Genomic DNA, 57,671 nt, shown 5'->3' on the forward strand with positions numbered 1-57,671 from the left:
CAGAAGCTTTGGGAACTTTCTTAGCAACCTGATTTCAGGGCTTATCGCATATAGCTTCTTGCCTAAAAAACCGTCTATTAAATTTCAAACTATAAATTCCAATCAAGTTTGCCTGTTTTAATAATCGAACTCAGGTTATTATGTTTTTTTCTTACTCCATATTAATTGTTATGGGGCCTTTTTAAACTAAATCACTTGAATTAATTTAAAACTTAAATTTGCGGATGATATATAACTGGGACAAAACTAACGCTAACAGAATTGCCCGCGTTAGGGATTGCAATGGATAGCCCACAGCTTTGGCGCCTTAGCGCTGAAGCGAGGACTTGGAATGAAAAGCCCGACCCCTTTTGGGGAACGCCCTAATAATAAAAACTAGTTTTCTATAAGAAGAAATTCCATACTACTCCGAAACGGATTGCTAAATCTCGATATGGGTATGTTGGTGCAGCATAGTAATTGTAGCCTGTAAAGGATGAATTGAAATGTTCGACTTTGAAATATATACGGGTTTGACGGATTTTTGCGTTTAAAAAATAGTCTAAGCGCGGAAAATCTCCAAATTCTCTATCGTTTTGAACATAGAATTCTGCCAATAATGGACTATAGGCATCCATGTAGTATTTGCTAAAGTAATTTAGGGTTACTCCGGTTTGCAAGAAAAGTGCTTTTTTAAACAAATGGCTTGAAAAGTAAAGGGTGTTTCTGGTGTTGATTTTTGGAACGTTTAAGACATTGTTGTGGTCTTGAACGTTTTGATACATTATTGTGTTGTTGATTGCAAATTTACCAAATTTTATCTCGTTCTCGAACTTCGCTCTTAGATAGGTTATTGTTTTATCATTTTGGAACGGGCTTACTTGCAATGTGGCTTCGTCTTGCTTGAAATAGACATAATCGTTTATTGTGGAATAATCTACTGTGATATTTGCTAGTTCTTTATACTTTAGTTTGAAACTAATTTGTTGGGTTTCAATATTATTAAAATTGTTTTGCCAATTATAACTTATATAATCACTTTGATATAGCAATGTATTATAGTTTGGTGCCTTTGAACTATGATTTATGGATGCTGATGCTGAAATATCTTCGTTTATATTAAAAACTGTATTTACTTTAAAGTAATTACCTTCAAAATCTCCTGATATATTGACTCCTAATTCGCCATTTAGACTGAAGCCTTTATATTGCTTACTATACTTACCGCCTACTGCGAAAACACTTCCTTTTAATCTGTTAACAATAGTGTTTCCATTAAGAACTACTAACTTATTGTACCCGTAATTATAATTGGTGTTGTTTAAATTTATCTGAATGTTCCCTAATACGTTATTATAAAAATCTAGTTGCAATTCGTTATAAAAATTCTCAACGGTTGTTTTATCAAATAAATTTTGATTATTAAAAGCTTCTCCAAAGAAACTAGTGTTTACTGATGTTTGGTTATACTGGTAATATTTATCTTCAAAAGACATTACGTGCTTTAGATCAAGTCGGCTTTTTGAAATAGAATCATTTAATGTTTGAGGAAGATACTTCTCTACTACTTTATTAAAAATATTGTAACTCTGGTCTAGATAGAAACGTTTTCCTATTAATATGTTATCTGCATTCTCAAAATTGACATCCAAAATAGGGCGTTCTAAAAACTCATCTTCTCCTGTTTCAAAATTCTCAACACTATCTTCTTGGAGTCCTCCGTTTTCTTCACCAAACAAATCTTGTGTTACAAAATGGGCACGGGCTTGATAACGCTTGTTTTTTGATGTATAATTTGATGTAAACCTGAAATTACCCGTACTTGTTATCATGTGTTGATAATTACCTATAGATCGCATCCCTTTATAAGCTATAGAGAAGTTAAATTGTGGTGATGTATTTACCGTAAAAAAAGAATCGGCTAGTTGACCTTGTTCAAAAGCTGTTCTGTAAAACAATTCGGTAAGTGGTGTTGGAACGCGATAATAATTAATATCCTCGATTTCCATATAATTAAAATGTCTTGCTCTTGCACCAAATTGCGGCATTGAGTTAGTGTTTTGGAAATTATGAGTTAAACTATTATAGGTTTGCCCCAAATTTGAAAAAGGTATTAAACCAAAATTATCTTTTCGGAGATAATTGAATTTATAGTCTTTTCTTATTGTTAACGAGGTGTCAACAAATGTTGTATCTCTATCCTTTGAAATAATTAGGTAGTCTTGGATTTTAGCTTTTTTAACTTTGGAACTTTCTGCGTCTAGTTGATTTGACACACTTTTTTTCTGTTTTTGCCCAATATCACGAACGGCAATACTATCTTGAGTAAGACTGTCAAAAGTATCTGTTTCATTAATCCGTTGAACTTTTTCAGGAATAGTTTGCCCAAAAACAACTGATGAAATACTAATAAAGAATAAGACGTAAACTAACTTTCGCATAAAATTTTAAAACGTTGCAAATGTAAATACAATATATGATAACGAAGTAAAATGGAAAAATTATTTATCGTTGAATAACTTTTTAATTTATTCTATAAAAAAACCCAGAGGATAAAATAAACCTCTGGGCTAAATTATTTTTATTTAATTACCGTTTTTTTAGCCGAAGAACAAGCCATAAACTCTAATTGATGGTTCATTTAGGCTTCTAAAAGTTCCTGACAGATTAGGGAATGAATTTGAATCACTAGAAAAAGTTCCTTGTCTGGTAAACTCTAAACCACTAGAATTTCCTAGAAAATTTATTAGAGGCAATACAGCAGGCTCCAAGAATGTAAAATTTGATGGTCCTAAATAAGTTAAGAATAATGTGCTGTCTGTTATAACTCCTCTCTCAAAACAATAAAACACATTGGCATTTCCAGCGGCTGATGCAAGTTGTAACACTAAAAATGTACCGCAATTATCACTTTCAAAATCTATTATTAATTGGTAGCCTGATACTGTCCATTGAGGACCTATGATTCCCTGAACGGCAAGCTGAACCTGGTCCATTAGCAAATCATGGTTACCACTAGTAAGCGGGTTAGCTCCTAAACTTCTTCTATACAAAAACCCATTTGGTCCCAACTCCTCTAATTCAATAATATCATTAGGGTTTAAAAAGGCTGGTGCAGAGTCAAATAAAATAGTTACTGTACTACCATTAACAGTAGATATGAAGCTATTTGACGGTTCATCATATATAAAATCCACAAAAGCTTCTTCTTCAAATTCGAGAGCTGGACTGATAGTTATCCCTTCTTCTGTGTAGGCAATACCAAAACTTAGCTCATTAATTTCAGTCTCAGAAAATCCGATTGATGTTGAAAAACGTGTAGCCTGATCATAGTTAAACTCATACCTTTCAGTATTTGTAGAATTGCTAATCTGCAAAACATGATTTATTGGTGTTGCAAGGCCTAAAGGCACAGAAATATTTGCAATTTGGCTTCTAATTTTAGTAACGGCAGCAATACTTTCCGTATCAAAATCTGTAAAATTGGTTGGATATAGCACCATCAAACCTGTCTCGCTATTTCTAATATCCCTAAAGGCAATAACGCCATTGTCATTACTAAAATATTGAAAAACGGAAGTTCCAAAAAAGCCAAGACCAGTTGGAAAGCCATTGATAACCTCAGTAACAGCTGTAGGATCTGTTCCCTTTGTAATATGGTTTCTTGTAGTAAACACAAGCTCTGTAGTTGTACCAAGTCTTACCTCATAACTTGAATTCTGAAGGGCAATATCATCATTAAAATCTGAGGTTTGCCTTACGGTGCCATCTGCATTAAATTGCATAAAAGTAGTGAACCCACCTCTTTCGTCATTCTTTGTAAAATACACGGCTTTGTAACCGTTGGTTTGAGATACTAGTAATTGTCTCAATTCATTGATTCCATCATCTACTCTTTCAGAAGGTGTTTGATCAAAAACACTCTGGTTATCATCATCACTGCATGAAGATAACACGAAAAAGGATAAAAATAAAAGTTTAAAAAAACTATTTTTTATTATAAATTTCATATTTATTTTTTAGTCATTAACTATATTTCTAATAAAGCTTGGTAAGTTAGTTCTCGTAATTCATAAAAATTTATATTAAATTTTTCTTGATAATACTCAACTATTAATTGTTCTTTTTGTCTTATGCTAGCTCTGGCTAGTGGGCTTGCAATACCATCAACCAATGCATCCCATTTAGTAGCGGATCGTATTAGCATGTAAGCTATCATTTCAACAAAATCTTCCCTAGGTTGACTTGATGCATATGCTGATATATAACCAAGCTCCCTAGCCTCTTCATTACTTCTGTCTGCCCATGATGACGTGTAATCCGCAGGATTAATAATATCAAAAGCCGGATCATAAGGCTCAATTTGATTTAGAATATGAGCATACTCATGATGAATAGTTTGTAATGGTCCAGTTACAGCAAATTGAACATCAAAATCGTTCGGTATATCTTCTTCATAAACTACAGTCCCAAAATCTAAAAGATCTATGTTAAATAAGGTTATTCTTGCTCCCTGCTCAGCTATACCTAATGTTATTGTGTTTCCTCCTGGATTAAAATTAAAGCCTCCTGAAAATATAAACTCTCTAGGCGCTATAGTTCTAATAAAGTTATCGCCTCCTAGTTGGTTATATGGTTCTATCCATACAGTTTGCAATATTTCAGCAAGCGGTCTAACGTTTCTTTCAAAAGGTGGATGAAGAAATCTATCCACTTCTGTATCATTTATGTCCCATTTATACTGTACGTCAATGTTGTAAGGGCTTACAAAACTTTGTCTTAACCATATATCTAGTTCGTTTAATATTGGCGTAGAAGTATCAATCTGAGATTCTTTTAAGCTAGGTTCACTTTCACAAGCTGTAAACAAATAACTGGTTGCAACTAACAAAAATATAATACCTGATAATTTGTAATATGTATTTTTCATAGATTAAATTTTATAAATATAATTATCTTGGGTTTTCTTCAATATTAAAGGCTTGAGCGTCTGACGGAATTTGTACTGCTCTTCTGTTATCATCTTTTGGCAATGTTAATACATCTATGGTATTCCCATTAACATTAGTAATTCTATGCAAAACTTCTATATTATGTCTTTTTACATCAAACCATCGTAATCCTTCATTGTAAAATATAGATTTCCTCATTGTTAAAATTAAATTGATATAAGGAAGACTATTAGATGGAATTGTATAAAATGGTGTATACTCATTATCATCGGTGAACACAAAATTACCGCTTGGATCCTCAATATCAGCTGCCGTTAAAATATTAGCTCCTGAATACCCTGAAGTTTTTGTTGAAAACATAAGATTTATATCTGAAACAGCGTTATCGTACTGTTGAAGCATGACATAAGCCTCTGCTCTATTTAGTAAAACTTCATCAGTCGTTAAAATCATATAAGTCACAAATGGTAAACCAATACCTGCTGCTTGATTGGTAAATCTAAAATATTCATTATATTTTATTAAAGTTAAACCTACATCACCACCATAGGTAAAAATAGAATAGGCCCATGGCAATCCCAAAGGACTGGTTCCTAATATATCTTGCTGTAAACTTCTAGTTAACTGATATCTTGCTAATCCGGAGAAAGACCCTCTTGCATAAACTGAACTGCCTGCAACTAATAATAAGTTAGACGGATCTACAGGTGCTGAATATTGAAATTGAATTGAACCCCCAGGCAATTGGTCATACAAACCATTAATATCTCTTAATACTGAAGCTTCTGCACCACCAAGAGCCACATTGCTATGATCTATTACTTTTTGCCATTTACCAAAATGTAAATAAAACCGAGATGCAAATGCATTAGCCGCTGCCTCTGTAAAATGAAATGCAGGAACATCATACTCATTTTCAATTAGAGGTAAGCCTTCCTCTAGATCTTGCTCTATTTGATTGTAAACTTCTGCAACAGTCCCTCTATCGTATTCTTTTATCAGAACCGTTTCTGGCTCCGTAACATATGGAATACCCAGATCTATATTTGCCGTATCAGGATTGTATCGTTTAGAAAAAATGCTTACTAACATAAAGTGTGCATATGCTCGACATAAAAGTGCTTCTCCTTTTTGAGCATTGAATTCTTCTCCACCTCCAAATTCTTCAATAGATGCCAATGCTTGGTTCGCATGTGCAATGGCAGCATAGGTATTGTTCCAATAGTTTGTAGGAGTATCTTCATCATCATCGTTCAAATCTCTCCAAAAGTACATTTCTTCGTTTATTCTATTATCTGATCGAGCTGCTGGACCTTTATCGTCAGCATTATCAGACATAGGCTCTAAAAAAGAAACATAACCGGCTTCCGGATAAGCTGCAACTAGTAATTCAGAAATTTTTTCAGGTGAATCTATTTGAGTTCTATTATCTGGTATTTCAGAAAGTACCTCATCACAACTAAAAATTAAAACAAGAAGTAATGATGGTATAAATTTTATATATTTTTTCATTTTTTTTTTTTTAAAAACCAACATTAAGTGTAAAAGTATAAGACCGTGTAATAGGAGAGGCTACACCACCGCTATTAAAAAACTCAGGGTCTTGACCTCCTAATTTATCATCAGAGTATAATAAAAATAAATTTGTCCCCTGTAAATTTAGACGTAACGAGGATAAACCTAAATTTTTAACCGTATTTCCGTCAAAAGTATATCCTAAAGTTATATTTTTCATTCTTACAAAATCACCATCAGCTACTCTTGCTGTTGAGTAGTTGTAGGCATTATAAGCTCTAGTAATACTGGTATTACCAACAGATTGTATCAAAGATTGAGAAGCAATGGCAGGTATATTTGTAATGTTCTCATCACCCGGCCGTTGCCAACGGTCTACAAACTCTCTAGGAAATACGCTTAAATCATTATATGTAGATGAGTAAGAAGGATCTAGGCGAATCTTATTTCCACCGGAGAATGACATAAAAAAGCTAAAATTCCAGTTTTTATATTTAAAATTATTTGCGAGCCCCCCAGTTAATGTTGGTAAAGAAGGCCCTTCATAAACTAAATAATCCAATATATCTTCGGTAGCTTGAAAATCTATTCCAGAAATTGGATCAATAGCCTCCCCAAATTCATCCTGACCTAAATCAAAAGTTGGAACACCAAATTCATTTAAACCATCAAATTTAAAAGAATATAAAGCATTACGTTCAGTACCTATGGCATTTCCGGTACCGTTAACTAAGGCAAAAGCATTAGGTCTTTGTTCTAAATCTGTTATTTCTTGATTGATGAATGAGATATTAAACCCAGAACGCCATTGAAAATTATCAGTACTCACATTTACTGAATTTATTTGAAACTCAATACCTTCAGTTGTCATTTCTGCATTATTTCCCAATTTAGTAAATTGTCCACCAATACCAGAAGTTCTCACTACATCTAATAAATCTTTACCTCTTCGAGAGTACACATCAATAACAGTTTGTAAACGCTCGTTAAAGAAACCAACTTCTAAACCTAAATTTAGCTCACGTGTTTGTTCATATGTAAGTTCAGAGTTTTGTAAATCTTCAATATCAATAAAGTTTTCTCTATCTTCTAAACTAAACCTGTCTGTTATTGAGTTTAAAAACACTGCCCTATTATTACTAGCAGCATCGTTTAATAAACCTGTTACACCGTAACTTGGTCTGAATACTAAACTTGATATGACATTAGAATTCTCAAGAAACTTTTCTTGATGCGCGTTCCAACGGGCACCAACAGAATAGGTTGGCAACCATCTTGAGCTTGAAGATTCTCCAGCTCTATTAGAGCCCTCGTAATTACCCGTAAGACTTAATACATATTTTTGATTAAAATCATAATTAACTTGCATAGCTAATGACACTTCTCGAGAACGTGTATCCTGAGAAAAAAAGTAGTCATCACCTTCCAAAATTGCCTTTCTTAGTATATCTGGGTCTGTGAATATGGCTCCACCTCTATCAAATTGATAACCATATCCGGTGTTTGAGGACGACGTTCTATCTGCATGTCTGTATTCTTGATTAAAATAGACATTAAGATTATGAACATCATTAAAAGTTTTGTCATACTGGAATGAATTCCTAAAAGTAAATGCTGTAAGTGTATTTTTATTTTCTGTTAGTATCCCCCCTACTGGAAGTACCACCCGAGCTAAGGCTATGGGATCATCCGGGTCATTAAATAAAAACGTGTTTGCATCTCTTACTATTTGGTTTTCAGCAGCTCTATAAGCAGACACCCTATTGGAATTAGCTCTTGCAGCATTTTCACCTAAATTTTGTACATATCTTGCAGAACCTAAAAAATTATATTTAAGGTTATCATTTATTTTATATTCTAACTGACCTTGAAATTTAATATCTGTTCTATTAATTTCCAAAGTATTAGTCGCTATTTCGTTAAGTATATTGATAGGTGCCCAATTAGCTCTATAATACTCTAAATCCCCATTCTGGTCTCTCGGTCTAAGTGCTCTACTAGTAGTTAACGAATAATTAAAAGGATTTATATCAAACTCTCTATTAAATGCTCCAAAAAAAGTATCATTTTGTCTTGCTAAAGTTCCTGGCGCATTTTGATTTACAATATTTGCACTTCCTAGTAATGTAAAGATTAATTTATCTTCATTAAAATGGAAAGAATTTCTGAAATTTGCTGTGATACGCCTTACCCTATCAGCAATAGACCAACCACCATCGGTAAAAAAACCTATGGAAGCATATGTTCTAGAAGATTCAGAGCCACTAGAAAAACTAATATTATGGTTTTGAGTTGGTGTCATATTATACAACTCTTTGAACCAATCTGTATTTGCTAGTTCATATTGTTGCAAAAATGACGCTCGTGCTTCTGGGGTATTAGGAATTCCAAAAGCCCCATTAGTTTCGTCAAAAACATTAATGGCATTTGCTCTGATGTTGTAAACACCTCCATTTCGTCCAGACAAAACGTCTGGATATTGCAAAAACCCTTTAGATTCTAACTCTCTATAAACAGAGATAGTTTCTTGAGAATTTAACAAATTATACTGCGCGTATCTAGGTCTATCGCGCATTAAAAAATCACCATTGTAACTAAAGGTTGGAGCTTGATTTTTTCTACCGCCCTTTGTAGTTATAACAATAACTCCATTTTGAGCTCTAGCGCCATATAAAGAGGTGGCAGAAGCATCTTTTAAAATCTCAAAACTTTCAATATCATTGGCGTTTAAACCAGCAATGGCAGAACTTAACAACGTATTCGGGTCACCAGACACCAAATCAGCAAATGATACATTTACAATTTGTTCTTGAATAACACCATCTACAATCCAAATGGGATCAGCATTACCAAGTATGGATGCAGACCCTCTTATTGTAATTCTAGGTGCTGCACCAAATGTTCCTGTTACATTTTGAACACTAACTCCAGCTGCACGACCTTCTAGTGATTGTGTAATATCAGGCAATCCAGCGAGCTCAATATCTTTGGCTTTTACCGATTGTGCTGCTCCAGTAAAGAGCTCCCTTTTCACGTTTTGATACCCTGTTATTACTACAGCATCTAAATTTTCGAGATCTTCATTTAAGGTTAAATTTAAAACGTTACTACTACCTAAAGTAACAAATTTAGTTTCCATACCAATAAAACTAAATTTTAGAATCTCACCTGATTTGGCATTGATAGAAAAATTACCATCAAAATCTGTGACAACACCTCTGCTAGTACCGTCTACAATAATAGTTACACCATTAAGAGGAATTCCTGCGGCGTCTAAAACTGTACCCGTAATTTTGTTTTCTTGAGCATTAGAAAATTGAATTGAAAACACCATTAAAAGTGTAATCAACCCGATCAATTTTAATTTCATACAATAATTATTTGAATTAGTCAGTTACGAATTTCTAAATATTATCTTAAATAACCAAAGAAAAAGCAATAAAAAATATTTAACAGAAATAAGCTTTCAATAAAAAAAATTCGACATGAATGTTAAAAATTTAAATAAAAACCATAAATCAGATAAAAAACATAACATTTTTTGCATTATCATTAATAAACTTATAGAAAAAGCTATGTATGCATAATAAATTAGATTTGAGTAATTATTGATATTTTAGCACCATGCTATTATCAAATCATTCAGGTTTTTTGTTAGAATGCGGAACAGATGAAGCTGGCCGTGGTTGTTTAGCGGGTCCAGTAACTGCTGCTGCTGTTATACTTCCTCAAGATTTTGAGAATTTAATTCTAAATGACTCCAAACAATTAAGTGAAAAGAAAAGAGCCTTTTTAAAACCTATTATTGAGAAACAATCGCTATGTTTTGGCATTGCTCATGTGTTTCAAGAGGAAATTGATAATATTAATATTTTGAATGCATCTATTTTAGCTATGCATCTTTCTATTAATAATTTACATGAAAAACCAAAATTCATCATTGTTGATGGAAACAAATTCAAGCCTTACAAGGATATTCCATTTGAGACTATAATTAAAGGTGATGGTAAATATTTAAGTATTGCTGCTGCTTCTATTTTAGCAAAAACAAACCGAGACTTATATATGGAAAAGATACATGAAGAATTCCCAATGTATAATTGGAAACAAAACAAAGGTTATCCAACAAAAGAACACAGAGCAGCCATAAAAAAATATGGTATCACAAAATACCACAGAAAATCGTTTAGATTATTACCCAACCAATTAAAGTTACACATATAAGTTTTTATCTTTGTAAAAATTAATACAATCCATGAGATTATTTTGTTTTTCCCTCCTACTTATATTTATTTTTGGTTGTTCAAAATCTAATCCAGAACATTCCAATCTTTTAAATTTTGTTCCTAAAAATACCTTTATAATTATTAAAGCCTCTCATAAAGAAAGCTTAAAGAGCAGTATTAACAATAGTGATTTTTTACAACAGATCTCAAAAACAACGATATATGAGAATTTAGAGCAGCAACTAAAACCCCTATCAAACTTAAATCCATCCCATGATATATTAATATGTTTTTCTAAAGATGACAACGATAGTCTTCATTATTCATTTATAACCAAGCTTACAAAAAACTTATTTGTTACAGATTCGTTACCAAACTATACTGAAGAAGTACTTGCTTTTGAAAATAAATCTATCATAAAATCTAAAATAGATAACGACATACTTTATAATGCAATAATTGATAGTACCTTTTTTGCATCTTCTTCTAAAACAATAGTTGATAATGCTTTCGATAACATTAATGAAGACCTAAGACTTAAAAAAATATACAATACTGCAAGTAACGACAAAACATTTTCGATGGTTTTAAAACCTAGTGTTGATTTTAATCCGTCCTTTTTTATTGAAGATTCTCTTACGTTTAATAGGTTCACTGAATATATCGCTATTGATGTTGAGTTGAATCAAAACGACACTTATTTTAATGGCATTACGAAAGCCACTGATTCTACTCAAAGTCTTATTAATATTTTTAAGAACACTATCCCTCAAGTTAATCAAATTCAAGATATTACCCCATCAAATAGCGATGGCTTTATGAGTTTTTCATTTGATGATTTTAAAACTTTTAAAGCTAACTTATCAAAATTCAATAAGACAGATTCCATACCAAATAACACGACACTTTTTGAAGCTATTATTGAAGCTGGGGTTATTTATGAAGATGAAAACCGTGCTATAGTATTAAACTCAACTGATGTTATAGCCACAAGTGATGCGCTTTTGGGAGAACAAACTGTTGCTGATACTTACAGAGAAATTGATATCTATAAATTTAGCGATTCTGCTTTATTTGCTGAAACATTCATGCCCTTAATTAGCGCCAATAACTCCAATTTGTACTTTGTTTTAGACAATTTTTTTGTGTTTGCCAATAATCTTGAAATGCTTCAAAACATTATTGCTAACTACCAAAACAAAACAACGGTAAGCCATACAACTAACTTTAAAGATGTAAAGAAAAAGCTTAGCGATGCGTCATCGTTATTGCAGGTTACAAACGCTTCAACATTAAAGGGTATTTTAAATAAAAATATTGCAAGAAACTCTAATTACTCATTAAACAGCTTCAAAACCTCAGCTATTCAATTTATTTACGACAACAATTTTGCTCACGTTAATGGCATTATTAAAAAGAATAAAACTAGAGCTTCTTTAAATTCGGTTTCAGAAGAATTAAATATTAAGCTTGATAAAGATATTTTAATTACTCCTCAACTTGTTAAAAATCATATTACCAAACAAAAAGAAATTGTTGTTCAAGATATAAATAACAACCTATATTTAATTTCTAATAAAGGAAAAATTCTTTGGAAAAAACAATTACAAGGACCAGTACTAGGGAAAATTGAACAAATTGATATATACAAAAACGGACGATTACAATTAGCATTCGCAACACCTAACCGCATTTATGTTTTAGATAGAAATGGTAAAGAGGTTAGACCATTTTCATTGAAGTTTAATGATGAAATCACGCAACCTCTTGCTGTTTTTGACTATGATAAACGAAAAAATTATCGATTACTAATAACCCAAGGAAAAAATGTTTTAATGTACGATGTTAAAGGAAAAAAGGTAAGGGGTTTTACTTTTAAATCTGCTAATAACACTATTATTTGCCAGCCAAAACATTTTAGAATTGGGAGTAAAGATTACATCACATTAAAAACAAAAAGTAAACTTTATATCCTAGACAGATTAGGAAAAACTAGAGTTAAACCGAAACAATCTTTTTCTTACTCAAACCAACACGTTTTTTTGTACAACAATACCTTTACAACAACTACTGCTGCTGGCGATTTAATTTCAGTAGATTCAAGAGGAAACGTTTCTTCCAGAAACTTAAATCTTTCTAAAAATCATCATATTGAAACGACTAGCAAAACTTTAGTTGCACAAGCCGAAAACAAACTCACTATAAAAAATAAAACTACCGAGTTAGACTTTGGAGATTATTCAAACCCAAAAATTTTCTATATTAATAATAAAATCTATGTTTCTTCAACAGATTTGCAATCCCACAAAATTTATTTATTTGATAGCCAGTCCAAATTACTTCCAAACTTTCCTGTTTATGGAAATTCAACAATAGAACTTGATAATATTGATAAAGACAATAATTTAGAGTTTATAACAAAAGGAGAACCCAATACCATAATTTTATACCAGATTAATTAACCGCAAGATATTATTACTGGCAAAAAAGTTAATAAATAAAATATAAATTTAACTCGTCATTTTTGTTGATAAAAAACTAATCTTTATCTTTAAGGCAGCTATTAATCAAATAATTACAAATGAAATTACTCAAAAATGCAACAAACATTCTCTTCTTTTTGATGGCATTTGTATTTATTGTTCCCAATATTGATGCGCAATCTAAACAAATAAAACGCCCAAAAAGCAAAGTAGGTATTTCTAGTGTAGATACCTTCGTAAAAGAATCATTTGATATTTATGGGAAAGTTTACAAATATGATGGAAAAGCGAAAAACAGACGGGTAGAATTTGTAAAAATATAAGCAATGAAAACAAAAATTATAATCTTAATCTGCGTGTTTTTTATAAGCTTCACATCAGTAAGTCAAAGTGCCTGTAAGGCCTACTACCCTTTTGAAAAAGGGGTTACATTTGAAATTACTAATTATAATAAAAAAGGTAAAAAAGAAGGTGTTGTTAACTATAAAGTTACTAATATTGATAATAATGTAGCCACCATAAAAACAACTATTTTTGATGCTAAAGGAAAAGAAATAACTACTTCTGATTACAAAATTACATGTGAAGGCAACACCATTTCGATTGATTTTAAGTCGCTAATAAATCCAGACATGTTTCAACAATATAAAGACATGGACATGGATATTACTGGTACCAATGTTGAACTTCCTAACGATTTACAAGTAGGGCAATCTTTAAAAGATGCCTATATGAATATGGCCATAAATATGGGAGGCATGACTATGAACATGAGTATTGATATGCTAAACAGAAAAGTTGATAAAAAAGAATCTATTACCACACCAGCAGGAACTTTTGATTGTTTTGCTTTAAGTTATGATAGCGAAATGAAAGTGGGGATGAAAATATCATTCAAAATTAAAGAATGGCTTTCTGAAGGCGTTGGTGTTGTAAAAAGCGAATCTTATAATAAAAATGGTAAACTCATGGGCTATTCAGAGCTTACTAGTTTCAAAAAATAAAGGTTTTTAACCTCTAAAAGCAAGTCCTCGAATCTTGAGCGCCAAAGTGTAATGCTTTGGTGCTCTTTTTTTGTATTATATTCAAGTTATTTTAATAGTATTGCAGTGTTAATAACACACTTATGATTTCAAGAAAAAACGCCTCAATTTCAAAATTCATCATCCATAAAGTTGGTAATAAATTTAATGACACTAAAAATGCTTTTTCAGAAAAGTTAGTCGATTTTGATGAAGCCAGTTACGATTTGATGTTACCTTTTTTATTAAAGCCTTTTGGAAATGTCGTGCAGAGTTACCGTTTTAATCATCATGCTAACATTTCATTAAACGAAATTAATAGCTATTGCACACAATTGTTTAATGATGAAGACGAATTTGTAGAAATCTCGAAACACATAGTAACCCATCTCTATGAACAATCTAGTTCTGCACAAATAAAAACAGGAGATGTTTTAGTGGTTTTGTTTGATGGGATTGAATTTAGAGACATGACTACCAATGCTATTGGTATTTTCAAAATAGAAAGTAAAGTGAATTTCTTTCAAACCTATCTAGAAAATAAAAGTTACGACGTATTAGTGCAAAAAGGAATCAACTCAAAAAAAGTAGATAAAGGCTGTTTAATTTTGAATCAAAATGATACGGAAGGTAACATCATTTTAAGTGTAGACAACAATAGTTATGATGCGCAATATTGGATTAATCATTTTTTAAATATCAAGTATGCCGATGATGCGAACAGCCATACTCAGCAGTATATTGAACTATGCAAAGACTTTTCAACCGAAATTATAAAAACCAGTTATGGCGCTCAAGAGCAAAACACGTTTTTAGCCAAAACTATTGACTTTTTTAAAGAAAATGAAGTGGTAAATGTAGCCCGATTTAAAGAGGAACTATTTGAAGACGAAAAGCATATTAGAGAATTTGAAAACTATAAAAAAGAATTTGAGGGTGAACAAAATCTGGTTATTAGAAATCAGTTTGATGTTGCAGAAGCTGTGGTAACAAAAGAAAAACGAAAAATAAAAACCGATATAAAACTAGACACCCATATTCAAATAAAGTTGGATATTGATGCTCCTGATGCCTCAAGCGAATATTTAGAGCGTGGTTATGACGATGAAAAGAAAATGCATTATTACAAGGTGTTTTTTAATGCAGAAAATTAATAAGAATCTTTATAAATTAACTTTATAACGCACAAAAAAAAGGCGTATCACTTTGTCTTTTTTTCTTTTTCAGTAACTTGTGTCTGCAAAAAAACACGAGTATGTCAAAAGATAATAAATTCAACTACGATGCAGAACTATCAAAACTACACACCGAGTTAGTGCATCTTCAAGAATGGGTAAAAAATAAAGGTTTAAAAGTGGTGATTGTTTTTGAAGGCAGAGATGCTTCAGGAAAAGGTGGCACTATAAAGCGTTTTACCGAACCTTTAAATCCGCGTGTTTGTAAAGTCGTGGCATTAGGTGTTCCTACGGAAAGAGAAAAAACACAGTGGTATTTTCAAAGATATACGCAATACTTGCCAGCTGCAGGTGAAATTGTTCTTTTTGACAGAAGTTGGTATAATAGAGCAGGCGTTGAAAAAGTGATGGGGTTTTGTACAGATGCTGAGTATAATGAATTTTTAAGATCTTGCCCTGAGTTTGAGCGCATGCTAGTACGGTCAGGAATTATTGTTTTAAAATACTGGTTTTCAGTAAGCGATGAAGAACAAGAAAAGCGTTTTAAGAACAGAATAAGTAATCCATTAAAACGTTGGAAATTTAGCCCAATGGATTTAGAATCGCGTTCTAGATGGTTAGAATACTCAAAAGCCAAAGACAACATGTTTGCTCATACTGACACCAAACAAGTGCCTTGGTATGTAGTAAATGCAGATAACAAGAAGAAAGCACGTTTAAATTGTATCAGCCATGTTTTAAGCAAAATTCCTCATGAAAAAATGGATTTAAAACCTATTGAGTTACCTGAATTACCAGATTATAAAGCGTATGTGCGTCCGCCAATAGATTATCAAACTTTTGTGCCTGAGAAGTACTAAACCATCTGGATTTGTGAAATTTACTACTTGCTTTCGATGATTTTTAAAATTTTCACTACCCTTCGGTTGGGTCAAATTCTGGTAATCCTCAAACACAGTATTCAGATTTTGAAATTAGATGGCCTATTCCAACTTCTGAATTACAGATTAATAGTAAATTAATTCCTACCACAGGCTATTAAATAATTTGTAATTAGTTAAGAAAATCAGGTTTAGTGCAATTTATTAAACCTGATTTTTTATAATTAATTTTTTTAAATTGAAGATTTTAAAATAGGTTGTGTAATAAATTCTTTTTCCAATAAATTTCAGATTTCCCTTTGAATTTAAGTCAATATGCAATAAAAAAAACAATAGGAAAAGGAAATATAAGACAAATAAAGCTACAATATCGAAGCAAGAGATTAAAGCAACAGCTAAAAAAATACAAGCTATAAAGAGTAGGAATAAACGTTGCAATTAGACCAAGACCAGTGTCACGGAGCAGTCAACAAGGGCAGTAAAAACACCTCGATAAATATGCACTAATTTTGCGAGGTGCAATTAACAGTGTAAAATGTGTCATTATTAGAAAAAAAGTGTTTATAAGAGGTAATTCTGCGTGCAGCAGGCAATTGCATACCATCACTTAGTATATAATTTCGTAAAGGATTGTGGGTTTCAAACCTAGCAAAAAAGCACAAAAATTGAGACGGGTTTAATGCTAGAAAATCTCCTTAAAAAGGCGCTTTTGAGTTAATATTTATTTTTTTGAGAGCTTTGTGCAACTATTACCATTGTTGTAACACGTTTTATTCTTTAAAAACACTTAAATCCCATTTATCCTTCCATTTCAATTCAATTTTGTCATTTACTAGATGGATTGGTAACCAAATATACCTGCCGTCTATTGGATTTTCAGGAGTCCATCGATCAGCCATGAATATGAATGCATCTTTTTTACCTTGGACAGTAAGAATATAGGTGCTTTGCGAATTAAACGTAGTTGATGAATCTGGACCTATACAAGGATTTCCAATTTCTACCCATGGACCAAATATATCATCAGCACTGGCTGATCTGGCAGTATTTGGAGACCACCCCGTACAGTCAGAAGCCATGAAATAATATTTTCCTTTACTGGTCTTTAGAATAGTTGGTGCTTCCATGTATCTGTTACTATAAAACCTGGCATATCTGCCAGAATGAGAAAGATAGTCATCACTTAGTTCAGCTATATGCAAAGTACTGTTCTCTTCAGAAGAATATAGGTGGTATGCTTTTCCATCATCATCTACAAATAAATTCATATCTCGTGCCATTTGTCCATTCTTAAAATCTCGTCCCAAAATATTTAATGAATCTACGTGAGCAGGAAGACAACCTTTTTCTCCACAATAGTTGCCTTTAATAGTATCTGATACAGGAAGTTTATGATATTCCTGCACATTAATTGGCCAACTGCTCTTGTTGGGTCTTACTGACTCAATGAAAATAAAGGGTCCTGTTGGATTATCAGCAACAGCCACACCAGATCTTGCAGCCTTATATCCCTGCTCTTTTAGTTCCAAGTGAAACCACATGACAAACTTTTTTGTTTTTTCATTATAAATCACCTTAGGCCTTTCGAGAATGCAACCCTTTGAAATATCAGAGTTGGAATCTATACTATCTACTGGCAAAGCAATTCCTTCATCCTTCCAGTTATATAAATCTTTTGATGAATAGACATGAACTCCTACTTGCGCCGTATTTCCTATTTTCCCTTCAACCTTATGTTCTCCATACCAATAGTACTTTTGATTATAAAACATGATGCCTCCTCCATGAGCATTAATATGGACATCATTATTGTCTTTCCATTCTTTTCCCGGATTGAAAGTGTTATATCTTGTTTTAGGGTTATTACAAGAAAACAAAAGAGTTAATCCCAAAGCAAAAATTGTTAGTTGTTTCATATATAATATAATTTTTAAAATGTGCTGTAATACGATTGTGTTTGTTTAGTTGCGTGTTTAAGCAATGAGTTATATATAATTTAAAGTTTCGTTTATTCAGGTTGATAATTTATATTTATTGTTGGATCTTGAGCATTAACCGTTTCTTTCTATGCCTCTAAAAGCTGATTTAATTCCTTTACTTTTTAACGAAGCCTCCATTTGGTCACTAGACGCTTCTTTTTGACGACAACTCATTATTGAAATCAAAAGAAAATAAAATACTAGATTATTATTTATTATTGAAGGTTCCGGGTTGTTGCACTTAGCTCAGTTGTATTTTTATAAAATTAAAGAATGTATTATACATATCTATCTCAAATACTATCTACTACAAATCAAAAATTATCATTAATCATAATATTTTCGTCAGATGTGAGTATAGATTTAGAGTGTTATGATATTCATATTTTTTAATTCCGTTTTCCGTGATAAATTCTAGTTTAAATTATCTTGAGCCTTGAACGCCAGAAAATCTGAGAAACTCATTTGGCGAAGGTAGACAGCAAACCCAAAAGTCATATGAAAGCGAAACGGCTAATTTGAGTAGAACCAATATTTGGCAACCTAATCCAGTTTATTGAACTCAGAAAAATCAATACTTTTGGTATTGAGAAATCTAATAAAGTGATGCACCTGTCTGCTAAGGCTTATAACCTGAAAAAGCACTTAAAATTCTTTACGAAAACTGTGAAGAGTGATGCCATAGGTTATTATGTTTCACAGTTAAAAAGCTATTTACACGTTAAAAAGGGCATTTACCATGCTTCAAATTTTAATAATAAATGGGATTCTCAATAAACAAAACCACCTTAAAAAGCCATTATTGAGTTAATATTTTTTTGAGAGACTTGCGCAACGATTCCCATTGTTGGGTGTCGTTATTTTTTATTCAAATGATCAATAGCTTCGGCAAATTTTTCTCCCAAATCAATGTATCCACTACTATCGTAATGATATGGGTCAGAGTATTTGTAATACCTAGTACTCCTTACCACAGCAGCATTTTTATCAGTTGAGGCAAACTTTTCTTGTGCATATTGAACTAAATCACCATACTTCCATACTTTTCCATCTTTGTTATTCCAAGAATCTGATATTTTACCTATGGCTACAGGTAAATCATCTGTTCGAAAGGTGGCTCTAATTAGGCCCATAAGACGCTTTAAGTTATCATAATAACGTAGTGCGATTTGTTCATTAAGAGCATCGCTTTCTCCTTGCATCCATAGAATTCCACTAGGTATTAATTTATCAATTCTTCCATTTTTATCAATATCATATACATTTAAGGCATTTCTTATCGTTTTTAGAAAGTGGTCATATTGATTAATTCCTGTCTTTCCTCTATAATCTGGTTCCCATGAGCCAAAATAACGAGCAGCTAAGCTATCAATGGATGTACCTGCTCTTGAGTATTTAATAATCGCAATTTTTTCATTAGGGTATAATTTTTTCATTTTATAAGCAAATGAAAGCTCTAGTCCGAATCTATCAGAAAGATTATTTTTTTTTCCATCAGACGAAAAATCTTTACCATGTCCAGGTTTCAGTATTTCCCATATTCCTTGTCCACCATTTTGTTTCTCGTCTGCTGCAGGGTTACCATGAAAAATCCATACATTTTTCAAATCAGATTCTAAAGATTTTGGTAAATCCGAATTATAACCATATCCATCCATATTAGATTGACCGCCAAGAAAAAAAAGTCTAAATGTATCTTTCTCTAATTGTTGACAGATTACTATAGATGGAAAAAGGCTTAAAATTAAAAAAACTAATAGGTTCTGTTTCATTTTTGGTTTTTAATTGGTTAAAACGTATTTCTTAAGTATGTATCTAAATATCTTTAAATAGAAAAAGACGAGAACTATAACGCCTTTTATAATAACACTTCCTTACTCGCTCGAGCTCTCTCTTTCTATGAACAGCGCACAACTAAATTCACAAGTCCTGAAGGCAACGCACAGAATGACCAAAGTTCCAATCGCCGTTACCACGGGCCATCATGCTGCGCTTCTGGTAGAAGCCGAATCCCCGAGCATCAGTGCTGTCGCGAAGTGAGCTAGACCAGAAAATACCGTTTTCTCCGAGATAATCATAATTGCCACTTAAATCTCGCCATCCAGCAAGGAGAGCAGCAAAACCGCTATTTCCTTCCTTCATTAAAGCGTGATAGGCTTCCTTTGGATTGCCAATATCTTTTCCTGTTTTCCAGTCGTGATACCCTCCATATTGAATAGCAAGTTTTTTCCAATCTTCATCAGAGGGCAATCGCCAATTATCCCCAAGTGTTAAGCAAGCTTCTTTTGCAGCCTTCCATTTGTAAAAACGCCCGTATATTTCACAATAATTAGAATCATTTTCATAACACCAAGAATTATCCACCTCTACATTCAAATTTCTAGTTAACCACTTCTTCCCATCATCCATCACTTTCCATGTGTAAATTGTACCTTGATGATCAAAACTACCCATATCACCAATATCTAATTCTACTTCCTTCATGATAGCCTCATCAGTTGAGGAACTTTCTTTTTCAATAGAATTGTTTGTTGGCTCAGTACCTTTATTATTTGAACCAATTATCTGTTCTATTGTATCTTGACCCTCAAGAACGGAGACTCCAATAAAATATCCTCTTATCTCATTTCCAAAAAGGACCAATAGTATTGCGATTAATATAACGAAACCACCTATGTAGGATACTTTTACAGTGCCTTTATCTTTTGATTTTGAAACCTGAATCTTTTTCATAATGTTATTTTTCTTCGCATAGTAGGCTTTGTTGTATAATAATCTTGACTAATTACTAAAATTGAATACATTTATTTTTAAGATATTATTGTATTTGCTGTATTTTCATAGTGTTATCTTTTTGAATAATACATTTAGAATTATGGATTTGTAGACCATAGCGCTGCGCTTTTAAGCATAGCTCTTCTTGGAAGTTTTAAACCTGCAACAATTAATTCCGCAAAATCTTCAGGCTGTAGTGTATTTTCAGAGCCTTTATCTAACATTCCCAATTCAATAGTCATATCTGACTCTATAGTACTAGGCGTTAACGTATTTACTCTAATATTGTTTTTACGAACTTCTTTCATTAATGATTCAGACATACCAATAACCGCGAATTTTGATGCACAATATGCTGAAATATTTGGATTTCCATTTAATCCTGCCGTAGAAGACACATTAATAATATCACCTTCATTTTTATCTATTAAGTACGGTAAAACTTCTTTGGTTACATAATACATACCCATAACATTAGTTTGAATAATTTCACTCCAAACACTAACCTCCATCTCATTAAAAGAACCAATAGCCGCAATTCCCGCATTATTAACTAAAATATCAACACCACCTAACATATCCACAATACTTTTAATATGGCTTTTTACTTCGTCATAATTCCCAACATCGAAAACTGAATATATTGCCTGAACACCAAGCGCCTCCAATTCAGAAACCGTTTCTTTTAAAACGCTTTCCGTTCTTCCTGTAATGGCAACATCAATGCCTTCTTTGGCAAATGCTATGGCTGTTGCTTTTCCTAATCCCCTTCCACCTCCGGTTATGATTGCTTTTTTATGTTTTAAAATACTCATTTTTACCTTTTTTTAATTTTCTTCTGTCCAGTAATCTAATACCAAAACGTCTGCTATAATTGGACCTATTTTTTTTACCATATCTAAATGCGCTTTATGAAATAAGTAAATTTCTCTAGCATGTTCATCATTAAAAGTTAAGGTGAAACAATGTGTTAAACCTTTACTGTGGCCCTCAGTACTGTCATTTAACCCCCATTCTAGGTTAGCAATTTCTGGGATTTCATTTTTAAGGTTTACAAAGGCATTAACTGCTTCGTTAATTCCCGCTTCGGTAGCATCTTCTTTATATTTAAGGTTTACCATATGCCTTAACACTTTTCCTTCTCTATTAATTTTTGGAGCAATTTTGTAGGTTGCTATCTTTTTTAAATCAAACCTATTAGAACCTGCAATTAAGAAGGTATTATCTTCAATTTTATGAGATCTTAATCCGAGATAAATTGAAAAACCTGTGTCTAAATAATTGATAGGACTAAGCACACCTTCTTTGTTTAGCTTTAGTAGTTGAACACCAGCATCGTCTTTTGTACCCACTGCTATTAAAGCTTCGTTATTATCTATTGAAACAATTTCAATTCGTGTATGCCCACGTAATTTTGTGGTTTCATCATCTTTTAGAACAAAATGCGGAACCAAAGCTCCTTTTTTGTTCACTTTAAAAACACTTACACCATCACCATGATACACAAAGTCTGGGTTTTTTATAAAACCATTTCTCGAGTAATATTTATGATGTCTGTGACCTACAATAATATATTTGTCATCTCCTAAAGTCACACCTGTTAATGGGTATGCACCTGTTAAATACCTGTTAGTGGTATTATCGCCTATGTTATTTACATTTTTGAACGTACCATTTTCATAAACTCTAAAACTACTCACACCATTATCCTGAAAACCAGTTGTATACAAAAAAGACTTTCCTTTAATTTTATGAGTGTACATACCAATGATACCATCCGTATAAATGGTTTCATCGTCTTTCATAGACTGTACATGCGTTAATTTTCCATCATCATGTATTTTAAAACAACTTAACCCAGGAGTATCTTCCAAACCACCAACAAAAAGGTATGATGCTTTTTTCATATGCACTACATGTAGGGTTATATTAATTTTTAAATACGTTTCATCTGTATCTTCAAATATAGCAACACGTTTTAACGATCCGTTTGTTAAAATTTCAAAGGTCTCAATGAGATCACCGTGTTTGTTACCTAAAAACAAAAAGTCTGTACCATTAATATTATCGGCAACCATACCTCTTACAGGTCCTTTTTTCTTGTAAAGCTCATGGTTACTAATTGAGGTAAGAATACCTTCTTTATCTAAACTAAAAACATCTACATTTCCATCGCCTCCGGCATAGACATAATGAGATCCATTTTTTTCATAGCTTATAATAGAAACCGTATTGTCTCCAGATATATTTTTGAAATCTTTTCTGTAAAGCATCAAATTATCAGAAACTTGCGAGAAGCCTATTTGAGATAAAAGTAAGATACTAAAAAGAATAACACTTTTTATATGACTCATAATTTTAGTTTTTTATGTTTTTTTAATTATTCTATAATGGCTTTTGCTCCTGCAGTAGCAATGTCATGATCTTGTTCTATAGTGCCTCCGCTAACACCAATAGCTCCAATAATGGTTCCATTTTCATCTTTAATAGGAACACCTCCGGGAAAAGTCATAAGGCCTCCATTAGAATGTTCAATATTATAAATGATGCCTCCTGGTTGGGTAAGTTTACCTAAATCGCCTGTAGCGCTATTAAAATACCTCGCTGTTTTCGCTTTTTTAATAGCTACATCAATACTTCCTAAATAAGACTCATCCATGCGGATAAAAGCTTTTAAGTTTGCTCCAGCGTCAACTACCGCAATGTTTACTAACACTTTTGAATCTTCAGCATATTTCTTGGCTGCTAAAAGAGCTTTTAAAGACTCTTCATGTGTAATATCGTTTGATATTTGCGCATGTAATGCACCTACATTTAAAAATATTAATAAGGTTAAAACCTTAATATTTTTTAGAATTGACTTAGTCAATGGATAAGATATTCTTTTCATCGTTTATTTAAATTTTAATGAAAGCAAATATCTATAATGACTATGAGAAAAATGTTGAACAAGTTCAACTAGCCAAAATTATTTTTCGGTTTTTTTAATCTTACTTAAAAATTCGTGACGAATACCTAAATAACCGGCTATTTGTTTATCAGTAAGTTTTGAGGAGATATCAGGATACGTTTTTATAAAATAAAAATAGCGTTCTTTGGCTGTAAAAGCATGATTGCGAATTAATCGTCTTTGCCATGAAACCAAAGCTTTTTGAGACATAATACGAAAAAGTTTTTCCACTATAGGAATTGAATTATAGAGCATCATTTTGTCCTGCCGATTAATCAAAAGGACTTTACTATCTTCTAGGGCTTGCATGTTCAAATTGGATGGTATTTGATTCATAAAACTATCAATATCCATGAGCCACCAATCTTTGGCAGCAAAATATAAAGTGTTTTCATTTCCCTTTTTATCTATGGTGAAAATTCTAAAACATCCCTCTAATACAAAGCCTTCAAATTTACAGATACTACCTTGAGTTAATAAAAATTCTCTTTTTTTTATTTCTGTGGGTTTAAAGTATTTACAAACTAAATCTAATTCTTTATTAGAAAGATTTAAGTTTTTATTTATGTTTTGTATTAATAAACCGTAAGACATTGTTTCTTTGAAAAATAAAAATCTTAAAAAAAATAACGTTCACAAAAAGCCTTTCAGCTCTAAATAAATGTAGCTTCAAAAAGCGTTTTAAAGTGCTTTAATAGCTTTTGTTTTAATTCGTTTTCGTCTATTGATTTCTTTCCTAATTCTACATTAAGTGAAGTTACTGCTTTACCACGAATCCCACAAGGAATCATTAAATCGAAATACCCCAAATTGGCGTTTACATTAAGAGCAAAACCATGCATCGTAACCCAACGACTAGCACGAACGCCCATGGCACAAATTTTTCTAGCAAAAGGCGTCCCTACATCTAACCATACTCCCGTTTCTCCAGGACTACGTTCTGCCCTTAGTCCATATTCAGCAAGCGTTAGAATTATCATTTCTTCTAAAAAACGAAGGTATTTATGAATATCAGTGAAAAAATTATCTAGATCCAGGATAGGATAGCCTACAATTTGTCCAGGTCCGTGATACGTAATATCTCCGCCACGATTGACTTTATAAAAGGATGCGTTTTTAGCTTTTAATTGCACTTCGTCAACTAACAAGTTCGACATATCACCACTTTTACCTAAAGTATATACATGTGGATGCTCGACAAACAAAAAATAGTTTTTGGTTTCAAAACCTGCTTCCTCTCGCCTATTTTTAATTTTAGTATCTACAATACCTTTAAACAATTGTTCTTGGTAATCCCAAGTTTGTTTGTAGTCTTTGAGGCCTAAATCTTGAAGTTCGATACTCTTATTCATGAAAGGCAAAAATACATTTTTTATCACGCAAAGGCGCAAAGGCGCAAAGAAAAAGGCGCAAACTAATTCCTGTAGATTAGTTTTTAGGGTTATTAAGAATAACTAAAGCAGCAATTACACCTGGAACCCAGCCACAAAGCCACAACAAGAATACGATAATGATAGAGCCACAGCCTTTATCAATAACGGCTAAAGGCGGGCAAATAATAGACAGCAAAACTCTCCAAAAACTCATGATTTAATTTATTAAGATTGATGATTTACTAATTTGACGTAAAAGTATATAATTTGTTACAATGCGTGTTAGGGATAGAAATGAAAAGCCCACAGAGAGGCACGAACGAGGACTTGTAATGAATAGCCCGACCCTTGTGGTAACACCCAAAAATTTCATAAATCAATAGACGAAAATAGGAAATCAAATGTTTATCTTTGTGCCTTAAATATTTTCATATAGTATTTTAAAATATGTCACAATTATCTGAGCAAGAGCTTGTAAGAAGAGAAAAACTAGAAAAATTACGCGAATTAGGCATTAACCCTTATCCTGCTGATTTATACCCCGTTAAAGACACATCAAAATCTATTAAAAAAGATTTCAAGGAAGGAAATAAGGTGATTATTGCCGGCCGCTTAATGTCTAGACGTATACAAGGAAATGCTAGTTTTGCTGAGTTACAAGATGCAGAAGGACGTATTCAAGTGTACTTTAATAGAGATGAAATTTGTACTGGTGATAATAAAAGCAAGTATAATGATATTTATAAAAAACTGCTAGATATTGGTGATTTTATTGGTATTGAAGGTGATTTATTTACCACTAAGGTTGGTGAAAAAACGGTGATGGTGAAAAACTTTACTCTATTAAGTAAAGCACTTAAACCGTTACCACTACCGAGAACTGATGCTGAAGGAAAAGTGCATGATGCGTTTACCGACCCAGAGCAACGTTACAGACAACGCTATGCAGATTTAGTCGTAAATCCGCAGGTTAAAGAGGTGTTTGTAAAGCGCACTAAATTGTTCAATGCCATGCGCCAGTTTTTTAATGATGCTGGGTATTTTGAAGTTGAAACTCCTGTTTTGCAACCTATTCCGGGTGGTGCAGCGGCGCGCCCGTTTATAACACATCATAACGCTTTAGATATTCCGTTATACATGCGAATTGCTAACGAATTATATTTAAAAAGATTGATTGTTGGTGGTTTTGATGGGGTTTATGAGTTTTCAAAAAACTTTAGAAATGAGGGTATGGACAGAACACATAACCCTGAGTTTACTGCCATGGAAATTTACGTAGCTTATAAAGATTACAATTGGATGATGGATTTCTGTGAGCGCTTATTAGAATATTGCGCTATTGCTGTTAATGGGACTACGAAAGCTACTTTTGGAAAACATGAAATTGATTTTAAAGCACCTTACGCCAGAGTAACAATGGCAGACTCTATAAAACATTTTACTGGTTTTGATATTACTGGAAAAACTGAAGATGAGATTAGACAAGCAGCTAAAGATTTGGGTGTTGAGGTTGATGCAACCATGGGCAAAGGGAAGCTGATTGATGAGATTTTTGGTGAGAAATGTGAGGGTAATTATATACAGCCAACTTACATTACAGACTACCCGAAAGAGATGAGCCCTTTATGTAAAGAACATCGAGATAACCCTGAATTAACAGAACGTTTTGAGCTTATGGTTTGTGGTAAAGAAATTGCAAATGCTTATTCTGAACTTAACGACCCTATTGACCAACGTGAGCGTTTTGAGCATCAATTAAAATTGGCGGCAAAAGGTGATGATGAAGCAACCGAATTTATTGATCATGACTTTTTACGTGCTTTAGAATACGGTATGCCACCAACATCTGGAATGGGAATTGGTATGGATAGATTGATTATGTTTTTAACAAATAACCAATCTATACAAGAGGTTTTATTCTTTCCGCAAATGCGACCAGAGAAAAAGCCTTTAGCTATCAGTGATGATGCTAAAGCAGTTTTTGAAGTTTTAAAGAAAGTTGAAAAATTAACTTTGATTGATTTAAAGTCGCAGTCAGGTTTATCAAATAAAAAGTGGGATAAAACCATTAAAGAATTAACTAAAAACAATCTGGCAAAGGTTGAGAAAACTGATGACGGCTTATTTGTTGGTGTAGTATAGAACTAACTAAAATCCAAATATTAAAAAAGCCAGTAATTTTAAAATTACCGGCTTTTTTTAACTAACCAAACTAACTAAACTAACTAAACTCATTACAAATAGAGTCAATTATTTTGATGTGTAAAAACCTTTTAGGAATGTTTAACAGTAACTATTCGTTTTTTAATTTTTCTTTAAGAGTTTACGATTAGGTATGTTAATTTTTTAAGAAAATAGTAAGTTTAGTTTAAACTAAAACCTTTTTATTTAGTCTACACCTTAATAGTTTTTAACGGTTTAATATTAAATAAGTTGTTATATTTATTTAAAAAAAAAGCATCTTAAAGCATGATTAAAAAAATAGTCTTAGTCGTTACGATTATCTCGTTTCTATCTTTTACTCTAGTTAGTAATTTTAGAGAACTTGTCATTGAAAAATTAGCAAACTATACTGATAATTATCCTGAAAAAATATATGTACAAACCGACAAACCTTACTACGCAGCAGGAGATGATATTTGGTACACCGCATATTTAGTTAATGGTACAAGCCATAGAAAATCCAATATTAGTAATGTTATTTATGTTGAACTGATAAACGACCAAGACAGTGTTTTATTAAAAAAGCAACTTTACACTAATGATTTGAGTGCTAATGGTGATTTTAAAACAAGGAAGAATTGGAAGCCTGGCAACTATTCGCTTAGAGCTTACACAAACTATATGAGAAATAATGGTACGGATTATTTTTTTCAAACTAAAATCCCAATATGGAATATTTCTGAGAAACCCCTCCTTATAGACGATAATATAAAACTAACAGAAATAGAAACGATTAAAGCCTCTTCAAATAGGCCTCCTGAAATTGGTTTTTATCCTGAAGGGGGTTATTTAGTCAACAACCTATCTTCAAAAATTGGCATAAAAGTTAAAAACATAATTAATGATAACTTTAAACTTACTGGAACAATAAAAGATTCTAATCACAAAATAATCATGTCTTTTGAAACCTATAAATTTGGTTTGAGCGCTATAAAACTAACACCTGAACCAAATAAAACCTATTATGCTAGTATTATTCATAATGATAAAGAAATAAAATATCCACTTCCTAAAGCTTTACCCAACGGATATAATTTAGATATTATAAATAGCGGTAAACAAATTCTTCTCCAAGTATCATCAAACACATCAATTGGTTTAAGAAATACCTTTTTAGTAGCGCACCAGCGTGGAAAATTAGTTTATGAAAAACTAGAGCGTGAGGACAAAAGCACCTATAAAATAAGAATAGATACTAAATTTTTATTAGATGGTGTTACATGTTTTACACTTTTTGATGGCGATGGCAAACCGGTTTGCGAAAGACTCGTTTATATTGACAACCCAGAAAACAGTATAAACGTTAATATGGAAATAGACAATCCATTACCAAAAACTCGAGACAAAATATCAATGCAACTAGATTTAACAGATAAAATTGGTAATGCTGCATTTGGTAATCTTTCTATGTCTATTACAGATATAGATGCCATAGAACATAATACTAAAAGTGAAAATATAAAAACGTATCTATTATTAAATTCTGATTTAAGAGGTCATATTGAGGACCCTGGATATTTCTTTGAAAAAGAAAATGATTATAGAAGACGTTTTTTACTGGATTTACTTATGCTAACTCATGGTTGGAGGCGTTTTTCATGGGAAAATATTTTATACAAAAACAACTACAAAAACCTAGAGTTTGAACCTGAAAAAGGCATTTATATCTCAGGTTATACAGCACAATCAACAGGATTAAAAAAACAAACATCTGCCGCAACTCGACTTACTTTTATTGGCAATCCACCATACCAAACCAAACAACAATCCAACATAAATGGGGTATTTAAATATGGCCCTTTTATATTTAAGGATACTATTTCTACATTGATAGAAGCTCGTGTGAAAGATTTTAAATCTGATAATGATAAAAATAATCGCTTTATTTCTATCAATTTACACGATCAATTGGCTAATAGCCCAGAGGTAAAAAGTGGTTCTATAAATACTATTTTAAAAAACAGCATTATCGATTCAACTAAAATTAATAGTTTCTTAAAACAAGCTGAAAAAATCTCTAAACTTGATTCTGAATATTTAAAAGCTACAACTTTGCTTGATGAAATTATTATTACTGCTCAAAAGAAATCAGAAGAAGATAAAAGAGAAGAGGAATTAGATTCCAGAACACTTCATGGAAGCCCTAATCGGAGATTAGATTTATCTAAATATGAGAATCAACGTTTTTTTAATATTATAGACTTAATAAACCAACTTCCCGGTGTGACCGCTTTTAATGATAGTATTTCAATTAGAAATCAAGGTACCCCCCAAATCTTGCTTGATGGTATAGTGGTTGGAATAGAAGGTATTCTTTTTCTAACAGGAGTAGACATCGATTTTATTGATGTTTTAGATGGTGCAGAAGCGGCAATGTATAGCAATAGTTCAAACGGTGTTATTGCAATTTATAGTAGAACAGGCAATTTCTCAAGCACTTCTAATGTAAAACGTAAACCCGGAATTATCGATTTTACTGCTACAGGTTTTTATAGTGGAAGAGAGTTTTATGCTCCCAATCATTTAGATACTTTTGAGGACGCTACAAAACCAGACATAAGAACTACGCTACATTGGGAACCCAAAATAATACTTTCTGAAACATCAAATAAAGCTGAAATTTCATTTTTTACCAGTGATTCTAAAAGTAATTACGCTATAAAAATTGAGGGCGTTACAGATACGGGCATTCCTGTTTATCATTTATCAACTTTTGAAGTAGATTAGAATTAATTCAACATCATTTCCATGTTATAATGATAACTATCGAAAGCACTTAAATTACTATGTCTTCCACCTTCAAAAGTTACAAATGTGGTGTTCTTTTTTGGCGAAGCTTCAAATAGTTTTTTAGCTGATTCATAAGGAACAACTCTGTCATCAGTTCCATGAAGCATCAAAATTGGGCAATCCGTTTCTTTAACAAACTGATAACTCGGCATTTTATATTTTAAAAATGGCTTTATAGGAAATATTGGAAATCTAGATTGAGCTACATCCAAAACACTATAAAAAGGCGTTTCCAAAATCAGTTGTTTTGGATGATTTAAAGAAGCAATATTTGTAGCTATACCTGTTCCTAAGGAACGGCCATAAATAGTGATAGCGTCTTCATTATATCGCGCTTTCAAATAATCATAACAATATTGCGCGTCATGATAAAGCGCCTTTTCAGTTAATTTACCTTTACTTTTCCCATAAGTTCTGTAATCCATCACTAAAACATCATACTTTTTTTTAACAAAATATTCAGCTAAAGTTCCCCAACGAGACAAATCGCCTGCATTTCCATGAAAAAAAAGCACAACACCTTTAGGCTGTTCTACCTTAAAATGAATCGCATTTATAATAGCATTATCTTCTGTATTAAAAAATAATTCTTCAAAAGGGTACGAAAATTGATAAGCATAGTTTTCTTCTAATGTTGTTGGTAAAAACATTATTTTCTCTTGAAAAAAATACAATAAAGATCCAACCATAAGGTAGATAGTAATTAAAACTATAAACGCTTTTTTAAGCCTTTGTTTTAGAGGGTTTTGAGGTGTGTTTAACATGAATACTCGTCGTTGATAAATCGATATCTTGAGGTTTACTATTTAATATATCATGAATCATTTCATGGTACGATTCAAAATTATTTAAATTTTTGTGTCCGCCTCCAATAACGGTATGTAATTTAGTGAGTTTAGGATTTACTTGCGATAATTTTACACTGGTTTTATAAGGAATCAGATTATCATTAGTGCCATGAATAATATGAATTGGGCACTTTACATATTTCAACCATTTATAAGTAGGTAACGGATATTTTATAAGTAATGACAATGGCATAAAAGGCGCATAACGGGCAGTTACCTTTGTTAAACTATAATATGGTGCATCTAAAACTAGCATTTTAGGATTATTCATAGAAGCTAATTTAGCTGCAAAACCTGAACCTAAAGACCTGCCGTAAAGTATAATTCTGTCTTCATCGGTACGTTCTTTAATTTTATTATATACTTCTTGTAAATCTCTTTTGATAGCTTTTTGTGAACGTCTGCCTGTACTTTTACCAAACCCTCGGTAATCAACCATCAAGACATTATAACCATGTCTAGTAAAATCTACAGCAAATTTACCCCATCCTTTAATACTTTTAGAATTTCCTTTTAGATACAATACGATACCTTTCGATTCACTTTTTGGCTTAAATAAAACACCATTAATTATTGCGCCATCTCTGGTTTCAAGGTTATGTTCTACAATATCCTGATTTTCGTAATAAAACTCAAAATCCTTAGGAAGTTTTTCTGGTTTAAATAACATATAATCTTGTAAATAATACAAAGCAATACTTATTGCAACATAAGCAATAAAAATTATAGCAAGTATATCTAACCAATATGGCATGTGTGGTGTTTGAATACTAATATACAATAAAAAAAGAGTTCGTATTTTAAAACCTCGCTACCATAAAGCAACGAGGTTTTGGGTTAACTAACCAATCATCAAAAAAAATGCTTCAAATTCTTTTTTGTTTTGATAACTTATTCAAATCACTATTTATCTTCATCAATATTTCTATCAATATATTGAACATCCCTAGTGTTTTTTTGTACTGCAATAGCAGCAAACAAACTTAAAAGGAAAGACATTCCATAAAACCCTTTTTCGCTTAACAGTAAATCGGCATTCCAAAGTCCAATAATTAATAACGCAATTGAAATCATTGTTGTAAACCAGCTAATACTATAATAAATATCTGTAACAGGAATAGCTTCCATTTTATCTCTAACCGCTTTTTGAACAGATATTACTGAAAATAGCCCAAAGAGCAATATGGTAAAATAGTATCCTTTTTCATTAAGCATCATCTCTGCATTCCATAAACCAATACAGTAAGACGTCATACCAATTAATAAAGCAGTCCATGAGGCACCAATAAATGCTGATGTTGGTTTTTGGTCATACACTTTAATTTCTTTTTTAAGTTTCGTTTCTTTTGATGTTTCATCTACTGAAACCGTTGTTTGATAATTCATAATTTTTTTGTTTTAATGATTACAGAGCAAAACTGCAAAACATGTTAAACATTTGAAACACAATATTCTATTAAAACTAACGATATAAAATTATAATAATAATTTAAATACATTATATTTATTAATTATTACTAAATTTTACTGACGACTAAATGAATAATTTAAATGATATAATTTCTACATTTTCAACAGAAAACCAACAGAAATTCATCACCTATTTAGAAAAAAAGAACAAACGAAACGATACTAAAAACATCGAGCTATTCAATCTACTTTTAAAAAATGAATTAAGCTCAAAGGACGTTTGCGCAAAACTTTACGGCAATCAAAAAAAAGAGGCTTATCATGCTTTACGGAAACGCTTGCACGAATCTTTGATAGATTTTACAGCAAACCAAAGTCTACAAGAAGAAAACTCAACTAACATGCAAATTATTAAATACATTCTTGCATCAAAATCATTTTTACAACAAAAACAATATAAAGTCGCTTATAAAATATTGAATAGAGCTGAAAAACTAGCAGTAGGCCAAGACTTGTTTCCCTATTTAAACGAAATTTATAACATCAAAATTCAATATACCTACGCAAACCCTTCAGTAGATATGGATGCGCTTATTTTAAAATTCAAAAGCAATCAAAAAAAAATTCTTTTAGAAGACGAACTCAATATTGTTTATGCAAAAATCAGACAAACTCTTAAGAGCATTTCATATCATGGAGAGGTTCTAGATTTTCAAACGATTTTAGCCAACACAATCAAAATACACCAAATAGATTTAAATGATTCTATGTCTTTTAAATCACTATATCAATTAGTAACTATTTCAAGCATTTCAGCATTCATAACCAAAGATTATTTAAACATAGAACCTTTTTTAATCGATACCTACAAATCAATTATCACTTATAAAAACAAAGAGAAACAACCTTACTATCATATTCAAATCTTATATGCCATAGCAAATACACTTTTCAGAAATAAAAAATTTAATGCGTCCGTATCCTATTTAAATCTCATGCATGAGCACATGAATTTAAACAGAAAAAAACACTACAATAATTTCAAACTAAAATACAATCTATTAAAATCGCTAAACTATAACTACAGTAACGAACAAGAAAAGGCCATACAAACTCTAGAGCCATTAACAAAAATAAAACACCAAAACACAGAAACACTATTGGATATTCGCTTAAGTTTAATCGTGTTTTATTTTCAAAAAAACAACTTAAATAAGGCTCAAAACATACTTTCAAAACTTTATCATACCGACCCATGGTATACAAATAAAGCTGGTAAAGAATGGGTTATTAAAAAAAACCTTATTGAAATACTATTACACATTGAATTACAGAATATCAACTTGGTTGAATCTAAATTACTAAGTTTTAAAAGAAGTTATTACACGTATTTAAAAAGCATTAATCAGCATCGTGTTATAACCTATTTAGGTTTTGTTGAAATGTATTATAAAAACCCTAGAATTGTATCTACACAAAAATTTAAAGACCAAGTTAAAAATGGTTTTGATTGGCTAGAAACCCACAAAGAAGATATTTTTGTAATAAGCTTTTACAGCTGGCTTAAAAGCAAAATGAATAACACAGACTTATACCAAACCACATTAGAGTTAATAAAACAAGCACAAAAAGAATTAACCAATCCATAATTTATTATTATTTAAAGTTTACCTATTTTTACGCGATGTTAAAAAAAGTACTTTTTTTTATTCTATGTCTTTGTGGTTTAATAGCCACTGCACAACAAAAAGATAGCTTATCATTTAAAAATGGAATAGAAAAACCAAGCATCTTATCTACACATCATTTTGGTATATTTAGCTCTCGTATAAACACCAATTTTAAATATAAGCCATCAAAAAAAACAACTTTAGACTTTAATTATACTAGCGGAAATAATTTTCATCCATTTGTTGAAGCTTATTACCCCAAGGATCCTGCCGTTAGAAAACAACTAAATCAAATAAAATGGCATGATCGCCCTTTTACTTTTATAGACCAAGAAAACACGCCTGCCGATTACATGAATATTGTTATTGATGCTGTCATAAAAGAATTTAGAGTAACAGCCAACATCACAATCAACAAACAACATGAATTGTCAATTACCATGCGCAACTACCTAATTACCAGAGGAAAACATCCGTTTTCTTTATTCACAAGTGATGAAGGTATTGAATGGTTTCACAGCAATATAGCTGGAGGCGAAGATCCCTTCGGGAGACGTTATTATGGTTTAAACCAAGTTAATTTTAGATATCAAGACAGAAATGGCAACACATTAAACCTTAATAATAATGCTTTTTTTACAGGCGGGCTTGAAGTTAGCCACTATTACTACCCAAAACTTTCAATCAATAAAACTAGAAATATTTACTTAAATTTTGGCACACATTTAGGCTGGAACACTTCTAGATTTAATGCCTCAATAGACGCTGGTATCTCCGCAAATGCCATAAAAAAAGTGTCTTTAAAAAATAATTACGAATTAAATTTTGCGTTTGGTGCTAACCTATTACATAAAAACCTCATTAATTTTAGAGATGTTATAGACTTAGGAAATAACCGCTACCTTGGTACTTTAGAGGGCGAAATAGAAATAACCAAATACACAAAAAAAGGAAATTTTAATGCCTTCGGAATAAACTATCAAGTGCAATCTCGATACAATAAAAAAGAAGAAGCCGGCTACTTTAAGCTACTAGGAAAATGGCGCGAAATAAATGGAGGCTGGCAAAATGGGGTTTACTCACTCTACGAGCCACAAGTCAACTGGAATTTCATCTACACCTACGGTACGCCAAAATTCTTACTATCCATTTTTGCAAAGCAAGATTTTCTTGTAAACAACGCACCAGATTTCCAAACAGGTATCAATCTGAAAATCCCCATAAAAAAGTAAATTATTTGGGCGTTACCACAAGGGTCGCGCTTTCCACTATATCTTTTTAAAGTCGTTAATGCGAATAGTAAGCTAACGTCATGGTCTGTTAAACCATCGTTCCAAAACACGCTTTTCTCTTATGAGCTTTAAAAAGGATGCCGTTTCAATCTCTAACGCAGGGGTAAGTCCGCAATAATTAGTATTCCGTTAGCAGCAAATAGCAAACCAACTTACTTCGTTCTTTCAACTTACCTCAACTATGTTAATATCAAGTTAAAATAAACTCCCATATTAAACCCTTTTAAATTTTCAAAGTCCAAAAGACAAATACATTTAAAAACCCACACAATGAAAAAACTATTAATAATTGCTGTAGCTTTGTTAGCATTACAAGCTACTGGACAAGAACAAAAAAGAGAAAATCAAAAAAGAGGAGAAAGAGTACAAAAAATAAAAAATCTCTCTGCAGAAGACATGGCAACTCTTCAAACCAAAAAAATGACTTTGTTTCTAGATTTAAATGACTCGCAACAAGCGAAGATTAAGAAAATAAATTTAGAAAATGCCACCAAAAGAAAAGCGATGATGGCAGAACGCAAAGCCAAAAAAGAAAGTGCTGACGCGCAAAAACCGACACAAGAGGAACGTCTTAAAATGGTAAATGCCAGCTTAGATCATAAAATTGCTATGAAAGCTAAAATGAAAGATATTTTAAATGAAGAGCAATACACTAAGTGGGAGAAATCTCTAATGCGAATGGCAAAGCAAGGAAAAGACAAAAAGAAAGACATGAAAAGAAGCATGCAGAAGAAAAAATAATAATGATTTTAGTTTAGTTGATTTGATTATAGTTAGTTAAGTAAAAACGCATCCCAAAATATTGGAATGCGTTTTTGCTTTATAGACTTTTTGCAACCTTATTTACAGCAGCAATCGTAAAATCTAAATCTTCGTAACTCAAAGCATCCGTTATAAACCAAGTTTCAAAAGCACTAGGCGCAATATAAACTCCCGCATCTAGCATTCCATGAAAGAACGCTTTAAAGACATCATTATTTCCTTTTGCAGCAGTATCAAAATCTACAACTTTTGCTTCATCAAAATGCACAGAAATCATAGACCCTACTCGATTTATAGTATGGGTAATTTTGTTTTCATTTAAAACTTTAGCGATGCCTTCATGTAAATAAGCAGTTTTTTCTTCTAATCTTTTAAATACTTCTGGATTATTATTTAACTCGGTAAGCATTGCTAAACCTGCAGCCATAGCCAGAGGATTCCCACTTAGAGTTCCAGCTTGATAAACCGGTCCTATAGGTGCTAAATGATTCATAATCTCGTTTCCAGCAGCAAAAGCACCTACAGGTAAACCACCACCAATTACTTTTCCAAAACAAACAATATCAGCTTTAACGTGAAATAATTCTTGACACCCCCCTTTTGCTAAACGAAACCCCGTCATCACCTCATCAAAAACTAATAAAATATTATTGGCATCACATAAATCTCTAAGCGCTTGTAAAAAACCTGATTTCGGAGGAATACAACCCATATTTCCAGCTACAGGCTCAATTATTATACAAGCTATTTCGTTTTTATTAGCTTCAATTAATTCCGAAACATTATCAACGTCATTATATCTTGCGAGCAATGTATCTTTTGCTGTTCCTTTAGTAACCCCAGGACTGTTTGGTGTTCCAAAGGTACTTGCACCACTTCCTGCTTGAATTAAAAACGAATCAGAATGCCCATGATAACAACCCGCAAACTTAATGATTTTATCTTTTCCTGTAAACCCTCTAGCTAAACGTACAGCACTCATACAAGCTTCTGTCCCAGAATTAACAAAACGAATTTTATCAATATTTGGCACCATGGAAACTGCTAATTGAGCAATTTGAGTTTCAATTTCAGTAGGCATTCCAAAAGACGTTCCTTTTTTAGCTTTTTCAACAACCGCATTTACAACCGGCTCATAAGCATGGCCTAAAATCATTGGGCCCCAAGAATTTATATAATCAACTAAACGATTTTCATCTTCGTCATACAAATAAGCACCCTTGGCTTCTTTTACAAAAATAGGCGTTCCTCCTACGCCTTTAAATGCTCTTACTGGCGAGTTTACACCACCTGGAATCACTTTTTCCGCTTCAGCGAACAACGCGCTGCTTCTCTTATAAATCATATTACTAATTAATTTTTGATGATGGTTTTACAACTAATACTTGTCCGATACTTAGAGACGTATCACGTAAACCATTTATATTTTGGAGTTCTTTTACTGAAATATCAAATGTTCTAGAAATAGAATATAAAGTATCCCCTTTAACCACAGTATACGTTGTTCGCTCTTGTGTTGTTAAAGGATTATCAAATTTTACATAGCTATCACCGAGCACTTCTTTATCAAATTCATATAACTTGTAACGCTCAATTAAACCAATAAGCTTTTGCGGATACTTTCTATCGGTTGCATACCCAGCAGCTTTTAAACCTTTTGCCCAACCTTTATAATCTTCTTTTTTAAGGGTGAAAAGTTTTGAATAACGCTTTCTTTCAGTCAAAAACAAAGAATGATCTCTAAATGAATATTTAGCGTCTTTATACTTCCTGAAACATTCCTGTTTCTCATCATCATCATGGTAAATCTTTTTACCCGTCCAACCGTGGCATTTAATTCCAAAATGATTGTTGGCTTCAACAGATAGCCTGCCATTTCCCGAGCCAGATTCTAAAATCCCTTGAGCAATAGTGATGCTTGCAGGAATGCCATACAAACTCATTTCTTGTTGCGCTGTAGCCTTATGCACATCTATATAACGCTCTGTATTGTTAGCATATACCTTTGTTGGTTGCTTAACAACATCTTTTTGATTTTTCTTTACTTGAGTTGATTCATTTTTAGATTTTTTAGTTACAACTCCTTTTTTAGACTTACAACTAAACACCAAAAGACCAACACATAAAATGATAATTATTTTTTTCATTAATTTAAATAATTACAGGTAAATTTTTCTTTTTCAAAATGGCATTCATTCCATTTATCCCTTGTAAACCACCAGTATGAATTGCTAAAATTCTTGAACCTTTCGGAAAATAGTTTTTATTAATTAAATCTATTATTCCAAATAACATTTTACCAGTATAAATAGGATCTAAAGGCACTTTATAATCAATCTTAAACTGATTAATAAACGCCACTAATTCTTCATTTATTTTAGCGTAACCACCAAAATGATAATCGGTAATTAATTTCCAATTCGTTTGTATTGCAAATTTACTAATATCTTCTTTCAAAAAGTTACCTTTTAAAGCAGGAAAACCTAAAACTTGTTGACTAGGTTTTGAACAATTTATTAATCCAGAAATCGTTCCGCCTGTTCCAACGGTACAACATATATAATTGAACGCCTTATCTTCGATAGTTAAAATTTCTTCACAACCTTTAACAGCTGATTTGTTTGTTCCTCCTTCTGGAATTAAGTAGAACTCTCCATATTCTTCTTCCAATTCATTTAAAAAAGATTCCGATGTTTTATGTCTGTATAATTCCCTTGAAACAAACTTAAATTGCATACCATTTTCTTTTGCAAAACTTAAGGTTGGATTATTAGAAATTTTAGCTTCTAACTCTTCTCCTCTAATAATTCCAATAGTATTAAATCCAATCAGGTGTCCCGCAGAAGCCACTGCAGCAATATGATTTGAAAACGCGCCTCCAAAGGTCAACAACGTTTTGTAACCAGATTTTTCAGCTTGCAGAAGATTATATTTAAGCTTTCTGTATTTATTTCCAGACACAAAAGCATGCAACTCGTCTTCACGTTTTACGAACAACTCGATGCCCTTTTCCTTAGGAATATTTATTTGTTCATTTACGGTGTTTTCAAACTCAAATTTCATGAGTACGAAGGTACTTTAAAAAACTCCAAAATGAACGCTGCTTCAAATAATCAATACTAAATTCATTAGTATACGCCTCCCTTTCAAATGAAATATTCCGATATGCTTTATGCCAATTTTGATATTGCATTAACCGTACTGAAAATTCAATTCCATAAAAAACATAAAAAGGAAGAACAAGTAATTCTAACTGTTGTTTTAAATGTATTTTTTCATGATTAATTAAAACTTGATTTTCTTTTAATTGCTTATATTTCAAAAATACGAATGGAAATATAGTTATTCCAGTATAACCTTTGGGTACTATGTGTTTTGAAATAAAAATCATGTTATATGGGTTTCAAAAATCAATCCAAGAAAACTTTTTTCAAATCTTTTCTTTAGATTCGCGATGTCTCGGGAATGACAATTTATGGAAATCTTGATGTAAACATCAAGAAATAATTTCTTTAATTTACATTATCTTTGTTAATAATGAAAAAAATAATTCCCATTGAAGAAGGCGATTACTACCTAACACCAGAAGGTTATCGCTGTTTTACTGAACAATACCACTTAAAACGTGGTTATTGCTGTGAGAGTGGATGCAGACATTGTCCGTATGAGTACAATAAAGCTACAAATTCTATAAAAAAATAGGTCTCAAAAACACCCACACAACTCAAATCCTTGGTATGATTATTGATACTATATTAACATCAAGTCATAAAAAGCTGCTGTAATTAAATTTTTTATCGACACTCAATTTTTTACAGCTACTACAACCTTTAAAAAATTGTATTATGAAAAAAATTATTAAAACCTTACCGCTTTTAGCCTTACTAATAGTGGTATCTTCTTGCAGTTCTATAAGAGTAGCCGCAGATTACGATAAAGAAGCACAATTTAGCGAGTATAAGACCTTTGCTTTCTTCAAAACAGGTATTGACAAGGCAGAAATTAGCGATTTAGATAAGCGCAGAATTCTTCGTGCCATTGAAGCAGAACTTTTAGCAAAAGGGTTTACAAAGTCTGAAAAACCTGATTTATTAGTAAGTCTATTTACAAAATCTCAACAGCGTGTAGATGTATATAACAATGCTTGGGGTATGGGTGCCTGGGGCTGGGGCGGATGGGGTCCATGGGGAGGCTTTGGTCCTGGTTGGGGCTGGGGTTGGAACCAACAACCTAATGTTTCAACAAGTGTACAAGGCCATTTATACATAGACCTTATAGATGCTGATAAAAAAGAAATGGTTTGGCAAGGCATGGGAACGGGTTACTTAACCAGGAATATGGAAAAGAAAGAAGAACGTATTAAAGAGTTTGTTTCTAAGATAATGGAAAAATATCCTCCGGGAGTACAGCAATAAGACAAAAAAGGTAACTCTAAAAGTTGCCTTTTTTATTACATTACGATATCATTTTCCCAAACATAGGGTTCAGGAATATTAGTATCGTCTATAAGTTGTCTGATATCAATTTCAATACCTCTACTCATATCGGTAATAGGAATATCGTTTGGACCACCTTCAAATGGGTTTTCGGTGTTTTCACCTATAGCTTCCATGGTATGAAACACCCAAGAAATTAAGGCGCTAAAAGGTATAGAAAACCAAACAAAATGTTTAGCAATAAACGCTTGTACCAAATGACCTAAAGAGGTTTGTGAGTCATGAGCTGCTAAATCTTCCAAAATATGATCGCCGATAACTTCAAAGCCTTCCATAATACCAAACGGTAAAAGAATTATAAAAATCCATACAAACAGATAATTTAAAGTTGCAAATTGTCTAGGGTATGGAAAGTTTTTAATACGCTCACTCTTACCTTGTAGGGAATAAAATTCAACTAGCATGTTTGCCATTTCCATATGCCGGAAATCTTCAATTAAACCTTCATCCATTAATACTTTTAATCTGCGAGATTGAACACCTAAGATTTGAGATGGTTTATTCCCTTTAGCAAATACTTCTTTAAAATCTGCATCAGATAAATAATGTTTTATTTCGTCTTCTAAAGTTGTTTCATCCTCGCAAACCCTAAAGGAAGATTCTCTAAACTCAATATTAGATTTTTTGTTTTTTAAATGCATTTCCCAAGGCTTATCTTCTCTTAATTGGTAACGCAATGCTGTTAACCATGCTACATGCCTGTGCACTAATTCTCGCTTAATGGCTTGCAATTCTTCATCCGTTCTACTTTGTTTAGCATGGGTGTTATCTATAAAATCTTTTACCATAATTGTCCAAGAACGTGATGCATTAACAATGCCTCCCCAAATTTTCCTGGCTTCCCATAACCTATCATAAGATGCATTATTTTTAAAACTAACAATAAACGCCACAGCGGTACCTAAAACACCTAATGGCAACCAAGGCACATGTAACCATTTTAAACCAACAACATCAAATAAAAACACAGGAATCATCCCTAAGAAAAGAAACAGTATAATATAACGTCTCGTCCATTTAATTACCCCTTTTACAGGAAATATGCGTCTTGTATACATATATACTTTTTAAAAATTTAGTTTTTATAAATATATAAATCTTTCATGGTTATAACACAAAACTAGTTTCAGCAAACATACATTGAAAGAAAAGTTAAAAATTTACTATTACAATGAATTATCCGTATTTTTAAAGAAGTTTTATATACAAAATTTACTGATGTCGCATTTATTTGAATCTAACGAAATACTCCAGAAGCTACCAAAGCACTTAAAGCAGTTTATAAAACCTCAAAATTATGAGGATTATTCTTCTATAGATCAAGCGGTTTGGCGCTATGTAATGCGAAAAAATGTAGATTTTTTAAGTCGTGTTGCTCATAGTTCTTATTTAGACGGCTTAAAACAAACAGGAATTTCTGTTGATAGCATTCCCAATATGTATGGCATGAATCGCATTTTAAAAGATATTGGTTGGGCAGCAGTTGCTGTTGATGGCTTTATCCCTCCCAATGCCTTTATGGAGTTTCAAGCTTATAACATTCTGGTTATCGCAAGTGATATCAGGCAACTAGAACACATAGAATACACACCCGCTCCAGATATTATTCATGAAGGCGCTGGACATGCTCCCATAATTGCAAATCCTGAATATGCTGAATATTTAAGACGATTTGGAGAAATTGGTTGTAAAGCCATTTCATCAGCTAAAGATTATGAATTATACGAAGCAGTCAGATATTTATCAATAATAAAAGAAGCCCCAAACTCTTTGGAAGCAGATATCGCTTCCGCGGAAAAAAAAGTAGAAGACTTACAACAAAATATGGGTATTCCTAGTGAAATGGCTTTAATAAGAAATTTACATTGGTGGACGGTTGAATATGGCTTGATTGGAACCATAGAAAACCCTAAAATTTATGGCGCTGGCTTACTATCATCCATAGGCGAAAGCGCTTGGTGTATGACTAACGACGTTAAAAAATTGCCTTACAATATTAATGCTACTTACAAAGACTTTGACATCACCAAACCACAACCTCAACTTTATGTAACACCAGATTTTGCACATTTAAGTTTGATATTAGAAGAGTTCGCCAATACCATGGCATTGCGTACAGGCGGGCTATCTGGAGTTAATAAATTAATTGAATCAAACGCGTTAGGCACTATTGAGCTAAGTACAGGATTACAAATTTCTGGGGTTTTTAATACGGTTATTGAAACTGAAGGTAAACCTATTTATATGCAAACCTTAGGAAAAACAGCACTAGCTTATCGTGAAAAAGAACTCGTGGGTCATGGTACAGATACTCATAAAGATGGTTTTGGTTCTCCTATCGGAAATTTAAAAGGTATTAATCTTGCCATAGAAGATATGAGTCCCCGTGATTTAGCAGCTTATAATATTTATGAAGAACGCACGGTAAACTTGGAGTTTGAAGGCGGTATTAAAGTTTCAGGAGAAATCATTACTGGAAAACGAAATCTGCAAGGGAAAATCATTCTAATTAGTTTTAAAAACTGCACAGTAACTTACAACGAAACTGTATTATTTAAACCTGAATGGGGTATTTATGATATGGCCGTTGGTAAAAATATTGTTTCGGCATTTTCAGGACCTGCGGATTTAAATAGCTTTGATTTAATTACACACAAAACGTCTTCTAAAACAATTCATGTTAAAAAAACAAAAGAGCGGTTGGATCTGGAAATATTGTACCAACAAGTTAGAGACTACAGAGAGGATAAAAACAGGACTATTTCTAGAACGAAAGTTTTAGAACAACTTATTGAAAAGCATCCTAATGATTGGTTATTAGCTATTGAACTTTATGAGTTAGCACAAATAGGAAATGAAGCTGAATTATCTAAAAAAATATTGAACCACTTAGATGCTATTAAACAAAATAAACCTGAATTTGGTAGGTTGATTGATGATGGGCTCAATATTATTAATAAAGAAACTATTAGTGGTTAACGGAATCGCTTTAAAGTCTTTTTAGTAAACGTACTCAAAACCTGTTTTCCACTCATTTCTGCCCGTTCAGACAATAATTCATCCCAATGCTCTGTGCCCTTCCAAAACACTTTCTTCATTTCTTTTAGTGCTTCTGGGTTGTAGCCTGCTAATTTTTCTGCTAAAACTTTTACGGCTTCATCTAAAGCTTCAGTAGTTTCAAATACTTCAGCGTACAGCCCTTTATCTTTTGCAAATTCCGTAGTAAAAAATGTTTCTGCATCAATAGTCATTTGAGACATGGTAGTTACACCCAACTTTCTTGTTACGGCAGGCTCAATAACAAAAGGCCCAATTCCAATACTTAGCTCGCTTAAACGGATTGAAGCATATTTTGTAGCTAAACAATAATCGGTAGCGGCTGCTAAACCAACCCCACCACCAACTGCTTTACCTTGAACACGCCCAATAATCAATTTTGGACATTTTCTCATAGTATTAATAACATTAGCAAAACCCATAAAAAATTGTTTTCCTGATGTTTCATTTTCAATACCAATTAATTCATTAAAACTTGCCCCTGCACAAAACGTTCTATCTCCACCACTTTTTAAAACAATAACTTTAATTGCATCATCATTACCAGCATCAACAATTGTCTGCTCTAAATTTGATAAAATAGTACTAGGCATGGAGTTTCTGTTGGGGTGAAAAAACTCGATAAAACCAACTTTATTTTCAATTGTAAGCGAAACATAGGCCTCCATAAACACTCTAATTTTAAATGATGAATATACATAAAATTTTAATGAACTGTAATGCAACTTATGTTACTTATACTTTTGAAAAAATTAAAGTAATTTGCATTAAAAATGAAACTATGGGATTATTAAGTTTTCTATTTGGTAATAAAAACGACATGATAAAAGATTTTCTAAATAGAGGTGCTATTATTATAGATGTTAGAACGACTCAAGAGTACAATCAAGGGGCTATATCTGGCTCTAAAAATATGCCTTTACAAACTATCCAATCGAAAATAAAAGACATTAAAAAATACAACAAACCTGTAATTACTTGTTGTGCAAGCGGTATGCGTTCCGTTAGTGCTGCTTCGATTTTAAAAAGTAATGGTGTTGAAGCTATAAATGGTGGTGGCTGGATGAGCTTAAATAGTAAGTTATAATTTTAGTCCTTTTAAATCTTCGATAGATTGCATGGGGTTTTCGTTATACTTTAATGTCCACCCTAGCGAATTTGTTAGAATATAAAATTTAGAGAGCTCGCTAATCAATCTATTTTTAGCATTTGCCTTTAATTCTGAAGCTTCAATTTTTTTTGATAAAGTTACCCTCACAGTATTTTTAATATCATTATAATCTTTGGCCTCAAAAGGATTTAAATAATCTGCCTGAACATCATAGTATTCTAAATCTGGATTTATTTTCACTTCCTCATTAGGGATACTTAAAACGGTAAGTGTTTTATTTAATTCGTCAACTTCAAATTCAATTTTACTTAAATCATATGCAATAGAAACTTCAGCATTTACAACAACCAAGGCTTTCTTTTCAACTGATAATAAATCTCCGAAAATATCTTTTGAATTTTTATAAGTGAACACCTCACTAAAATGACCTTCGGTTACGATAAGTTTTCCAACATTATTGATTTGCTCTTGAATGAGTAAAGAACTTTCTTGAAGCACTATTTTATCTTCTTGCTGGTCTTCACAGTATTTGAAAGTAAACAGAACAATTAAAGTGATGATGACACCGAATAGAATTTTTCGCATGCACTAATTTAGAAATAATTTAAGACTAACAATTAAGAATTAAAATTTAGCACAAAAAAAACATCAGTTTTCTTCGACATAAGAAGCCTAAACCAATGTAATTACTAAATCAACACTTCAAAAATAAAGTCTTTCCCTTTTACAAATGCTATCTCAAAGTTAAAACTAGATTAAATTAAGTTATTCTTTCTTGCTTTTTGTACTGCCTCCAGCTTATTATGTACTTGTAGTTTTTTATAAATGTTTTCAATATGTTTTCTGACAGTCCCAACAGAAAGAATGAGATTATCGGCTATTAAATTATAACTCAGCCCTTTGCTAAGATGTTCTAATACCTCAACTTCTCTAGCGGTAAGTTTAATTGTTTCATGCTCTTGAGTATTTTCTATTTCTAATGGGTTTCTAAGTAATTTAAGCGTTTTTAAAGCGATTGATGGATTCATAGCTGCACCGCCATTTAAAGTATCTAAGATTCCAGCATGTAAATCTTTAGGGTTGACTTCTTTAAGTAAATAACCATCTGCTCCAGCTTTTATAGCGTTGAAAATGTTTTCGTCATTATCAAACACCGTAAGCATTATAATTTTTATATGAGGATATTTGTTCTTTACTATTTCGGTGGCTTCAATACCATTTAAAACAGGCATTTCAATATCCATTAAAATAATATCAATATTATGATTTTCCTCAAGTTTCTCTAACAATTCCGAACCATTAATAGCATAAAATCGAATCTTCAAATCTTCAAAAAAGGATAGTTTTTCTTCTACCGCTTTAATTAAAAAACTATTATCATCTGCTATGGCTATTTTTATATTCATTTAGTTCGTTTTCAATTCTTTAATGCATTAATAAACATTGTATTAGAAACACATCATTTATTCTTATATTTTCAAATCAATATGGAATATTTATTGTCAATTGAGTACCCATATTAATTTTACTTTCAATATTAATTGATGCTTCAATTTCTGTTGCGCGTTTTCTCATATTATTAAGTCCATTTCCTTCTTTCTGACTGCTAACATCAAAACCATTACCATCATCTTTTATTTCAATTTGAAAACTTTGATTGGTTTTAAAAATATTTACAGATACTGTTTTTGCCTTGGAATATTTAATTGCATTGTTAATAGCTTCTTGAATAATCCTATAAATATTCATGCCTTGAACCGATGTAAGCACTAAATCTTTAGAAAGTGATTCATCTATATGAAACTCAAATTTCATTAAACTTAAAGAAATATCGGCTTTATCTATAAAATTTGAAATTCGTGATTGTAAATCTTCTAAATAAATTTCACTTTTATTCATAGCCCAAATAGTGTCTCGAAGCTCATAAATAGTATCTCTGGCAAAGCCACTTATTGTCAATAATTTGTTATTAAGTTTATCATTTGTTATTTTAAACCCATATTGCAAGTTCTCAATTGATGAAATTATAAAGGTGAGTTGTGCTCCAATGTTATCGTGTAAATCCCTTGATATTCTGAGGCGTTGTTCCTGCAATCTATTCTGAGTTTCAATTTTAACCAAAGCTTCTTTTAACTCAACTTCTCTTTTAAGTTGTTGATTTTTTAGCTTTTGCTGATTAAATAATAAATATCCTAAAATGGAAATGACTATAGCTAAAACTCCCAAACCAGTAAGCTGTGTGTTTTTTCTAGTAATATTAAGTTCTTTTTCTGCTAAATCTGCACGTTGAGAAAGAATTTCTTTTTCACGTTCTGAGGCATTATACTTTTCTTGTACTTCAGTTACTTCCTTTATAACTTGTTTACTAAAAACAGTATCTTTAAGAGCCTTAAATAACTCTTTATAATAAATTACGCTATCCGTATTTTTTTTTATGGCGTAAAAAGTAGTAAACTTATCATAAGCATCTATTTTTAGTTCGTTTGCTCCAGACTCTTCAGAAAGTTTCAATCCTAAACGCAAATGTTTTTCAACCTTATTAAGTTCGCCAAAATCTAAATATAATCCAGCAAGGTGAAGTGATGTACTTGAAATACCATAATTATCATTTAATTCTTGTCTTAATTTTAATGATTTATTTAGAAATTTAATCGCTTCAGGAATTTCATTTTTACTTTGTAAAAGGCTTCCGTAATTATTATACAGTGTAGCCATTTCATTTCTATTGCTTCGCTTCTCAGCAAGCTCAATTCCCTTCCTATAATATGAAATACTATTTATGGTGTCTTTTAAAAACAAATATGCATTAGCTATGTTATTATATGATTTTACTAAAGCTTCGTCATCTTTAACCTCAGTATTTATCTTTGCTATTTCTAAATGTGCATCTAAAGCTTTTCTGTATTGTTTTAAACCCTTATGGATATTGGCAATATTATTCCTTAAGGCAATGGCATATCTAATGTTATTTTTTGCTTCATATATATGCAATGCTTTAGTCGCATAAAAAATTGCAGAGTCCATTTTAAATGTGTTTTGGTAAACAAGTCCCATTTTATTGTACAAACTAGCAACCCCTAAAGAATCATTTAATCTCTGCCTTATTTTTAGTGATTTTTGGTATACATTGATTGCTTTAGGATATTCCGCAAGATCATAATGTAATATACCGATGTCGTTATATGCTTGAGCTTCACCAATTTTATTTTTTGTTTTTTCTGAAAGCTTAAGTGCTAAATTTCCATAACTAAAAGCAGAATCAATAGAAACATTTCTATGATACCAACATAAATCGCTATATGCTTTTATCGTTATTGAATCTTTTGGTTTTGAATCAACTACTTGCTTTAAACTGTCTATTATTTTTACAGGATTTTGAGAGAAGCAACAAAAACTAAATATGATAAATATGGTAGAGAGTAACCTTTTGTTCATTATTGAATTAATTAAGATCTACTATCAAATATAAGCTTTTGAAATAAAAGCACTTCTTGTGTTATTTTGAAGAGTCGCTTAAAGAGAGATTCATGTAAGCTTTCTAATAGTGCTATTTTTTCAGAGATAACATAACTCTTAGAGGTTTCATTTTTTAATACTATGTTTAATTTTTGATAATGCTTTTTTGAGAGCTCTTTATTTTTTTCACTTTCATAATACACCTTTATTATAAAAACAATTACCACAAAAATTAAAATAAAAATAATGATATTAAAAAACATATCTGTAATTTAATTGGTTAATGGATATATTAAACACATTAAAACAATACGCAAAAAAAAACACCAACTTAAAATCTTTTTACTGATTTTATTTGTTGATGTTTTTAATATGAACTGATTAATAGCATTATAAATTTAATTTAAAATATCACATACAAACAACTTTTTCGATAAAGCGTTATTAAAAAAGATTAAGCGCAATAATCTGATTATCACGCCTAATCAACAAATCTCAACAACAAGATTTATTTTTTTAGATCATAAGAATATATTGTATCTCCTTTTACTAAATAATACAAATAACCTCCAATCTCATCAACCTCATAGGTTGGTTTTTTATCTTTTAAAACAATTTCTTTTTCTACTTTACCTAAATCTTTATTCACTTTAACTAAACCTATACCATCATCTAATTTAGTTAAAATAAATTGTGCATTTTCTGTTGCTGCTGTAGCATTAAAACGCTTAACCATTTCGTTAAACGAGGCCGTCCCTATTGCTGCAAACATATCTGCTTCCCTCTTTTTTTGAGCTCCATATTGGTTGTATTGACCTAAGTAATTTTTATTAGCTCCAGCTCTTGCACTTGCATCCATGGCCATTGTTGTTGACGCTACTGCCATAGCTGCTAAAGCAACAACTGCAAAAGCGCTTTTGCCAGGTGAGCGATAATATTCATGAAACTTCTCTGATCCATCAAAATCTAGCATCATCATATTTTGATCTGATGAAAGTAAAAGCCCTTTATCTCTAATTTCAAAACTTGTAGGATCTTCTTTTTCATCAAAATCATAAGTCGCCAGTGTACTTATATCGCCAGAATTTTCATCTATAGCAACCATTTCTTCTCCAGTACTTATTAAATAACGATTATGAACTGCATCGTAAACACTTGTTACTGCTTTAGCACGTTTATACTTTATAGGTTTACTATAAATTGATTCGCCAGTTTCTAAATTAATAATATCTGCATCACTATCAGTAATGTATATCATACCCTGTTTAGTCAATGCCATTGTATGAATATTTTCTCCTGTTTTTAATGGTTTTTTGAATAGTGGAGCTCCTTCAAAACTAATTTTATTAATACCTCCTTCTCTAATACCGAATAAAATACCATCATCCATGATGTAAAAATGTTGTACATACCCTTTTGTTTTTGGTGCCTTTTCCCATAAATCTTCACCGGTTCCAGCGGATAAAAATGAAATATTACTTTGCGCTTTTGCAGCTGCTAATTTTGCTAAACCACCTTTACCAGAATCTGCTACATCACTAACAATAGCTAAGCCTTTAGGTGTAATCTCAAAATTTGAAACAAAACCTTTTAATTTTTTTCCATCAGACCACAACTCTGATCCATTTTCACTTACTTTATGCACTTCTTGATTTTTTCCTTTATTAATGAAGGCGTACAAAGATTTTCCGTCTTCAGCAGGCTCAACAAAGGCTACATTTTTTAAATCAGCGGTCCATGTTTCATTACCAGTGGCCAAATCAATTCTATATAAACGTTTTTGGGATGAAACAATTAAGCCTCCATGAATTATTTTAGGACTTCCCGTCATAATTTCTGAGCCTTTTAAAGTTAAAAGCTTTTCTTCATTACCTGTAGCCATATCGTATATACCAATAGCTTGTGCATATTTTTCTTTAGCTGTACGTTGACCAGAAACAATAAGTTTATTTTCTGGAAGCAATAAATTTGGACGTCCCGCTGCTTTCCACCCATTAGCTTTGGTGTCAAACAGACGCTTTCCGGAAACCACATCTATAACGCTTTGCTTTGCAGCTATTCCTGCAAATCCTGACTGACCGACCATTACGTATGGTGTATTTGGTACAATAAATATTTCCTCTTCTTTAACTTTTCCGTAATCATCAAAATTAAAAACCAACCCTTCTTGTCCAGGTTTTACACCTGCTAATCCTTTTCCGTGAGTAATTAACATCACTCCAGAACTTGTTAAGGTCATTTTTTCAATTTTACCTTCAATGTTATAAGTAAAATCAGGTGTCTCTGCTTTTTGAGCGTTTAGCACTAACGAACTTGTTAGTAGAAAAACTAAAAAACTTAAATGTCTCATTGTTGAATTTTGTTTTGGTTATTTTTTATGTTGTTTGTTTATTTAAATTAAATGCTCCTTCATTGATATTTTTGATAGAGTTATCACCGTTTACATTTTTACACTGAAAACTAAATGTACCTATTACCTTAGTTTCCGTCTCTTCTGAAATAGTAATAGAGCCAGCTTCTATATCATCATATGGTGCTTGCCATATTTCAGTTGTAGATGCTGTTGGGTTACTTAAATTAACATTTGTTTCAGAATAGGATGCACTATTAAAAATATTTGCACCACCACCTATTGCATAAGTTCCAATGCCACTGTAACCTAATATTGTGAATGAAAAAGCATTCCCATCACTATTTGTAGCTATAATAATTAGGTTCTGCCCTCCATTAGCAACAGTTGCTGAAGAAGATATTTCTAAAGATTTAAATGATTTTCCATCAACTTGAGCAGTTAAAGTACCAGATGCAGCAGCTCCTTCACCCCCTCCATCATCATCAGTGCTGCATGATGTTAATGTAGTAAAAGAAATTACTGTTAAGAATAACACGAATTGTTTTAATGTTCTCATTTTAAATTATTTTATGATTAATAGCATCACAAAACTGCAACTTTAGAGAACTGTAATCAATACGATGAATTACGTATATTTAGAATACGATATGTGGAAACTGTACATGAAGCTGGTTTTTTTTAGCTTCTAATTTCTGAAGAAACTCTTGATGCGCTTGAGATTTAGAATTAAATGGCTTGTGTTGAAGTCCTTTTTGAATTGTATCTACTTCATCCATTGTTCTGAAAGACGCATCAGAAATCCAAACCGTTTTAAACTTCTCCCAAATATAATTAATAGCTAATTGGTTAGGGTGAATCATATCGTCCTTATAAAAACGATAATCCCGAAGTTCGTCCATCAAAATTTCATATGAAGGGAAATAAAAAGATTGATTACTTATAACTTTATGGATGGCTGTGATTAAATGCGCTTTACTTTGCGTATTTTCAACAAAGCCATCTTTGGTATGTCGAATTGGTGAAACCGTAAAAACCACGAAAGCATTATTATTAACTCTTCTAATTAAACTCAATATATTTTTTAGTGAGTTTGTGATATCTTCAACAGACAACAATTCTTTCTTAAATTGTTTTTGTGGCACTTTATGACAATTAGCAACAATGCTATTGGTTTTTACATCGCGATATACCCATGCAGTTCCTAAAGTGATGATGATGTGTGTTGAATTTTGAATGACTGCTGAGGTCAAGCTCAATTTCGAATTCAACGCTTGGATTAAATTTTCTTTTAAAGCATTGCTTAATTTTGAATGTGCATCAAAACAATGCCATTGCTCATTATGAAAAAACACCTCTTCTTCTGAGTACTCTTTGTTTATAACAGCATTTGAGATTAAGGTTTCAATAGCTCTAGGATGAAACAATATCCCAAAAGGGTTTTGAAGATTTTGAAACTTAAAATAGTCTAGTTTTTTAGCTATGTTTTCTGAAAAGCACGACCCTAAAAGCACTATGTTAGACTTATAATTTATTAGATTATTAGACCGCTTTTCTAATGGTATTTTGGTTTGAAGTTTCATTTTGTTTTTTTCGTGCAAAGGCGCTAAGACGCAAAGTTGAGAAACAGAAATTCTATTCTAAACCATTTACTAATCTTGTAATCCCTATTTTATTAGTGGACTTTTGAAATTAACTAGTCATCCCAATTTCAGTCCAGATAGCTTTAAATAAGTCATTAATTGTTTTTTTTAAACAGGGTGTATTTCTAAAACTGATTTTATTTCAATAATCACTTTATTATCAACTATTAAATCAGTTCTAAATACTAAATTTAAAGTTTTTTCTTTCCAAATAACTGGCAATTGTTTTTGACGTTCTACTTTCAATCCTTTTTCTGTTAATTCTGTAAACAAAATCTCTTAATAAACGGACTCCAATAAACCAAGACCTAAACCAACATGACTAAGATAACAGCAATCAACTATTATTGAAGCCAAATAATTTTCAAAAGAATCTTATTTTTTATCCATAAAGGTTTAAAATCTTATAAAGCGCGTTTCAACTTTGCGCCTTAGCGCCTTTGCGCGACCAACTTATTTTACGAGATTAATTAAGGTATTGCTTTGCATTTTCCAAGGCCTCTTCAATCCCAGCAGGGTTTTTACCGCCAGCAGTAGCAAAAAATGGCTGACCACCACCTCCTCCTTGGATATATTTACCTAGTTCTCTAACTACTTGTCCAGCATTTAAACCTTTACTAGCAACCAATTCTTTAGAAATATAACAAGATAATAATGCTTTTCCATTTTGCTCAGTTGCAAATAATAAAAACAGATTATCAAACTGACTTCCTAATTCAAAAGCTACATCTTTTAAACCAGCAGCATCCAAATCTAGTTTTTTAGCTAAAAACTGCACACCATTTATGTCTTCAAGTTCACTTTTAAGTTCTCCCTTAATGGTCGCAGCTTTGTCTTTCAGTAATATTTCAATTTGTTTTTTAAGACTCGTATTTTCTTCTTGTAAATTTTCAAGTGCTTTTACAGGCTCTTGAGCATTGTTAAGTAAGTCTTTCATTTCAAAATACGCTCTGTTATTTTCAAAATAAAAATCCTTTACCGCATCGTTAGTAATAGCTTCAATTCTTCTAATTCCGGCTGCAACTGCACCCTCTGAAACAATTTTAAAATGCCAAATATCAGAAGTATTCTTTACATGCGTACCTCCACAAAGTTCAATAGATTTACCGAAGCGTATAGCACGAACGGTGTCTCCATACTTTTCACCAAATAAACTCATCGCACCTTCTGCAATCGCTTCTTCTATTGGAATGTTACGTTTTTCTTCAAGCGGTAATTTGCCTTCAATTCTTCTGTTTACAAAATTTTCAACATCGCGTAACTGTTCAACTGTTAATTTTGAAAAATGAGAAAAATCAAAACGTAAATATTTTGAATGTACTGCACTTCCTTTTTGCTCCACATGAGTTCCTAGAACCTCTCTTAATGCTTGATGCAACAAATGTGTTGCTGTATGATTGCATTCGGTTCTATGACGTTGTTTAACATCAACAGAAGCTTTAAAAGTTTCATCTATATGCTTTGGTAAATTTTTTGTAAAGTGAATAATAAGGTTATTCTCTTTTTTGGTATCTAAAATATAAACTACATCACCATGTGTGTCTTCCAAATAGCCTTTATCCCCCACTTGTCCGCCACCTTCAGGATAAAATGGTGTTAAATTAAAGACTAACTGATACATGTCGCCATCTTTCTTGGAGGTTACTTTTCTGTATTTAGTAAGTTTCACATTAGCCTCCAAAGCATCATATCCAACAAATTCTTCTTCGGCATCATCAACAAGAATAGTCCAATCATCAGTAGACATTTCACTCGCTGCTCGAGATCGTTTTTTTTGCTTTTGTAATTCGTCATTAAACCCTTTTTCATCAAGTTTCAATTCTTTTTCAGAAAGTATTAACGCTGTTAAATCAATTGGAAACCCGTAAGTATCATACAATTCAAAAGCTTTTTCACCTGAAACGGTATTGCCTTTAGTTTCATCAACAATTCTATTTAACAACACTAAACCTTGATCTAAGGTTCTTAAAAAAGATTGTTCTTCCTCTTTTATAACATTTTCAATAAGTTGTTTTTGGGCTTTCAATTCAGGAAATGCTTTTCCCATTTGATTACTCAATACATCAACTAATCTGTATATAAAGGGTTCTTTTTTATCCAAAAAGGTAAATCCGTAACGCACTGCACGACGCAAAATCCTTCTAATCACATAACCCGCACCTGTATTACTAGGTAATTGCCCATCAGCAATTGAAAATGCTACAGCACGCACATGGTCTGAAATAACACGAATGGCGACATCTGCATTTTCATCTTTTCCGTAACTTTTATTTGTTATGGTTTCAATTTCACGAATAATAGGTGTAAAAACATCGGTATCATAATTAGACTGAACCCCTTGTAAAACCATGCACAAACGCTCAAAACCCATACCTGTATCAATATGCTTATTTGGTAAATTTTCAAGCGAACCGTTTGCTTTTCGGTTATATTGCATGAATACTAAATTCCATATTTCTACAACTTGCGGATGATCTTTATTAACCAATTCTTTACCAGAAACTTTTGCTTTTTCTTCCGCAGAGCGAATATCTACATGTATTTCACTACAAGGTCCACAAGGTCCTTGATCACCCATTTCCCAGAAATTATCCTTTTTGTTACCTTTTAAAATGCGGTCTTCAGAAATATATTGCTTCCAAATATCAAAAGCTTCGGTATCCATTTCTAAGTTATCCGCATCTTCGCTTCCTTCAAAAACAGTGACGTATAAAATGTCTTTATCAACCCCTAAAACTTCTGTTAATAGTTCCCATGCCCAAGCAATAGCTTCCTTTTTAAAGTAATCTCCAAAACTCCAATTCCCTAACATTTCAAACAACGTATGATGATAGGTATCATACCCTACTTCCTCTAAATCATTATGCTTCCCAGAAACACGCAGACATTTTTGTGAGTCTGCAATACGGTTATTTTTAGGGGTTCCATTTCCTAAAAAATATTCCTTAAAAGGCACCATACCTGCGTTTACAAACATTAAAGTTGGGTCGTCTTTTAAAACCATGGGTGCAGATTGCACTATACTATGCTTCTTTTCTTCAAAAAAACTTAAAAATTTTAATCGTATTTCCTGTGAGTTCATCTATTGTTTTTATGCATCTTGTTTCTTTTAAATTATTTTTAATAAGAAACAATTTTTATATTTACTCTCCAAAAATATTTAAAAATAAGGAGATCGTGAACCTACAATTAAATTATCATCTTAATTATTATAATAATAATTTCGTAGGTTTGTTCGTTTACGTACTTAAGTCAACATTTACGTTGCCTAAAATTTAGTTGCAAAAATAGTATAATTTAAGAAATGAGTAAGGTAAAATATTACTACGATAAAGAATCGCTTTCTTACCGCAAAATAGAACGCAAAAAACGTACGACGTTTAAGTATGCTACTATATTTATTACAGCGGCTGCATTTTTTGCATTTATATTTGTTTTTATCGCCAGTCAATATATTGAATCCCCTAAAGAGCGTGCTTTAAAAAGAGAATTACAAAATATACAGTTACAATTTCAGTTGCTAAATAAAAAGATGGACCAAGCTGAAGCTGTTTTAGCAAACGTTGCAGATAGAGACAATAATATTTACCGTGTTTATTTTGAAGCTAACCCCATTCCTGAAGAGCAGCGTAGAGCTGGATTTGGAGGTATTAACCGTTATAAAGATTTAGAAGGCTTTGACAATTCTAAACTAATTACAGAAAGCAACAAACGTTTAGATATTTTACAAAAGCAGATTGTAGTACAATCTAAATCACTTGATGAGATAGCTATTCTTGCTCGAGAAAAAGAAAAACTACTGGCTGCAATTCCTGCAATACAACCTGTAAGCAATGAAGATTTAACCCGTATGGCATCTGGTTACGGCATGCGCTCAGACCCCTTTACTAAAGTTAGAAAAATGCACTGGGGTATGGATTTTACCGCTCCTAGAGGCACACCTGTTTATGCTAGTGGTGATGGTGTTGTAGAACGTGCAAACAGTAATTCATCAGGTTACGGAAAACACATAAGAATAGATCATGGTTATGGCTATACAAGTTTATACGCTCATTTATACAAGTATAATGTTAGAAGAAATCAAAAAATAAAGCGAGGCGATTTAATAGGTTTTGTAGGAAGCACAGGACGCTCTGAAGCACCTCATTTGCACTATGAAATATTTAAAGACGGAGACCGGATTAACCCCATAAACTTCTATTATGGTAGTTTAACCGCGGAAGAATTCAACAAATTACTAGAGCACGCTTCTTTAGAAAATCAATCCCTCGATTAATGCATATAGATTTACCCGAAAAAAGATATTACGGTATTGGCGAAGTTGCCAAAGCATTTGGTGTTAACACATCGCTTATACGGTTTTGGGAAAAAGAGTTTGATGTCCTTAAGCCAAAAAAGAATGCCAAAGGGAACCGCAAATTTACACCTGAGGACATTAAAAACCTTAAATTTATCTATCATCTTGTTAAAGAGCGGGGGTTTACACTTGAAGGTGCAAAAACGCATTTAAAGGAAGAAAAAAAGCAAGCCCTCAATAACTTTGAAATTATTAGTAAGCTCGAAGATGTAAAAAACCAGCTTATAAAAATAAAGCAACATCTTTAAGACTTACGCTAATGTAACTTTTTAGCAAAAAATGTGTCTTATAAGCAACAATTAAAAACATTATTTCAAACTAATTTATCATGAAAAAATTTTTACCAATAATTATAATTGCTATTGTTATAATTGGGTTTTATTCTTGGGGAAAAAACTTTAATAACACGGCTGTAAATTTAAAGGAAACGGCAACGAAAACATGGGCTAATGTTGAAAGCAGCTACCAACGTAGAAATGATTTAATAGGAAATCTTGTGAAAACAGTACAAGGAGCTGCTGATTTTGAAAAAGGCACACTTACAGCTGTAATTGAAGCTAGAGCTAAAGCTACGTCAATAAACATAGACCCTACTAACATAACTCCAGAACAGTTAGCAAAATTTAATGAAGTCCAAGGTGGTTTATCTGGTGCTTTAAAAAGTTTATTAGTAACTGTTGAGCGCTATCCAGAATTAAAAGCAAATCAAAACTTCTTAGAACTACAAAGTCAATTAGAAGGCACCGAAAATAGAATTAATGTATCTAGAGATCGTTTTAATGAAGCTGTTGAACCTTATAACAAGCACATTAAAATATTTCCAAATTCTTTATTAGCTGGATTATTAAATTTTGACGACATGAGTTATTTCAATTCTGAAGCTGGTAGTGAAAAAG

General features: G+C 32.1%; 49 protein-coding genes (1 of these 49 running past the window's edge). 19 read left to right on the plus strand and 30 right to left on the minus strand.

Features of this window, described 5'->3' with window-relative positions:
• Positions 1–383 precede the first annotated feature (383 nt).
• From P8K68_RS02255 to P8K68_RS02275, 5 genes are all read right to left on the minus strand, one after another.
• Positions 384–2,420, minus strand: a complete 2,037-nt coding sequence (locus P8K68_RS02255; RefSeq protein WP_300247776.1) for a putative porin — start codon at positions 2,418–2,420, stop codon at positions 384–386.
• 159 nt (positions 2,421–2,579) lie between these two features.
• Positions 2,580–3,989 carry a DUF4302 domain-containing protein gene (locus P8K68_RS02260; RefSeq protein WP_300247778.1) on the minus strand — a complete coding sequence of 470 codons (1,410 nt, stop codon included), beginning with the start codon at positions 3,987–3,989 and terminating at the stop codon, positions 2,580–2,582.
• Positions 3,990–4,009: 20 nt separating this feature from the next.
• Positions 4,010–4,909 carry a substrate import-associated zinc metallohydrolase lipoprotein gene (locus P8K68_RS02265; protein WP_300247780.1) on the minus strand — a complete coding sequence of 300 codons (900 nt, stop codon included), beginning with the start codon at positions 4,907–4,909 and terminating at the stop codon, positions 4,010–4,012.
• Between the two features lie 22 nt (positions 4,910–4,931).
• Positions 4,932–6,443, minus strand: coding sequence for a RagB/SusD family nutrient uptake outer membrane protein (locus P8K68_RS02270; RefSeq protein WP_300247782.1), 1,512 nt, complete (start codon positions 6,441–6,443; stop codon positions 4,932–4,934).
• A 10-nt stretch (positions 6,444–6,453) separates the two neighbouring features.
• Complete coding sequence (locus P8K68_RS02275; protein ID WP_300247784.1) at positions 6,454–9,816, minus strand: SusC/RagA family TonB-linked outer membrane protein; 3,363 nt, start codon at positions 9,814–9,816, stop codon at positions 6,454–6,456.
• Between the two features lie 254 nt (positions 9,817–10,070).
• Between P8K68_RS02275 and P8K68_RS02280 the strand changes: the two genes are divergently transcribed.
• The 6 genes from P8K68_RS02280 (at position 10,071) to ppk2 (ending at position 16,212) form a co-directional block, all read left to right on the plus strand.
• Positions 10,071–10,670 carry a ribonuclease HII gene (locus P8K68_RS02280; protein WP_300247786.1) on the plus strand — a complete coding sequence of 200 codons (600 nt, stop codon included), beginning with the start codon at positions 10,071–10,073 and terminating at the stop codon, positions 10,668–10,670.
• A 31-nt stretch (positions 10,671–10,701) separates the two neighbouring features.
• Positions 10,702–13,134 (plus strand): ribonuclease HII, encoded by a 2,433-nt coding sequence (locus tag P8K68_RS02285; RefSeq protein WP_300247788.1) that lies wholly within the window; start codon positions 10,702–10,704, stop codon positions 13,132–13,134.
• A 119-nt stretch (positions 13,135–13,253) separates the two neighbouring features.
• Complete coding sequence (locus tag P8K68_RS02290) at positions 13,254–13,478, plus strand: hypothetical protein (protein WP_300247790.1); 225 nt, start codon at positions 13,254–13,256, stop codon at positions 13,476–13,478.
• A gap of 3 nt (positions 13,479–13,481) precedes the next feature.
• A complete protein-coding gene (locus P8K68_RS02295) occupies positions 13,482–14,159 on the plus strand; it encodes a hypothetical protein (protein WP_300247792.1) in 678 nt (225 codons plus the stop codon).
• A 122-nt stretch (positions 14,160–14,281) separates the two neighbouring features.
• Entirely contained in the window at positions 14,282–15,331 is a 1,050-nt protein-coding gene (locus tag P8K68_RS02300) for a nucleoid-associated protein (RefSeq protein ID WP_300247793.1), read from the plus strand.
• Positions 15,332–15,432: 101 nt separating this feature from the next.
• Entirely contained in the window at positions 15,433–16,212 is a 780-nt protein-coding gene (gene ppk2 / locus P8K68_RS02305; RefSeq protein WP_300247795.1) for a polyphosphate kinase 2, read from the plus strand.
• 791 nt (positions 16,213–17,003) lie between these two features.
• Here the strand turns inward: ppk2 and P8K68_RS02310 are convergent.
• From P8K68_RS02310 to P8K68_RS02350, 9 genes are all read right to left on the minus strand, one after another.
• On the minus strand, positions 17,004–18,149 hold the full coding sequence (locus P8K68_RS02310) for a glycoside hydrolase family 43 protein (protein WP_300247796.1): 1,146 nt from the start codon (positions 18,147–18,149) through the stop codon (positions 17,004–17,006).
• Positions 18,150–19,069: 920 nt separating this feature from the next.
• Complete coding sequence (locus tag P8K68_RS02315) at positions 19,070–19,984, minus strand: sialate O-acetylesterase (RefSeq protein ID WP_300247798.1); 915 nt, start codon at positions 19,982–19,984, stop codon at positions 19,070–19,072.
• A 148-nt stretch (positions 19,985–20,132) separates the two neighbouring features.
• Positions 20,133–20,945, minus strand: coding sequence for an FISUMP domain-containing protein (locus P8K68_RS02320; RefSeq protein WP_300247800.1), 813 nt, complete (start codon positions 20,943–20,945; stop codon positions 20,133–20,135).
• A 140-nt stretch (positions 20,946–21,085) separates the two neighbouring features.
• Positions 21,086–21,802, minus strand: a complete 717-nt coding sequence (locus P8K68_RS02325; RefSeq protein ID WP_300247802.1) for a 3-ketoacyl-ACP reductase — start codon at positions 21,800–21,802, stop codon at positions 21,086–21,088.
• A gap of 12 nt (positions 21,803–21,814) precedes the next feature.
• Positions 21,815–23,341, minus strand: coding sequence for a Dabb family protein (locus P8K68_RS02330; RefSeq protein ID WP_300247804.1), 1,527 nt, complete (start codon positions 23,339–23,341; stop codon positions 21,815–21,817).
• A gap of 26 nt (positions 23,342–23,367) precedes the next feature.
• Positions 23,368–23,877: a heme-binding protein gene (locus P8K68_RS02335; protein WP_300247806.1), complete on the minus strand. Its 510-nt coding sequence runs from the start codon at positions 23,875–23,877 to the stop codon at positions 23,368–23,370.
• 78 nt (positions 23,878–23,955) lie between these two features.
• Positions 23,956–24,531 (minus strand): Crp/Fnr family transcriptional regulator, encoded by a 576-nt coding sequence (locus P8K68_RS02340; RefSeq protein WP_300247808.1) that lies wholly within the window; start codon positions 24,529–24,531, stop codon positions 23,956–23,958.
• Between the two features lie 59 nt (positions 24,532–24,590).
• Positions 24,591–25,289: a lipoyl(octanoyl) transferase LipB gene (gene lipB, locus P8K68_RS02345; protein ID WP_300247810.1), complete on the minus strand. Its 699-nt coding sequence runs from the start codon at positions 25,287–25,289 to the stop codon at positions 24,591–24,593.
• Between the two features lie 76 nt (positions 25,290–25,365).
• On the minus strand, positions 25,366–25,524 hold the full coding sequence (locus P8K68_RS02350) for a YqaE/Pmp3 family membrane protein (RefSeq protein ID WP_019388284.1): 159 nt from the start codon (positions 25,522–25,524) through the stop codon (positions 25,366–25,368).
• A gap of 233 nt (positions 25,525–25,757) precedes the next feature.
• On the opposite strand from P8K68_RS02350, the gene lysS reads away from it, so the two are divergent.
• Both lysS and P8K68_RS02360 read left to right on the plus strand, forming a co-directional pair.
• Positions 25,758–27,452 (plus strand): lysine--tRNA ligase, encoded by a 1,695-nt coding sequence (gene lysS / locus P8K68_RS02355; protein ID WP_300247813.1) that lies wholly within the window; start codon positions 25,758–25,760, stop codon positions 27,450–27,452.
• Between the two features lie 327 nt (positions 27,453–27,779).
• Positions 27,780–30,260, plus strand: a complete 2,481-nt coding sequence (locus P8K68_RS02360) for a hypothetical protein (protein ID WP_300247815.1) — start codon at positions 27,780–27,782, stop codon at positions 30,258–30,260.
• 2 nt (positions 30,261–30,262) lie between these two features.
• Here P8K68_RS02360 and P8K68_RS02365 read toward each other — a convergent pair whose 3' ends face one another.
• The 3 genes from P8K68_RS02365 to yiaA all read right to left on the minus strand — a co-directional run bounded on the left by P8K68_RS02365 (position 30,263) and on the right by yiaA (position 32,557).
• The gene (locus tag P8K68_RS02365; protein WP_300247817.1) at positions 30,263–31,087 is read right to left on the minus strand and encodes an alpha/beta fold hydrolase; all 825 of its coding nucleotides are present in this window, start codon (positions 31,085–31,087) and stop codon (positions 30,263–30,265) included.
• Positions 31,047–31,925, minus strand: coding sequence for an alpha/beta fold hydrolase (locus P8K68_RS02370; protein WP_300247819.1), 879 nt, complete (start codon positions 31,923–31,925; stop codon positions 31,047–31,049). The genes P8K68_RS02365 and P8K68_RS02370 overlap by 41 nt, the downstream gene beginning before the upstream one ends.
• Positions 31,926–32,074: 149 nt before the next feature.
• A complete protein-coding gene (gene yiaA, locus P8K68_RS02375) occupies positions 32,075–32,557 on the minus strand; it encodes an inner membrane protein YiaA (protein WP_300247821.1) in 483 nt (160 codons plus the stop codon).
• Positions 32,558–32,709: 152 nt separating this feature from the next.
• Between yiaA and P8K68_RS02380 the strand changes: the two genes are divergently transcribed.
• From P8K68_RS02380 to P8K68_RS02390, 3 genes are all read left to right on the plus strand, one after another.
• The gene (locus tag P8K68_RS02380) at positions 32,710–34,230 is read left to right on the plus strand and encodes a hypothetical protein (protein WP_300247823.1); all 1,521 of its coding nucleotides are present in this window, start codon (positions 32,710–32,712) and stop codon (positions 34,228–34,230) included.
• A 35-nt stretch (positions 34,231–34,265) separates the two neighbouring features.
• Positions 34,266–35,483 (plus strand): hypothetical protein, encoded by a 1,218-nt coding sequence (locus P8K68_RS02385; RefSeq protein ID WP_300247824.1) that lies wholly within the window; start codon positions 34,266–34,268, stop codon positions 35,481–35,483.
• A gap of 330 nt (positions 35,484–35,813) precedes the next feature.
• On the plus strand, positions 35,814–36,284 hold the full coding sequence (locus P8K68_RS02390; protein ID WP_300247826.1) for a hypothetical protein: 471 nt from the start codon (positions 35,814–35,816) through the stop codon (positions 36,282–36,284).
• A 79-nt stretch (positions 36,285–36,363) separates the two neighbouring features.
• Here the strand turns inward: P8K68_RS02390 and hemL are convergent, their stop codons facing one another.
• From hemL to P8K68_RS02405, 3 genes are read right to left on the minus strand one after another with little or no spacing between them, the layout of a single operon-like run.
• Positions 36,364–37,650, minus strand: coding sequence for a glutamate-1-semialdehyde 2,1-aminomutase (gene hemL, locus P8K68_RS02395; RefSeq protein ID WP_300247828.1), 1,287 nt, complete (start codon positions 37,648–37,650; stop codon positions 36,364–36,366).
• A gap of 4 nt (positions 37,651–37,654) precedes the next feature.
• Complete coding sequence (locus P8K68_RS02400) at positions 37,655–38,452, minus strand: glucosaminidase domain-containing protein (protein WP_300247829.1); 798 nt, start codon at positions 38,450–38,452, stop codon at positions 37,655–37,657.
• A 4-nt stretch (positions 38,453–38,456) separates the two neighbouring features.
• Entirely contained in the window at positions 38,457–39,368 is a 912-nt protein-coding gene (locus tag P8K68_RS02405; RefSeq protein WP_300247831.1) for a pyridoxal-phosphate dependent enzyme, read from the minus strand.
• 87 nt (positions 39,369–39,455) lie between these two features.
• Here P8K68_RS02405 and P8K68_RS14895 point away from each other — a divergent pair, with 87 nt between their 5' ends.
• The 3 genes from P8K68_RS14895 (at position 39,456) to P8K68_RS02420 (ending at position 40,720) form a co-directional block, all read left to right on the plus strand.
• Positions 39,456–39,590 (plus strand): hypothetical protein, encoded by a 135-nt coding sequence (locus tag P8K68_RS14895; protein ID WP_366143722.1) that lies wholly within the window; start codon positions 39,456–39,458, stop codon positions 39,588–39,590.
• A gap of 252 nt (positions 39,591–39,842) precedes the next feature.
• Positions 39,843–40,007 (plus strand): DUF5522 domain-containing protein, encoded by a 165-nt coding sequence (locus tag P8K68_RS02415; protein ID WP_300247835.1) that lies wholly within the window; start codon positions 39,843–39,845, stop codon positions 40,005–40,007.
• Positions 40,008–40,150: 143 nt separating this feature from the next.
• Positions 40,151–40,720: a DUF4136 domain-containing protein gene (locus tag P8K68_RS02420; RefSeq protein ID WP_300247837.1), complete on the plus strand. Its 570-nt coding sequence runs from the start codon at positions 40,151–40,153 to the stop codon at positions 40,718–40,720.
• 35 nt (positions 40,721–40,755) lie between these two features.
• Here P8K68_RS02420 and P8K68_RS02425 read toward each other — a convergent pair whose 3' ends face one another.
• Positions 40,756–41,859: a bestrophin family ion channel gene (locus P8K68_RS02425; protein ID WP_300247839.1), complete on the minus strand. Its 1,104-nt coding sequence runs from the start codon at positions 41,857–41,859 to the stop codon at positions 40,756–40,758.
• Between the two features lie 160 nt (positions 41,860–42,019).
• On the opposite strand from P8K68_RS02425, the gene P8K68_RS02430 reads away from it, so the two are divergent.
• A complete protein-coding gene (locus tag P8K68_RS02430) occupies positions 42,020–43,780 on the plus strand; it encodes an aromatic amino acid hydroxylase (RefSeq protein ID WP_300247841.1) in 1,761 nt (586 codons plus the stop codon).
• Here the strand turns inward: P8K68_RS02430 and P8K68_RS02435 are convergent.
• Positions 43,777–44,526, minus strand: a complete 750-nt coding sequence (locus P8K68_RS02435) for an enoyl-CoA hydratase/isomerase family protein (RefSeq protein WP_300247843.1) — start codon at positions 44,524–44,526, stop codon at positions 43,777–43,779. The genes P8K68_RS02430 and P8K68_RS02435 overlap by 4 nt on opposite strands.
• Positions 44,527–44,639: 113 nt before the next feature.
• Here P8K68_RS02435 and P8K68_RS02440 point away from each other — a divergent pair, with 113 nt between their 5' ends.
• Positions 44,640–44,945, plus strand: a complete 306-nt coding sequence (locus P8K68_RS02440) for a rhodanese-like domain-containing protein (protein ID WP_300247845.1) — start codon at positions 44,640–44,642, stop codon at positions 44,943–44,945.
• Here P8K68_RS02440 and P8K68_RS02445 read toward each other — a convergent pair.
• The 8 genes from P8K68_RS02445 to alaS all read right to left on the minus strand — a co-directional run bounded on the left by P8K68_RS02445 (position 44,940) and on the right by alaS (position 55,500).
• A complete protein-coding gene (locus P8K68_RS02445) occupies positions 44,940–45,554 on the minus strand; it encodes a DUF4230 domain-containing protein (protein ID WP_300247847.1) in 615 nt (204 codons plus the stop codon). The two genes, P8K68_RS02440 and P8K68_RS02445, sit on opposite strands and share 6 nt — an antisense overlap.
• A 170-nt stretch (positions 45,555–45,724) precedes the next feature.
• Positions 45,725–46,375: a response regulator transcription factor gene (locus P8K68_RS02450; RefSeq protein WP_300247849.1), complete on the minus strand. Its 651-nt coding sequence runs from the start codon at positions 46,373–46,375 to the stop codon at positions 45,725–45,727.
• 76 nt (positions 46,376–46,451) lie between these two features.
• A complete protein-coding gene (locus P8K68_RS02455; RefSeq protein WP_300247851.1) occupies positions 46,452–48,404 on the minus strand; it encodes a sensor histidine kinase in 1,953 nt (650 codons plus the stop codon).
• A gap of 529 nt (positions 48,405–48,933) precedes the next feature.
• The gene (locus P8K68_RS02460; RefSeq protein WP_300247853.1) at positions 48,934–50,775 is read right to left on the minus strand and encodes a hypothetical protein; all 1,842 of its coding nucleotides are present in this window, start codon (positions 50,773–50,775) and stop codon (positions 48,934–48,936) included.
• 25 nt (positions 50,776–50,800) lie between these two features.
• Positions 50,801–51,334 (minus strand): DUF6252 family protein, encoded by a 534-nt coding sequence (locus tag P8K68_RS02465; RefSeq protein ID WP_300247855.1) that lies wholly within the window; start codon positions 51,332–51,334, stop codon positions 50,801–50,803.
• Between the two features lie 79 nt (positions 51,335–51,413).
• On the minus strand, positions 51,414–52,358 hold the full coding sequence (locus P8K68_RS02470) for a GSCFA domain-containing protein (RefSeq protein ID WP_300247857.1): 945 nt from the start codon (positions 52,356–52,358) through the stop codon (positions 51,414–51,416).
• Positions 52,359–52,526: 168 nt separating this feature from the next.
• Positions 52,527–52,691 (minus strand): GxxExxY protein, encoded by a 165-nt coding sequence (locus P8K68_RS14900; protein ID WP_366143723.1) that lies wholly within the window; start codon positions 52,689–52,691, stop codon positions 52,527–52,529.
• 193 nt (positions 52,692–52,884) lie between these two features.
• The gene (gene alaS / locus P8K68_RS02480) at positions 52,885–55,500 is read right to left on the minus strand and encodes an alanine--tRNA ligase (protein ID WP_300247859.1); all 2,616 of its coding nucleotides are present in this window, start codon (positions 55,498–55,500) and stop codon (positions 52,885–52,887) included.
• Positions 55,501–55,722: 222 nt separating this feature from the next.
• On the opposite strand from alaS, the gene P8K68_RS02485 reads away from it, so the two are divergent.
• The 3 genes from P8K68_RS02485 to P8K68_RS02495 all read left to right on the plus strand — a co-directional run.
• Positions 55,723–56,694 (plus strand): M23 family metallopeptidase, encoded by a 972-nt coding sequence (locus P8K68_RS02485; protein WP_300247861.1) that lies wholly within the window; start codon positions 55,723–55,725, stop codon positions 56,692–56,694.
• Positions 56,694–57,023 (plus strand): MerR family transcriptional regulator, encoded by a 330-nt coding sequence (locus P8K68_RS02490; protein ID WP_109352491.1) that lies wholly within the window; start codon positions 56,694–56,696, stop codon positions 57,021–57,023. The genes P8K68_RS02485 and P8K68_RS02490 overlap by 1 nt, the downstream gene beginning before the upstream one ends.
• 80 nt (positions 57,024–57,103) lie before the next feature.
• On the plus strand, positions 57,104–57,671 hold the 5' portion of the coding sequence (locus P8K68_RS02495; RefSeq protein ID WP_300247863.1) for a LemA family protein. It continues 29 nt past the right edge of the window; the window shows 568 of its 597 coding nt (coding positions 1–568); its start codon is at positions 57,104–57,106; the stop codon falls past the right edge of the window.

Source organism: Algibacter sp., assembly GCF_029245835.1.
Lineage (GTDB): Bacteria > Bacteroidota > Bacteroidia > Flavobacteriales > Flavobacteriaceae > Algibacter_B.

Coding starts and splice junctions, on each gene's coding strand:
- lipB (WP_300247810.1), bottom strand. CDS start 25,289: ATGAATAAGAGTATCGAACTTCAAGATTTAGGCCTCAAAGACTACAAA.
- lysS (WP_300247813.1), top strand. CDS start 25,758: ATGTCACAATTATCTGAGCAAGAGCTTGTAAGAAGAGAAAAACTAGAA.
- P8K68_RS02340 (WP_300247808.1), bottom strand. CDS start 24,531: ATGTCTTACGGTTTATTAATACAAAACATAAATAAAAACTTAAATCTT.
- P8K68_RS02315 (WP_300247798.1), bottom strand. CDS start 19,984: ATGAAACAGAACCTATTAGTTTTTTTAATTTTAAGCCTTTTTCCATCT.
- alaS (WP_300247859.1), bottom strand. CDS start 55,500: ATGAACTCACAGGAAATACGATTAAAATTTTTAAGTTTTTTTGAAGAA.
- P8K68_RS02335 (WP_300247806.1), bottom strand. CDS start 23,877: ATGAAAAGAATATCTTATCCATTGACTAAGTCAATTCTAAAAAATATT.
- P8K68_RS02265 (WP_300247780.1), bottom strand. CDS start 4,909: ATGAAAAATACATATTACAAATTATCAGGTATTATATTTTTGTTAGTT.
- P8K68_RS02280 (WP_300247786.1), top strand. CDS start 10,071: ATGCTATTATCAAATCATTCAGGTTTTTTGTTAGAATGCGGAACAGAT.
- P8K68_RS02400 (WP_300247829.1), bottom strand. CDS start 38,452: ATGAAAAAAATAATTATCATTTTATGTGTTGGTCTTTTGGTGTTTAGT.
- P8K68_RS02370 (WP_300247819.1), bottom strand. CDS start 31,925: ATGCCATATTGGTTAGATATACTTGCTATAATTTTTATTGCTTATGTT.
- P8K68_RS02440 (WP_300247845.1), top strand. CDS start 44,640: ATGGGATTATTAAGTTTTCTATTTGGTAATAAAAACGACATGATAAAA.
- P8K68_RS02445 (WP_300247847.1), bottom strand. CDS start 45,554: ATGCGAAAAATTCTATTCGGTGTCATCATCACTTTAATTGTTCTGTTT.
- P8K68_RS02490 (WP_109352491.1), top strand. CDS start 56,694: ATGCATATAGATTTACCCGAAAAAAGATATTACGGTATTGGCGAAGTT.
- P8K68_RS02425 (WP_300247839.1), bottom strand. CDS start 41,859: ATGTATACAAGACGCATATTTCCTGTAAAAGGGGTAATTAAATGGACG.
- P8K68_RS02290 (WP_300247790.1), top strand. CDS start 13,254: ATGAAATTACTCAAAAATGCAACAAACATTCTCTTCTTTTTGATGGCA.
- P8K68_RS02260 (WP_300247778.1), bottom strand. CDS start 3,989: ATGAAATTTATAATAAAAAATAGTTTTTTTAAACTTTTATTTTTATCC.
- yiaA (WP_300247821.1), bottom strand. CDS start 32,557: ATGAATTATCAAACAACGGTTTCAGTAGATGAAACATCAAAAGAAACG.
- P8K68_RS02285 (WP_300247788.1), top strand. CDS start 10,702: ATGAGATTATTTTGTTTTTCCCTCCTACTTATATTTATTTTTGGTTGT.
- P8K68_RS02420 (WP_300247837.1), top strand. CDS start 40,151: ATGAAAAAAATTATTAAAACCTTACCGCTTTTAGCCTTACTAATAGTG.
- P8K68_RS02360 (WP_300247815.1), top strand. CDS start 27,780: ATGATTAAAAAAATAGTCTTAGTCGTTACGATTATCTCGTTTCTATCT.
- P8K68_RS02380 (WP_300247823.1), top strand. CDS start 32,710: ATGAATAATTTAAATGATATAATTTCTACATTTTCAACAGAAAACCAA.
- P8K68_RS02310 (WP_300247796.1), bottom strand. CDS start 18,149: ATGAAACAACTAACAATTTTTGCTTTGGGATTAACTCTTTTGTTTTCT.
- P8K68_RS02365 (WP_300247817.1), bottom strand. CDS start 31,087: ATGTTAAACACACCTCAAAACCCTCTAAAACAAAGGCTTAAAAAAGCG.
- P8K68_RS14895 (WP_366143722.1), top strand. CDS start 39,456: ATGAAATATTCCGATATGCTTTATGCCAATTTTGATATTGCATTAACC.
- P8K68_RS02255 (WP_300247776.1), bottom strand. CDS start 2,420: ATGCGAAAGTTAGTTTACGTCTTATTCTTTATTAGTATTTCATCAGTT.
- P8K68_RS02465 (WP_300247855.1), bottom strand. CDS start 51,334: ATGAGAACATTAAAACAATTCGTGTTATTCTTAACAGTAATTTCTTTT.
- P8K68_RS02405 (WP_300247831.1), bottom strand. CDS start 39,368: ATGAAATTTGAGTTTGAAAACACCGTAAATGAACAAATAAATATTCCT.
- P8K68_RS02325 (WP_300247802.1), bottom strand. CDS start 21,802: ATGAGTATTTTAAAACATAAAAAAGCAATCATAACCGGAGGTGGAAGG.
- P8K68_RS02390 (WP_300247826.1), top strand. CDS start 35,814: ATGAAAAAACTATTAATAATTGCTGTAGCTTTGTTAGCATTACAAGCT.
- P8K68_RS02320 (WP_300247800.1), bottom strand. CDS start 20,945: ATGAAAAAGATTCAGGTTTCAAAATCAAAAGATAAAGGCACTGTAAAA.
- P8K68_RS02350 (WP_019388284.1), bottom strand. CDS start 25,524: ATGAGTTTTTGGAGAGTTTTGCTGTCTATTATTTGCCCGCCTTTAGCC.
- P8K68_RS02435 (WP_300247843.1), bottom strand. CDS start 44,526: ATGGAGGCCTATGTTTCGCTTACAATTGAAAATAAAGTTGGTTTTATC.
- P8K68_RS02330 (WP_300247804.1), bottom strand. CDS start 23,341: ATGAGTCATATAAAAAGTGTTATTCTTTTTAGTATCTTACTTTTATCT.
- P8K68_RS02300 (WP_300247793.1), top strand. CDS start 14,282: ATGATTTCAAGAAAAAACGCCTCAATTTCAAAATTCATCATCCATAAA.
- P8K68_RS02295 (WP_300247792.1), top strand. CDS start 13,482: ATGAAAACAAAAATTATAATCTTAATCTGCGTGTTTTTTATAAGCTTC.
- P8K68_RS02430 (WP_300247841.1), top strand. CDS start 42,020: ATGTCGCATTTATTTGAATCTAACGAAATACTCCAGAAGCTACCAAAG.
- P8K68_RS02455 (WP_300247851.1), bottom strand. CDS start 48,404: ATGAACAAAAGGTTACTCTCTACCATATTTATCATATTTAGTTTTTGT.
- P8K68_RS02450 (WP_300247849.1), bottom strand. CDS start 46,375: ATGAATATAAAAATAGCCATAGCAGATGATAATAGTTTTTTAATTAAA.
- P8K68_RS02270 (WP_300247782.1), bottom strand. CDS start 6,443: ATGAAAAAATATATAAAATTTATACCATCATTACTTCTTGTTTTAATT.
- hemL (WP_300247828.1), bottom strand. CDS start 37,650: ATGATTTATAAGAGAAGCAGCGCGTTGTTCGCTGAAGCGGAAAAAGTG.
- ppk2 (WP_300247795.1), top strand. CDS start 15,433: ATGTCAAAAGATAATAAATTCAACTACGATGCAGAACTATCAAAACTA.
- P8K68_RS02485 (WP_300247861.1), top strand. CDS start 55,723: ATGAGTAAGGTAAAATATTACTACGATAAAGAATCGCTTTCTTACCGC.
- P8K68_RS02275 (WP_300247784.1), bottom strand. CDS start 9,816: ATGAAATTAAAATTGATCGGGTTGATTACACTTTTAATGGTGTTTTCA.
- P8K68_RS02470 (WP_300247857.1), bottom strand. CDS start 52,358: ATGAAACTTCAAACCAAAATACCATTAGAAAAGCGGTCTAATAATCTA.
- P8K68_RS02415 (WP_300247835.1), top strand. CDS start 39,843: ATGAAAAAAATAATTCCCATTGAAGAAGGCGATTACTACCTAACACCA.
- P8K68_RS02385 (WP_300247824.1), top strand. CDS start 34,266: ATGTTAAAAAAAGTACTTTTTTTTATTCTATGTCTTTGTGGTTTAATA.
- P8K68_RS02460 (WP_300247853.1), bottom strand. CDS start 50,775: ATGAGACATTTAAGTTTTTTAGTTTTTCTACTAACAAGTTCGTTAGTG.